Origin of the sequence: Aeromicrobium piscarium (assembly GCF_007421815.1) — a bacterium.
Classification (GTDB): domain Bacteria; phylum Actinomycetota; class Actinomycetes; order Propionibacteriales; family Nocardioidaceae; genus Aeromicrobium; species Aeromicrobium piscarium.
On record NZ_VLNT01000004.1, the window covers coordinates 227,906 to 282,226 of the forward strand.

General features: G+C 68.6%; 56 protein-coding genes and 3 tRNA genes (1 of these 59 running past the window's edge). 23 read left to right on the forward strand and 36 right to left on the reverse strand.

Annotation, left to right across the window (positions count from 1 at the left end):
- The 8 genes from FNM00_RS07590 to FNM00_RS07625 form a co-directional block, all read right to left on the reverse strand.
- Nucleotides 1–422, reverse strand: the beginning of a protein-coding gene (locus tag FNM00_RS07590) for a xanthine dehydrogenase family protein molybdopterin-binding subunit (protein WP_143912830.1). Its footprint begins 1,966 nt before the window's first position; 422 of the gene's 2,388 nt are visible here — the first part of the coding sequence; the start codon lies at nucleotides 420–422; its stop codon lies beyond the left edge, outside the window.
- The gene (locus FNM00_RS07595; RefSeq protein WP_143912831.1) at nucleotides 419–1,279 is read right to left on the reverse strand and encodes an FAD binding domain-containing protein; all 861 of its coding nucleotides are present in this window, start codon (nucleotides 1,277–1,279) and stop codon (nucleotides 419–421) included. The genes FNM00_RS07590 and FNM00_RS07595 overlap by 4 nt, the downstream gene beginning before the upstream one ends.
- The gene (locus FNM00_RS07600; RefSeq protein ID WP_143912832.1) at nucleotides 1,276–2,115 is read right to left on the reverse strand and encodes a carbon-nitrogen hydrolase family protein; all 840 of its coding nucleotides are present in this window, start codon (nucleotides 2,113–2,115) and stop codon (nucleotides 1,276–1,278) included. The genes FNM00_RS07595 and FNM00_RS07600 overlap by 4 nt, the downstream gene beginning before the upstream one ends.
- Nucleotides 2,112–2,924, reverse strand: coding sequence for a cupin domain-containing protein (locus tag FNM00_RS07605; RefSeq protein WP_143912833.1), 813 nt, complete (start codon nucleotides 2,922–2,924; stop codon nucleotides 2,112–2,114). The genes FNM00_RS07600 and FNM00_RS07605 overlap by 4 nt, the downstream gene beginning before the upstream one ends.
- A 108-nt stretch (nucleotides 2,925–3,032) precedes the next feature.
- Nucleotides 3,033–3,626, reverse strand: coding sequence for a cupin domain-containing protein (locus FNM00_RS07610; RefSeq protein WP_185973041.1), 594 nt, complete (start codon nucleotides 3,624–3,626; stop codon nucleotides 3,033–3,035).
- Nucleotides 3,627–3,742: 116 nt separating this feature from the next.
- Nucleotides 3,743–4,552 (reverse strand): ABC transporter permease, encoded by an 810-nt coding sequence (locus FNM00_RS07615; protein ID WP_185973042.1) that lies wholly within the window; start codon nucleotides 4,550–4,552, stop codon nucleotides 3,743–3,745.
- Between the two features lie 33 nt (nucleotides 4,553–4,585).
- Nucleotides 4,586–5,380: an ABC transporter ATP-binding protein gene (locus tag FNM00_RS07620; protein ID WP_221933638.1), complete on the reverse strand. Its 795-nt coding sequence runs from the start codon at nucleotides 5,378–5,380 to the stop codon at nucleotides 4,586–4,588.
- Entirely contained in the window at nucleotides 5,367–6,449 is a 1,083-nt protein-coding gene (locus FNM00_RS07625) for an ABC transporter substrate-binding protein (protein ID WP_185973043.1), read from the reverse strand. Before FNM00_RS07625 ends, FNM00_RS07620 begins: the two co-directional genes overlap by 14 nt.
- Before the next feature lie 306 nt (nucleotides 6,450–6,755).
- On the opposite strand from FNM00_RS07625, the gene FNM00_RS07630 reads away from it, so the two are divergent.
- Together FNM00_RS07630 and FNM00_RS07635 are read left to right on the forward strand one after the other, a co-directional pair.
- Entirely contained in the window at nucleotides 6,756–8,129 is a 1,374-nt protein-coding gene (locus tag FNM00_RS07630) for a uracil-xanthine permease family protein (RefSeq protein ID WP_143912838.1), read from the forward strand.
- Entirely contained in the window at nucleotides 8,129–9,034 is a 906-nt protein-coding gene (locus FNM00_RS07635; RefSeq protein ID WP_143912839.1) for a carbon-nitrogen hydrolase family protein, read from the forward strand. The genes FNM00_RS07630 and FNM00_RS07635 overlap by 1 nt, the downstream gene beginning before the upstream one ends.
- Before the next feature lie 52 nt (nucleotides 9,035–9,086).
- On the opposite strand, the gene FNM00_RS07640 is transcribed toward FNM00_RS07635, so the two are convergent.
- The 5 genes from FNM00_RS07640 to FNM00_RS07660 form a co-directional block, all read right to left on the reverse strand.
- Nucleotides 9,087–9,695 carry a CE1759 family FMN reductase gene (locus tag FNM00_RS07640; RefSeq protein ID WP_143912840.1) on the reverse strand — a complete coding sequence of 203 codons (609 nt, stop codon included), beginning with the start codon at nucleotides 9,693–9,695 and terminating at the stop codon, nucleotides 9,087–9,089.
- Nucleotides 9,692–10,792 (reverse strand): LLM class flavin-dependent oxidoreductase, encoded by a 1,101-nt coding sequence (locus tag FNM00_RS07645; RefSeq protein ID WP_143912841.1) that lies wholly within the window; start codon nucleotides 10,790–10,792, stop codon nucleotides 9,692–9,694. Before FNM00_RS07645 ends, FNM00_RS07640 begins: the two co-directional genes overlap by 4 nt.
- 139 nt (nucleotides 10,793–10,931) lie before the next feature.
- A complete protein-coding gene (gene tadA / locus FNM00_RS07650; RefSeq protein WP_281281096.1) occupies nucleotides 10,932–11,381 on the reverse strand; it encodes a tRNA adenosine(34) deaminase TadA in 450 nt (149 codons plus the stop codon).
- Complete coding sequence (locus FNM00_RS07655; RefSeq protein ID WP_246065112.1) at nucleotides 11,378–11,845, reverse strand: tRNA adenosine deaminase-associated protein; 468 nt, start codon at nucleotides 11,843–11,845, stop codon at nucleotides 11,378–11,380. The genes tadA and FNM00_RS07655 overlap by 4 nt, the downstream gene beginning before the upstream one ends.
- Nucleotides 11,846–11,950: 105 nt before the next feature.
- Nucleotides 11,951–12,712 carry an IclR family transcriptional regulator gene (locus FNM00_RS07660; RefSeq protein WP_143912842.1) on the reverse strand — a complete coding sequence of 254 codons (762 nt, stop codon included), beginning with the start codon at nucleotides 12,710–12,712 and terminating at the stop codon, nucleotides 11,951–11,953.
- 154 nt (nucleotides 12,713–12,866) lie between these two features.
- Here FNM00_RS07660 and FNM00_RS07665 point away from each other — a divergent pair, with 154 nt between their 5' ends.
- The 4 genes from FNM00_RS07665 (at nucleotide 12,867) to FNM00_RS07680 (ending at nucleotide 15,369) form a co-directional block, all read left to right on the forward strand.
- Nucleotides 12,867–13,574 carry a CoA transferase subunit A gene (locus FNM00_RS07665; RefSeq protein ID WP_143912843.1) on the forward strand — a complete coding sequence of 236 codons (708 nt, stop codon included), beginning with the start codon at nucleotides 12,867–12,869 and terminating at the stop codon, nucleotides 13,572–13,574.
- 97 nt (nucleotides 13,575–13,671) lie between these two features.
- On the forward strand, nucleotides 13,672–14,319 hold the full coding sequence (locus FNM00_RS07670) for a 3-oxoacid CoA-transferase subunit B (protein ID WP_143912844.1): 648 nt from the start codon (nucleotides 13,672–13,674) through the stop codon (nucleotides 14,317–14,319).
- Between the two features lie 50 nt (nucleotides 14,320–14,369).
- The gene (gene upp, locus FNM00_RS07675; protein ID WP_143912845.1) at nucleotides 14,370–15,008 is read left to right on the forward strand and encodes a uracil phosphoribosyltransferase; all 639 of its coding nucleotides are present in this window, start codon (nucleotides 14,370–14,372) and stop codon (nucleotides 15,006–15,008) included.
- 97 nt (nucleotides 15,009–15,105) lie between these two features.
- The gene (locus tag FNM00_RS07680; protein WP_143912846.1) at nucleotides 15,106–15,369 is read left to right on the forward strand and encodes a hypothetical protein; all 264 of its coding nucleotides are present in this window, start codon (nucleotides 15,106–15,108) and stop codon (nucleotides 15,367–15,369) included.
- Nucleotides 15,370–15,580: 211 nt separating this feature from the next.
- Here the strand turns inward: FNM00_RS07680 and pntB are convergent, their stop codons facing one another.
- Together pntB and FNM00_RS07690 are read right to left on the reverse strand one after the other, a co-directional pair.
- Nucleotides 15,581–16,969 carry a Re/Si-specific NAD(P)(+) transhydrogenase subunit beta gene (pntB, locus tag FNM00_RS07685; RefSeq protein ID WP_143912847.1) on the reverse strand — a complete coding sequence of 463 codons (1,389 nt, stop codon included), beginning with the start codon at nucleotides 16,967–16,969 and terminating at the stop codon, nucleotides 15,581–15,583.
- A 28-nt stretch (nucleotides 16,970–16,997) separates the two neighbouring features.
- Nucleotides 16,998–18,539 (reverse strand): Re/Si-specific NAD(P)(+) transhydrogenase subunit alpha, encoded by a 1,542-nt coding sequence (locus tag FNM00_RS07690; protein ID WP_143912848.1) that lies wholly within the window; start codon nucleotides 18,537–18,539, stop codon nucleotides 16,998–17,000.
- Nucleotides 18,540–18,680: 141 nt separating this feature from the next.
- Between FNM00_RS07690 and FNM00_RS07695 the strand changes: the two genes are divergently transcribed.
- Complete coding sequence (locus tag FNM00_RS07695; protein ID WP_143912849.1) at nucleotides 18,681–19,574, forward strand: SDR family oxidoreductase; 894 nt, start codon at nucleotides 18,681–18,683, stop codon at nucleotides 19,572–19,574.
- Nucleotides 19,575–19,590: 16 nt separating this feature from the next.
- On the opposite strand, the gene FNM00_RS07700 is transcribed toward FNM00_RS07695, so the two are convergent.
- Nucleotides 19,591–20,250, reverse strand: a complete 660-nt coding sequence (locus FNM00_RS07700; RefSeq protein ID WP_143912850.1) for an ACT domain-containing protein — start codon at nucleotides 20,248–20,250, stop codon at nucleotides 19,591–19,593.
- Between the two features lie 138 nt (nucleotides 20,251–20,388).
- On the opposite strand from FNM00_RS07700, the gene FNM00_RS07705 reads away from it, so the two are divergent.
- The 3 genes from FNM00_RS07705 (at nucleotide 20,389) to ku (ending at nucleotide 22,188) form a co-directional block, all read left to right on the forward strand.
- Nucleotides 20,389–20,862, forward strand: coding sequence for a hypothetical protein (locus FNM00_RS07705; protein WP_143912851.1), 474 nt, complete (start codon nucleotides 20,389–20,391; stop codon nucleotides 20,860–20,862).
- 62 nt (nucleotides 20,863–20,924) lie between these two features.
- Nucleotides 20,925–21,257 carry a DUF3817 domain-containing protein gene (locus FNM00_RS07710; RefSeq protein WP_246065113.1) on the forward strand — a complete coding sequence of 111 codons (333 nt, stop codon included), beginning with the start codon at nucleotides 20,925–20,927 and terminating at the stop codon, nucleotides 21,255–21,257.
- A gap of 82 nt (nucleotides 21,258–21,339) precedes the next feature.
- Entirely contained in the window at nucleotides 21,340–22,188 is an 849-nt protein-coding gene (gene ku / locus FNM00_RS07715; protein WP_143912853.1) for a non-homologous end joining protein Ku, read from the forward strand.
- Between the two features lie 10 nt (nucleotides 22,189–22,198).
- Here the strand turns inward: ku and FNM00_RS07720 are convergent, their stop codons facing one another.
- Nucleotides 22,199–22,888 carry a GAF and ANTAR domain-containing protein gene (locus FNM00_RS07720; protein ID WP_185973044.1) on the reverse strand — a complete coding sequence of 230 codons (690 nt, stop codon included), beginning with the start codon at nucleotides 22,886–22,888 and terminating at the stop codon, nucleotides 22,199–22,201.
- A 70-nt stretch (nucleotides 22,889–22,958) separates the two neighbouring features.
- Between FNM00_RS07720 and FNM00_RS07725 the strand changes: the two genes are divergently transcribed.
- Both FNM00_RS07725 and FNM00_RS07730 read left to right on the forward strand, forming a co-directional pair.
- Entirely contained in the window at nucleotides 22,959–25,289 is a 2,331-nt protein-coding gene (locus FNM00_RS07725) for an ATP-dependent DNA ligase (protein ID WP_246065114.1), read from the forward strand.
- A 3-nt stretch (nucleotides 25,290–25,292) separates the two neighbouring features.
- Nucleotides 25,293–25,661, forward strand: a complete 369-nt coding sequence (locus tag FNM00_RS07730) for a hypothetical protein (RefSeq protein WP_143912856.1) — start codon at nucleotides 25,293–25,295, stop codon at nucleotides 25,659–25,661.
- A gap of 92 nt (nucleotides 25,662–25,753) precedes the next feature.
- On the opposite strand, the gene FNM00_RS07735 is transcribed toward FNM00_RS07730, so the two are convergent.
- From FNM00_RS07735 to zwf, 4 genes are all read right to left on the reverse strand, one after another.
- Nucleotides 25,754–25,927: a CsbD family protein gene (locus tag FNM00_RS07735; RefSeq protein ID WP_143912857.1), complete on the reverse strand. Its 174-nt coding sequence runs from the start codon at nucleotides 25,925–25,927 to the stop codon at nucleotides 25,754–25,756.
- Nucleotides 25,928–26,139: 212 nt separating this feature from the next.
- Nucleotides 26,140–27,015 carry a carbohydrate kinase family protein gene (locus tag FNM00_RS07740; RefSeq protein ID WP_221933639.1) on the reverse strand — a complete coding sequence of 292 codons (876 nt, stop codon included), beginning with the start codon at nucleotides 27,013–27,015 and terminating at the stop codon, nucleotides 26,140–26,142.
- A gap of 36 nt (nucleotides 27,016–27,051) precedes the next feature.
- Nucleotides 27,052–28,878, reverse strand: coding sequence for a glycoside hydrolase family 15 protein (locus FNM00_RS07745; protein WP_143912858.1), 1,827 nt, complete (start codon nucleotides 28,876–28,878; stop codon nucleotides 27,052–27,054).
- The gene (gene zwf, locus FNM00_RS07750) at nucleotides 28,871–30,286 is read right to left on the reverse strand and encodes a glucose-6-phosphate dehydrogenase (protein WP_143912905.1); all 1,416 of its coding nucleotides are present in this window, start codon (nucleotides 30,284–30,286) and stop codon (nucleotides 28,871–28,873) included. Before zwf ends, FNM00_RS07745 begins: the two co-directional genes overlap by 8 nt.
- A gap of 156 nt (nucleotides 30,287–30,442) precedes the next feature.
- Between zwf and FNM00_RS07755 the strand changes: the two genes are divergently transcribed.
- The 3 genes from FNM00_RS07755 to FNM00_RS07765 all read left to right on the forward strand — a co-directional run bounded on the left by FNM00_RS07755 (nucleotide 30,443) and on the right by FNM00_RS07765 (nucleotide 33,615).
- Nucleotides 30,443–31,537 carry an LCP family protein gene (locus tag FNM00_RS07755; RefSeq protein WP_143912859.1) on the forward strand — a complete coding sequence of 365 codons (1,095 nt, stop codon included), beginning with the start codon at nucleotides 30,443–30,445 and terminating at the stop codon, nucleotides 31,535–31,537.
- A 234-nt stretch (nucleotides 31,538–31,771) separates the two neighbouring features.
- Nucleotides 31,772–32,770, forward strand: a complete 999-nt coding sequence (locus FNM00_RS07760; RefSeq protein ID WP_143912860.1) for an ATP-binding cassette domain-containing protein — start codon at nucleotides 31,772–31,774, stop codon at nucleotides 32,768–32,770.
- Nucleotides 32,767–33,615, forward strand: a complete 849-nt coding sequence (locus FNM00_RS07765) for an ABC transporter permease (protein WP_143912861.1) — start codon at nucleotides 32,767–32,769, stop codon at nucleotides 33,613–33,615. The genes FNM00_RS07760 and FNM00_RS07765 overlap by 4 nt, the downstream gene beginning before the upstream one ends.
- 160 nt (nucleotides 33,616–33,775) lie before the next feature.
- Here FNM00_RS07765 and FNM00_RS07770 read toward each other — a convergent pair whose 3' ends face one another.
- From FNM00_RS07770 to FNM00_RS07785, 4 genes are all read right to left on the reverse strand, one after another.
- Entirely contained in the window at nucleotides 33,776–35,029 is a 1,254-nt protein-coding gene (locus tag FNM00_RS07770; protein WP_143912862.1) for an RNA polymerase sigma factor, read from the reverse strand.
- A 6-nt stretch (nucleotides 35,030–35,035) separates the two neighbouring features.
- Nucleotides 35,036–35,386 carry a YciI family protein gene (locus FNM00_RS07775; RefSeq protein WP_143912863.1) on the reverse strand — a complete coding sequence of 117 codons (351 nt, stop codon included), beginning with the start codon at nucleotides 35,384–35,386 and terminating at the stop codon, nucleotides 35,036–35,038.
- 102 nt (nucleotides 35,387–35,488) lie between these two features.
- Nucleotides 35,489–38,605 (reverse strand): ATP-binding protein, encoded by a 3,117-nt coding sequence (locus FNM00_RS07780; protein ID WP_143912864.1) that lies wholly within the window; start codon nucleotides 38,603–38,605, stop codon nucleotides 35,489–35,491.
- A 58-nt stretch (nucleotides 38,606–38,663) separates the two neighbouring features.
- A complete protein-coding gene (locus FNM00_RS07785) occupies nucleotides 38,664–39,971 on the reverse strand; it encodes an LssY C-terminal domain-containing protein (protein ID WP_143912865.1) in 1,308 nt (435 codons plus the stop codon).
- Nucleotides 39,972–40,082: 111 nt separating this feature from the next.
- Here FNM00_RS07785 and FNM00_RS07790 point away from each other — a divergent pair, with 111 nt between their 5' ends.
- A complete protein-coding gene (locus FNM00_RS07790; RefSeq protein WP_143912866.1) occupies nucleotides 40,083–40,523 on the forward strand; it encodes a CBS domain-containing protein in 441 nt (146 codons plus the stop codon).
- On the opposite strand, the gene FNM00_RS07795 is transcribed toward FNM00_RS07790, so the two are convergent.
- Together FNM00_RS07795 and FNM00_RS07800 are read right to left on the reverse strand one after the other, a co-directional pair.
- Complete coding sequence (locus tag FNM00_RS07795; RefSeq protein WP_143912867.1) at nucleotides 40,516–40,986, reverse strand: hypothetical protein; 471 nt, start codon at nucleotides 40,984–40,986, stop codon at nucleotides 40,516–40,518. The two genes, FNM00_RS07790 and FNM00_RS07795, sit on opposite strands and share 8 nt — an antisense overlap.
- A gap of 114 nt (nucleotides 40,987–41,100) precedes the next feature.
- Nucleotides 41,101–41,173, reverse strand: a tRNA-Arg gene (locus tag FNM00_RS07800).
- Between the two features lie 232 nt (nucleotides 41,174–41,405).
- Here FNM00_RS07800 and FNM00_RS07805 point away from each other — a divergent pair.
- Together FNM00_RS07805 and FNM00_RS07810 are read left to right on the forward strand one after the other, a co-directional pair.
- Nucleotides 41,406–42,056, forward strand: a complete 651-nt coding sequence (locus tag FNM00_RS07805) for a TetR/AcrR family transcriptional regulator (protein WP_143912868.1) — start codon at nucleotides 41,406–41,408, stop codon at nucleotides 42,054–42,056.
- A 79-nt stretch (nucleotides 42,057–42,135) separates the two neighbouring features.
- Nucleotides 42,136–42,222 (forward strand) — tRNA-Ser (locus FNM00_RS07810).
- 288 nt (nucleotides 42,223–42,510) lie between these two features.
- On the opposite strand, the gene FNM00_RS07815 is transcribed toward FNM00_RS07810, so the two are convergent.
- The 5 genes from FNM00_RS07815 to FNM00_RS07835 form a co-directional block, all read right to left on the reverse strand.
- Nucleotides 42,511–42,993, reverse strand: a complete 483-nt coding sequence (locus FNM00_RS07815) for a hypothetical protein (protein WP_143912869.1) — start codon at nucleotides 42,991–42,993, stop codon at nucleotides 42,511–42,513.
- 62 nt (nucleotides 42,994–43,055) lie between these two features.
- Nucleotides 43,056–43,685, reverse strand: coding sequence for a class F sortase (locus FNM00_RS07820; RefSeq protein WP_143912870.1), 630 nt, complete (start codon nucleotides 43,683–43,685; stop codon nucleotides 43,056–43,058).
- A 42-nt stretch (nucleotides 43,686–43,727) separates the two neighbouring features.
- Nucleotides 43,728–43,816: transfer RNA gene (locus FNM00_RS07825), tRNA-Ser, on the reverse strand.
- Between the two features lie 232 nt (nucleotides 43,817–44,048).
- Entirely contained in the window at nucleotides 44,049–45,110 is a 1,062-nt protein-coding gene (locus FNM00_RS07830) for a hypothetical protein (protein ID WP_143912871.1), read from the reverse strand.
- Nucleotides 45,107–45,892: a carbon-nitrogen hydrolase family protein gene (locus FNM00_RS07835; protein WP_143912872.1), complete on the reverse strand. Its 786-nt coding sequence runs from the start codon at nucleotides 45,890–45,892 to the stop codon at nucleotides 45,107–45,109. Before FNM00_RS07835 ends, FNM00_RS07830 begins: the two co-directional genes overlap by 4 nt.
- 32 nt (nucleotides 45,893–45,924) lie before the next feature.
- On the opposite strand from FNM00_RS07835, the gene FNM00_RS07840 reads away from it, so the two are divergent.
- From FNM00_RS07840 to FNM00_RS07850, 3 genes are read left to right on the forward strand one after another with little or no spacing between them, the layout of a single operon-like run.
- On the forward strand, nucleotides 45,925–46,899 hold the full coding sequence (locus FNM00_RS07840; RefSeq protein ID WP_143912873.1) for an NAD(P)H-quinone oxidoreductase: 975 nt from the start codon (nucleotides 45,925–45,927) through the stop codon (nucleotides 46,897–46,899).
- 57 nt (nucleotides 46,900–46,956) lie between these two features.
- Nucleotides 46,957–47,478: a bacterial proteasome activator family protein gene (locus FNM00_RS07845; protein WP_143912874.1), complete on the forward strand. Its 522-nt coding sequence runs from the start codon at nucleotides 46,957–46,959 to the stop codon at nucleotides 47,476–47,478.
- A 13-nt stretch (nucleotides 47,479–47,491) separates the two neighbouring features.
- Nucleotides 47,492–48,034 (forward strand): sigma factor-like helix-turn-helix DNA-binding protein, encoded by a 543-nt coding sequence (locus tag FNM00_RS07850; protein WP_143912875.1) that lies wholly within the window; start codon nucleotides 47,492–47,494, stop codon nucleotides 48,032–48,034.
- A 50-nt stretch (nucleotides 48,035–48,084) separates the two neighbouring features.
- On the opposite strand, the gene FNM00_RS07855 is transcribed toward FNM00_RS07850, so the two are convergent.
- Together FNM00_RS07855 and serS are read right to left on the reverse strand one after the other, a co-directional pair.
- Nucleotides 48,085–48,867, reverse strand: coding sequence for an HAD family hydrolase (locus FNM00_RS07855; RefSeq protein ID WP_143912876.1), 783 nt, complete (start codon nucleotides 48,865–48,867; stop codon nucleotides 48,085–48,087).
- Nucleotides 48,864–50,132: a serine--tRNA ligase gene (serS, locus tag FNM00_RS07860; RefSeq protein ID WP_143912877.1), complete on the reverse strand. Its 1,269-nt coding sequence runs from the start codon at nucleotides 50,130–50,132 to the stop codon at nucleotides 48,864–48,866. The genes FNM00_RS07855 and serS overlap by 4 nt, the downstream gene beginning before the upstream one ends.
- A 92-nt stretch (nucleotides 50,133–50,224) precedes the next feature.
- On the opposite strand from serS, the gene FNM00_RS07865 reads away from it, so the two are divergent.
- Nucleotides 50,225–51,835 (forward strand): bifunctional phosphatase PAP2/diacylglycerol kinase family protein, encoded by a 1,611-nt coding sequence (locus tag FNM00_RS07865; RefSeq protein ID WP_143912878.1) that lies wholly within the window; start codon nucleotides 50,225–50,227, stop codon nucleotides 51,833–51,835.
- A 55-nt stretch (nucleotides 51,836–51,890) separates the two neighbouring features.
- Here FNM00_RS07865 and FNM00_RS07870 read toward each other — a convergent pair whose 3' ends face one another.
- Entirely contained in the window at nucleotides 51,891–52,964 is a 1,074-nt protein-coding gene (locus FNM00_RS07870; protein WP_143912879.1) for a YihY/virulence factor BrkB family protein, read from the reverse strand.
- A 70-nt stretch (nucleotides 52,965–53,034) separates the two neighbouring features.
- Nucleotides 53,035–53,382 carry an HNH endonuclease gene (locus FNM00_RS19530; RefSeq protein ID WP_143912906.1) on the reverse strand — a complete coding sequence of 116 codons (348 nt, stop codon included), beginning with the start codon at nucleotides 53,380–53,382 and terminating at the stop codon, nucleotides 53,035–53,037.
- A gap of 51 nt (nucleotides 53,383–53,433) precedes the next feature.
- On the opposite strand from FNM00_RS19530, the gene FNM00_RS07880 reads away from it, so the two are divergent.
- The coding region (locus FNM00_RS07880) for an IS256 family transposase (protein ID WP_143912880.1) at nucleotides 53,434–54,321 on the forward strand (888 nt) is incomplete at its 3' end.

The window sequence follows — 54,321 nt, forward strand, 5'->3', positions numbered from 1 at the left end:
CTGGCGTCGTCGGCATCGAGCACGGCCGGCAGCGGGTCGATGTCGACCACGACCTCGTCGAGCGCATCCTCAGCCTCGGCCTCGCTCGGCGCGAGCACGACCGCTACGGGTTCGCCGACGAAGCGCACCACCTCATCGGCGAGGATCGGCGTCGAGACCGTCACATAGTCGGGCCGGTCGAGGACGGCGCGGATCGGCCGGAGACCCGCGAGATCGGCGGCGGTCAGGACCGTGACATGGGAGGGGGCGCTGATCGACCGGATCCGCCCGGCGGCATGCGGACTGCGCACGAACCGCGCGTGCAGACAGTCATCGCCCGCGGCCACGTCGGCGACATATCGCCCCCAGCCACGCAGGATGGCGGGATCCTCCAGCCGTGGCAGCGCTCGTCCCGTCCAGCTGCGTGGCTCGTCCGCGGTCATGACGCCGCCCCCGTGGCGTTCAGCGCTCGCGGCAGCAATGCCCGCACGAGATCTCGCCGGTAGTCGGCGTCTCCGTGGGAATCGGCGGGCGGATCGACCTCGTCGGCGGCGGCCTCGGCGGCCTCGGTCACCGTCTGCGCCGACCATGTGCTGCCCAGCAGGACGGCCTCGGCGGCCGCACTGCGCCACGGCACCTCGCTGACACCGCCGAGGCAGACGCGGGCCCCCGTCACCACGCCCTCCTCCACCTTCACCGCAGCCGTCGCGGCCACGATCGCGAAGTCTCCCGCCCGTCGTGCGAACTCGGCGATACCGGTCACGTGGTGGTCGTCGAGTGCGGGCAGGGAGATCGACGTGAGGATCTCGTCGGGCTCCATCGCGGTCGTGAAGATCGCCTGGAAGAAGTCCGCGGCAGGGATCGTGCGCTCCCCGCGCGAGCCTCGCACCGTCATCTCCGCGTCGAGCAATCGCGCCACCAGGCACCACTCGGAGGCCGCATCGCAGTGCGCGATCGATCCGCCGAAGGTGCCCCGCGTACGGATCGGCAGGTGCCCGACCTGGGCGGCGGCCGATCTCAGCAAGGAGCCCAGGGGCCCGGGGAGATGGGTGTTCTGGACGGTCAGGTGGCGGGTGCGTGCTCCGATCGTCACGCGCTCGTCTCCCGGCGCGATGCCCTCGAGGCCGGGAACCCGGTTGATGTCGATCAGCCGCTCCGGACGCGCCAGCCGGAAGTTCATCATCGGAATGAGGCTCTGTCCGCCGGACAGCACCTTGCTCTCGTAAGGGTCTACCGCGAGCTCGTCCACCGCCTCCTCGAGGCTGGTCGGTCGGACATACTCGAATGCGCTGGGTTTCACCAGATCTCCTTGCCGTCGTAGACGCCGTACACATCGGTTCTCCGGTCGGCCCGTGGCCGGATCCGTGCTGAACGCTCTTGGGCCGCCCGCACCTCCGCGAGGTCGATGACCGCGCTCCCGCGGTCCGCTTCTCGCCTCGACAGCGGACCCGCCAGGAGGCGGCCGCGGGCGTCCACGGCCACCGACCCGCCCAGGGTCCGAAGGCCGGGGTGCTCCCCGGCCTGGGAGACCGCCACGACCGCGACCTGGTCAAGGTTGGCCTGGACCAGCACGGCCTCCGCCTGCTGGACCAGTCCCTCCGCCGGCACGTCGGCATCGAATCCGCCGACCCAAGCGGCCGGGGCCAGCACGATGTCCGCGCCCTTGAGCGACAGCAGCCGCAGAGTCTCGACGAAACGCAGGTCGTAGCAGACGCAGATGCCCAGGACGCCGTGCGGCGTAGCGACCACCTCCAGCTCCTCGCCCGCCGTGAAGGCCTCCTTCTCCGCGTCGAAGAGGTGCAGCTTCCGGTAGTTGAGCAGTGGACCGTCCGGCCCGACGAGTACGACGCTGTTGAAGTACTCGCCGTCGTCCTTCTCGCAGTAGCCGACCGCGACCAGCCCGTCGTGGGCGCTCGAGACCGTCATCAGATCGTTCACCAACGGACCGTCGAGCGCCTGGGCGCCGGCCTCCACACTGGCCCGGTCGACGACATATCCGCTGGAGGCGAGCTCGGGGAACACCACGATGTCGGCGCCCTCGCGCAACGCCGTGCTCGCACGGCCCATCAGGTCTGCGATGTTGTCATCGCAGCGGCCCGGCACGGGCGCTGTCTGTTCGAGGGCGACGACGGTCATGAGAGTTCGAGCTCCGCGGTCAGTCCGTCGACATCGACGCCGACGGCACGCAACATGTCCAGATCCGCCGGGCAGGGCCCGCCGACGCTGATCACTCTCTCCCCCAGGTCGGCGGCCACCGCGTGGACGACCCCGGCGGGGATGTGGACGACATCGCCGGGGCCGAAGGGCAGCTTCGAGCCGTTCGTGACGTCCTCGGCCGTGCCGCGGCCCTCGACGATGTAGATCGTGTCCTCGGAGTACCGATGCACGTGTTCGGTGTTCCGTTCACCGGGTTCGAGGACGACATAGTTCATATTGGCAGTCGCCGCCCGCGCGCCGTACCAGACGACGAGCCGCGCGTCGGCGGAGATGAAGGGGACCATGAGCCCGGGCTCGTCACGGTGGAATCCGCGCAGCTCGGGGGTGCCCGAGGTCGCCGCGTCGACCTGATCGGCCGGCGTGCCGAAGTCCGGGTCGACCGGGGACGGCCCGCCGATCAGGAACACGGCCGAGGACGCCACGATGCGGTAGTCGGTGCCGGGTGAGACGTGGAACATCCCTCCCTGCTCGAGTGTGAGGTGTTCGTTCGCGGCAGCCGATTCCACCGAGGCCTTCCCGTCGATCACGTAGTAGACCGCCTCCACCTGGTGGCGCATGGCGATGGTCGAGGCACCCTCGACGAGCTCGATGGCGTACAGGCTGCGCAGGCTCGCCCCGGAGCGAGGCCCGACCACCTCGCGACACGACCCGTCGCCCAGGACGATGTCGAGTTCCGGTCCCCACTCATCGCTCCCGATGATCCGAGCGTGGCCTGCTTCGTGTGTCATGACGCTGTTCCTCACTGCCCTCGTCCGCCGCGCGGACTCTTCTTGAATATTGTTAAGTGTAATTGAAATATACGGGGATGGGGAGGCCCGTATCCGCCACAGAGGCGTTCAGTCGAGCAGGTTGACCCAGACGGCGCGCGCGGAGGAGCGGCCTTCGTTCGCGATGCGGTGGGGTGTGGACGAGTCGTAGCTGATGGCGTCGCCGGCACGCAGCCGGTAACTGGCCCCAGCGAGCTCGACGGTGAGCGAGCCGCTGATGACGATGCCGTATTCACGTCCCCCGTGATGGACCGGCTTGTCGCCGCTCGCGGTGCCGGGGGCGTACTCGTTGACCGCCATCTCGAGCCCACGGTCAGCGGCGTGGTGCGCGATGCGACGCACGACGCCCTCGCCGGTCTCCACCTCGGTCTGCGCGGCGCGCGGAACCACCGGCGACACGGTCTCGGCCTCTGGATGATCGAAGAGATCGTGCATCTGCAGCCGCAGCGCCGAGGCGACGGCGACGAGCGTGCCGATCGACGCACCCGCCACACCGCGTTCGAGCATCGACAGCATCGACACCGACACGCCCGTGCTCTCGGCGAGATCGTTCAGCGTCATGTTGATCTGCTTGCGGCGGGCCCGGATCGTCGACCCCACCTTGCGGATGGTCTCGTCAGCCGCATTCGGCTCACCAGTACCGCTCCGAGCGGGGATCTTCACAGGTGTCTCCTCCCGCGCGCCGCGTCGATCCCGGACAGTGTAGTCCAGGTCCCCCTTCGCCACATCGACTCCCATCATGTCTCGGCCTTCGTCACCGTCCCCGGCCCCCGGTCGCTTCACGAATGCGACCGCCAGAAGACGACCTTGGAGTCGATGTACTCGACGATCCAGTAGAGGATGAGGCCGAAGATCATCAGCGCCACGATGACGGCGAACCCGCCGGCGACGTCCAGCTGGAAGTTCAGCGACTTGATCAACACTCCCATGCCGCGCGAGGCACCGACGAACTCCGCGACGATCGCACCGATCAGCGCCAGCGTGATGGCATTCTTGATGCCCGCGAAGATCAACGGCAGGGACGACGGGAGCACGAGCTTGCGGTACTCCTCCCAGCGGCTCGCGCCGAGGGATCGCATGAGCGTGCGGGCGTTCCGGTCCACGGTGTCCATACCGACCATGACGTTGAGCAGCACCGGGAAGAAGCAGATCGTGGCGGCCATGACGACCTTGGACGTCAACCCGAAGCCGAACCAGGTGAGGAAGAGCGGCGCCAGCGCGACGCGCGGGGTGATCTGGAAGCCGACGACGATCGGATAGAACGCCGTCTTGGCCCAGTCGTACATGCCGAGGGCCGTACCGATCGCCCAGGCGAGGACCACCCCGATCAGGAAGCCGGCGATCGTCTCGGCCATCGTCACCCAGGTGGCCTCCCAGAAGTAGGCCTTGTCGAGCATCGACACGAAGCTGACGGCCACATCCGAGGGCGGTGGGACGATGATCTCGTTCACGAGACCCGCACGGCAGGCCAGTTCCCAGAGCAGCAGGAACACGACGATCACGAGCACCGGCGGCCATACCTTGGCCCACGGCCCGCGACGAGCAGGACGACCCGCCTTCGTGACAGTGGTCTTTCGTGTCGGGGGCATCTTGTGTGCAGTACTGGTCGACATCGTGGCCTCTCAGATGTACTCGGCGATGGCCTCGCGCACGAGGCTCTCGTTCTCGATGGCCGCGGCGCTCGCAAGGTGCTCGGCGCCACGCGGTCGCGGCAGATCGACATCGATGATGTCGATGACCTCCCCGGGACGTGGCCGCATGCAGACGACACGATCGGACAGGAACACCGCCTCGGAGATGTTGTGGGTGACGAACAGCGTCGTCCGGCCAAGCTCCTCGTGCAGCCGCGCCAGCTCGATATTGAGTCGCTCGCGCGTGAACTCATCGAGCGCGGAGAAGGGCTCGTCCATCAACAGCAGGGCCGGATCGGTGACGAGCGCACGAGCCAGGCTGACCCGCTGTCGCATCCCGCCGGAGAGCTCCCAGACATTCTTCTGAGCGAACTCCGTCAGGTGGGTCAGCTCCAGGAGCTCGTGCGCACGCGCCGTGGCACTCGTCCGGTCCAGGCCGAGGATCTCCACCGGCAGCAGGATGTTGTCGAGCACGGACCGCCAGGGGAAGAGCACCGGCGTCTGCAGCATGATGGCGCTGTCCTGTCGCCCCGGGGCGGCGGGAGTGCCGAAGACGTCGACGGTTCCGGCGGTCTGCGGCAGCAGCCCGGCGATGATGTGCAGCAAGGTGGACTTGCCACAGCCGCTCGGTCCGAGGAAGGACACGAACTCCCCGGGCTGGATCTGCAGGTCGATATTGCGCAGGGCCGTCACCTCGCCGCCGTCGGCGGTGTCGTAGACCTTGCTGAGGGACTGGATCGTGATGCCCTCACGGGTCACGGACGGCGGCTGTTCAGTTACCGTCACTGCTCCTCGCCTCCTCACGCGTCGCGGCGATATCGAAGTCCCAGTAGTCCGAGGCGAACTGCTCGGCGATCCCGCCTCCGGCGAAGGTCCCGGCATCGGGATCTGTCGTGATCGCGCCGGATTCGGCGAGCACCTCGAAGGTCGTCTGCCACGCGCTGTCGTCAACGTGACCGAAGGGAGTGTCGGCATCGTCGGCGACACCCGACAACCCGATCGTGTCCTTCACATAGGTGGTCGCGAAGTCCATGTCCTCGCACTCCTGCGGCACGACGCGACAGGCGATGGTGGTGGCGGCCTCGGGGTTCTCCGCGGCGAACACCGCACCGCGGGCCCACGCCCTCGCCATGCCGACGAGCTGGTCGCGCACCTGATCGTCCTCGAGGGCGTCCGCGGTAGTCACCAGGCAGTCCCCGGGGATCGCGTTGTACTGCTCAGGGGTGATGTCCCGGGTCTGCAGCCGGCCATCGGCCGTGAGCGTCGAGATATCGGGATAGCTGCCGGCATAGGCGTCGACCTGTCCCTGCAGGATCGCGTTCAGCGAGGCGGGGCCGGCGTCGCCGATCGGCAGGATGCGGACATCGGCATCCCGCTGGAGGCCGGCCGCCTCCAGGGACGCATTGACGATGGGCTCCTCGCCGCCGCCGGCCTCGGCGATGCCGAGGGTCTTGCCCTCGAGGTCCTCGACGCTCTCGATATCGGAGTCATCGGGGACGACGATGCGGAAGATGTTCTGCGGCGGGTTGCACATGAGCGCGCGGAGGTTGTCGTCCTTCGAGAAGGCGACGGCGGCGTCGGGGGCACCGGCCCAGCCGGCCGGGACATTGCCGGCGATGAGCTGCTGTGTCACGAAGCCCGAGCCGTTGGTCTCCTCGAACTGGACGTCGACTCCTTCGTCCTCGAAGTAGCCCTGATCCTCCGCGATGAGCATCGGCAGCCAGTAGATCGACTTCTTGTACGAGAGCATGACGGTCAGCCCGTCGTCGCCGCCGGCTCCGTCACCACCGGACCCACAGCCGGCCAGGCCTGCGACGAGCACCAGTGGCGCCGCCGCCCGAAGTAGTTTCCTCATGTTCACCCTCGCTTGGTCGGCGAGCCGCGGGTGACTCCCGGGCCCGATCAGAGTGGACGTGACTCGCATCACATGATGATGAGCATAAGTCACATTGAAGGAAAGTCAACCCTGATGAAGTTTCAGCGAGGTTAAAGCTGCTTCACATCCATGCAACGACAGGGGCAGCGGAGGTGACGACCCGGAAGGTTAACCAGCCTGAAATTAAATCGACTTGATTGAACAACGCGAGTGGTCCAAGATACCGACATGTGATCCACGCCACCCTGGCCGGATCGCGTCCAGTCGAGTCACGCCGGAGTCACCATGACCACCACACCATCTCGCACACCGCTCCTGAGCATCGGTTTCGATGAAAAGCTCTCTCCCGCCAAGACCGGTCTCTTCGGGTTCCAACACCTGCTCGCCCTCACCGGGATCTGGCTGTTCCCCGGCATCATCGGGGTCTCACTCGATCTCAGCGCCCAGGAGGTGGGCTGGATCACGCAGGGCTGCTTCTTCATGACGGGCCTGATCACGATCCTGCAGTCCAGCCGGATTCTCCAACTCCCGATCGTGCAGGGGCCGACCGCCGCTTTCATGGTGGCGATCATCGCCTCGGGAGCGACCTTCGGACTCGGGACGGCCTTCGGCTCCATGATGGTCGCCGGAGCGATCTTCGCCCTCCTGAGCCTCCCGTCACGACGATTCGGGCTCTTTGGCCAGGTTTCCCGCATCGCCTCCGATCCACTCGTCTTCGGGACCCTCTTCGTCATCATCGGCGGACAGCTCGCCGCGATCGGGCTTAGTGGGTGGTTCGGCACCGAAGGCACCAGCGGCTACGGCTGGCCCTTCTTCCTTCTCAGCCTCGCCACCGTGGTCTTCGTTATGGCGTTCACCATCTTCGGCGGCAATACGCTGCTGCGCCGAGGCGCGATCTTCTGGGGAATCGTCGCGGGCACCGCCCTCACGGCCGTCTGTGGACTCTGGGCCCTCCCGGACCTCTCGGAGGTCGCCGTCATCGGAACTCCCCAATTCCTGCCCTTCGGATTCGGCGTCGAGTGGTCCGTGGTCATCCTGATGCTGCTGGCCTTCCTGCAGGGAGGCACCGAGTCGATGGGCATGTTCCGGCTCGTCAGCAGCTGGGGAAACCGCACCGTGCCCATCGAACGGGTCAACCGCGGCCTGTTCGCGGAGTTCACCGGCTCGGTCGCGGGTGCCGCGTTCGGTGGGATCGGGACGACGTCCTATCCCGAGAACGCCGGGATCGTCCGGATGTCGGGCGTCGGGAGCCGATACGTGACCGCGACAGCGGGCGCCGTAGCGCTCGTCCTGGCCTTCATCCCGAAGGTGGGGCTCTTCATCGCCGGGCTCCCGATGCCGGTGCTCGCGGCCGCCTCCACGGTCCTCTTCGGCGTCATCGCCATCTCCGGGATCCAGATGCTCGCCGAGGTCGAGTGGGACGACCTGAACCTGATGGTCGCCGCTCCGGCCTTCATCATCTCGCTCGGGTCGCAGTTCCTCCCCGAGTCCATCGTCGCGACCATGGGACCGTCGGTCGAGAGCATCGTGACGAACCCCATGATGGTGGGAGTCATCCTCCTGCTGGCGCTGCACCTGCTGATCAACTACGGCATCCGGCCGCTGATCACCGCCCGCAAGAGCCGCGTCGCTCGGCCGCTGCCGGCGGAGGACGAGTGATGTCCACCGTCCGCCTGGGTCTGGCGCAGACCATGACCCACTTCGGCGACGACGAGGAGCGCAATCTCGAGAACGCCGTCGCGCTCATCGAACATGCCGCGCGCCAAGACATCGACCTGATCGCCTTCGCCGAGAACTATCCCGGGCCGTTCACGGAGTCCAACCGGTACGAGGTCGACGCGGTCATGGCCGAGTCGGCTCGCACCCACGGGGTCGCGGTGGCGTACGGCACGTCCCGGCCGGCGCCGGGGCGCGACGGCTCCTTTCACATCACGACCGTGATCGTCGACTCCCAGGGGGTCGAAAGGGGCGCCTATCACCGGACCCACCCCGAGGGCCCCTATATCTACCGCGACGGCAAGCAGTGGAACTTCGACTACGTCGCCGCCGAGGCCTTCCCCGTGGTCGACATGGGGTGGGGGAAGCTGGCGGTCTCGATCTGCTCGGAGGTCCACCTGCCGGAGGTCAGCCGGATCCTGGCGCTGAAGGGGGCGGAGATCATCCTGTACCCCTCCGGCTTGCTGATCGACGAGCTCGGGTACACCGAGAACTGGCGGACCCTCGTCCGAGCGCGCGCCATCGAGAATCACGCGTACACGGCGACCCTCGTCAACCTCATGGATCCGGCCGTAGGAGCGCAGTTCAACCGCAGCGGCGTCGAGCTCGCTCCTCCCCGCGACTCGATCACCACCGGGATCGGCGGCATCTACGGGCCGGAGCGGATGCTCGCCGAGTCAGGAGAGCCCGGCCTCCTGACCGCCGACCTCGACCTCGATCGCATCCGCTACCTACGGGCGGCGAGCGAGGAACTCATCGTCCCTGCCCCCTACCGCACGATCCCCGGCCATATGACCTGGCGGCGTCCCGAGCTGTACGGGGAGCTCACCCGCCCCCGAACCCGCTGACCCCGAACCCGTTGAGTGGGGGAGGTGCCCCCCACTCAACGGGTTCTGAGGGTCAGCGCAGGTCGGGGTTGCTGATCGAGAGCATGGTGTCGCTGAAGAGGTCGATGTCCTCCTCGCGGGAACGGCCGGTACCGCCACCGCGCAGGACGCTCGCCAGCTCCCCGGTCGCCCGGTCGATACGCCGCTGCAGAGCGTTCTCTCCCGCCGAGCCCCAGTCGTGCGGCGACGCGAACACGCCCGTCGGCACCACGAAGGCCTGCAGATAGGCGAACAGCGGACGCAACGAGGTCTCGATCGCCAACGAGTGCCGCGCCGTGCCACCGGTCGCCGCGAGCAGCACCGGCGTGCCGACGATCGCATCGCTGTCCATGGCGTCGACGAAGGACTTGAAGAGGCCCGGGTACGACACCTTGAAGATCGGCACCGTGACGATCAGCGCGTCGGCGGACATCACCTGGTCGTACACATGCTGCAGGCGCGGCGCGGCGAAGCCGGTCAATCCCGCATCGGTGATCTCGTGGGCGAGGTCGCGCAGTGTCACGATCTCGACCTGGGCATCGCCCAAGGCCTTGCTCGCCGAGGCGGCGATCTTGTCGGCCAGCATCCGCGTGGTCGACGGCTCGCCGAGGCCGGCGGAGATGACGACGATCCGCGTGGTCATACGGTGACCTCCTGGTCGACGGCTGCGGCGACGCGGGCGGCGACACGAGCGGTGTGGGTGGGTGCGTCCGGCACATTCGCCGGGCGGCGCTTGGCGAACTCCTCGCGCATCGTCGGGAGGATCTCGCCGAGCAGGTCGAGCTGCTCGAGCACCGTCTTCAGCGGCAGGCCGGCGTGGTCGACGAGGAACAGCTGACGCTGGTAGTCGCCGAAGAAGTCCGCGAACTCCAGCGTGCGCTCCAGCACCTGCTGAGGGCTGCCGACCGTCAGCGGTGTCTGTGAGGTGAAGTCCTCCAGGCTCGGGCCGTGGCCGTAGACCGGCGCGACATCGAAATAGGGCCGGAACTCGTTGACGGCGTCCTGGCTGTTCTTGCGCATGAAGAACTGGCCACCGAGGCCGACGATCGCCTGCTCCGCCGTGCCGTGGCCGTAGTGGGCGTAGCGCTGGCGGTAGAAGTTGATCAGCCGGATGTAGTGCTCCTTCGGCCAGAAGATGTTGTTGGCGAAGTAGCCGTCACCGTAGTAGGCGGCCAGCTCGGCCACCTCGGGCGTACGGATCGACCCGTGCCACACGAAGGGCGCGACACCGTCCAACGGGGCCGGAGTGGCGGTGAAGTTCTGCAGCGGCGTGCGGAACTTGCCCTCCCAGTTGACGACCGGCTCATCCCAGAGCTTGCGCAGCAGCTGGTAGTTCTCGATCGTCAGCTCGACGGCCTTGGTGATGTCCTTGCCGAACCACGGGTAGACCGGTGCGGTGTTGCCGCGGCCGAGCATGAGGTCCATGCGGCCGTCGACGAGGTGCTGGAGGGTCGCATAGTCCTCGGCGATCTTGACCGGGTCGTTCGTGGTGATCAGCGTGGTCGAGGTCGACAGGATGAGGTTCTTCGTCTGCGCCCCGATATAGGCCAATGTGGTGGTCGGGCTCGACGGGACGAAGGGCGGGTTGTGGTGCTCGCCGGTGGCGAACACGTCCAGGCCGATGTCGTCGGACTTCTTGGCGATCTCGACGGTGTTCTTGATCCGCTCGTGCTCGGTGACCGTGGTGCCGTTCACCGGATCGGGCGTGACGTCACCGACGGTGAAGATGCCGATCTGCATGGCGCGCTCCTCAGTAGTTGAATCTTTAACTACTCTAACACGAGCGACCCCTCGAGCATTCCCTCCATCGATCACGGCCCCCTGCCACCGGCGGGCGGTGAGCTACCACGCACCTCACCCGTGAGCGGCCGATCACGAGTCAGCGGCGGGTGGCGAAGAAATCGCGCAATAGCGCAATCGAGTCAGCGGCGAGCACTCCAGCGTGCACCTCGGGACGGTGATTCAGGCGGCGATCCCGCACCACGTCCCACAGTGACCCGACCGCCCCGGCCTTGTCGTCGAAGGCACCGAAGACCAACCGCTCGACGCGTGCCGCAACCAGCGCACCGGCGCACATCGTGCACGGCTCCAGCGTCACCACCAGCGTGCAACCCTCGAGCCGCCACTCCCCCACGGCCCGCGCCGCGGCCCGCATGGCCACGATCTCGGCGTGCCCGGTCGGGTCGAGGTCACGCTCACGGGTGTTGCATCCCTCGCCGAGCACGTCACCCGTCGGGCCGATCACGAGCGCCCCCACGGGCACGTCGCCCGCGGATGCCGCCTGCGCGCCCAGCTCGAGCGCGCGCCGCATCCACGCCTCGTCGTTCACCCGACGATCGTCTCCAACTGATCGCGGAAGCCGAGTCGCTCGGCGATATCGAGCAGGACGTCATCCGGGTAGAGATCGTCGTCCTCACACAGCAACGACAGCTCGACCGAGGCGACTCCGAGATCCGCCAGGATCTCCAGGTCGCCGATCGGCTCGACCGGATCGTCGTCGTCGGGATCGGGAGCATCGAGCGCCTCCGCGATATCGGCGGCCAGCGGGTAGTCGAGGGTCGCGGTGTTGTCGGACAACAGCACGCGCACCTGCTGACCGCTGCGCCGCACGATGGCGAAGAAGTCGTCCCTGATGGAGACGAGTGCGAGGGTCCCGACCTCGGACGGGAATCGACGCAACGCCTCACTCAGCTCGGCGAAGTCCTCGCCCAGCTTGGCCGGCAGTTCCATGACCGACCAGTCGCCATCGTCCCGATAGGCGGCCACCACAAAGTCCACGTCGTCCTCGGTCACGATTCCTCCTGGCTCGCCACGGTCCCGTCCGCCATCGTGACAGACGCGGGCGACACACCGCCACTCGTACACGGGCGAACCGGCCGGACGGGCGATATCGAGATCTCAGCGGGTCGAGGCACCGATCGTCCGCGACAGCACGTGCGCCGCTTCGAGCAGCGCAGTGCCCAACGCCGGCCGACGATCGGGCCCGAAGCGTGCCTCCACACCGGTCAGGCTCAGGGCCCACGCCGGACGCTCGTCGCGATCGAAGACGGCCGCCCCCATCCCCCAGCTGCCCTCGACGATCAGTCCCGGGTTCAGGGCGTAGCCGGACGAGCGCGTCTCCGCGATCGCGTCGCGCACCTGTCCCGGGTCATGGCCGTATCTCCCCAGCGACGCCCGCGCCATATACTCCTCGATCTCACGATCGGGCAGATGGGCCAACATCACCATCCCGGCGGACGCGACCCCCAGGGGGAACCGGATCCCCTCGTGCAGGACATGCGATCGCAAGGGGAAGCTGCCGTCCACCGCCAGCAGGCATACGGTCTCGTCGCCACGCCGGGCGCTGAAGAACGCGCTCTCGCCCGTCTCCCGGGCCAGCTGCTCGACGACCGGCCGGGCCACCTCCGTGACGTCATAGCGACGCGCGGCGGCGACGCCCAGTAGATAGAGCTCCGGGCCCAACGACCATCGGCCCGATCGCCGGTCACGGTCGACGAGCCCCTCCCGCGCGAGGGATTCGAGCAGCCGGTGGGCGGTGGCCCGCGGAACCCCTGCGTCACGTCCGGCCTCGGTGGTGGTGATGCCATCGGGTTCGCGCGAGGCGATCGCCCGCAGGACGGCGCTCGCTCGCGCCACCACGGGGGAGGGACCATCTGCCATACCCATGATCGTAACGTCCACTGAGTGGACGCCAGACCAGGCCATCTTCCATCTCGTGAACACTTCCTGACCGATCCACAGCCTGCTATTGCAGATCGAACGACCGGACGGCAACGTTGGATCACGCATCTGCTCATCGAACGAGAGGCACGCCATGATGCTCGCGACCTCGCCCGGCGAGGCGATCGACGGCCTCCTGCGCGACCACATGACGCTGGCTGTCGGCGGCTTCGGCCTCTGCGGCATTCCCAGCGCGCTCATCGAGGCCGTTCGCGACAGCGGCGTCACCGGACTGACGATCGTGTCCAACAACATGGGCGTGGACGGCAAGGGGCTCGGGCTCCTCCTCGAGAACGGTCAGGTCAGCAAGGTCATCGCGTCCTATGTGGGCGAGAACAGGCTGTTCGCCCGGCAGTATCTCGACGGTGAGCTGGACGTCGAGTTCGCACCGCAGGGCACCCTCGCCGAACGATTGCGCGCCGGGGGCGCCGGAATCCCCGCCTTCTACACCCGCACCGGGGTGGGGACCGTCGTGGCCGAGGGCAAGCCGACGGCGGAGTTCGACGGCGTGACCTATCTCCAGGAGCGGGCGATCGTCGCCGACCTGGCCCTCGTTCACGCCCACACCGGCGACCGCTTCGGCAACCTGCGCTACCGGCTCGCGGCACGCAACTTCAATCCGGCCGCGGCCACCTCCGGCCGCGTCACGATCGCCGAGGTCGAGCACCTCGTCGACGCCATCGATCCCGAGCTGGTCCAGACCCCCGGCGTCTACGTCCATCGCCTGGTGCACGTTCCCGATCGGCCCAAGCACATCGAACAGCACACCACGCGCCCGCGACCCGAAGGAGCACCCGCATGAGCGAGCGAAGAGTCGAGATCTGCTCCCTATTCGTCGACCGGGACCGTGCAGGGTTGACGAGCACCCAGCACATCTCGGTACTTGCGGAGGTGGCGGCATGAGCTGGACACGCGAGGAGATGGCCGCGATCGCCGCCTTGGAGCTCCGCGACGGCGACTACGTCAACCTGGGGATCGGCATCCCCACCCTCGTGGCCAACCATGTGCCGCCCGGTGTCCACGTGACGCTCCAGTCCGAGAACGGCATCCTCGGGCTCGGCCCCTTTCCCTGGGAGGGCGAAGAGGACCCGGATCTCATCAATGCCGGCAAGCAGACGGTCACGACGGTGAGCGGAGCGTCGTTCTTCGACTCCGTGGAATCCTTCGCGATGATCCGCGGCGGCAAGGTCGACATCGCGATCCTCGGCGCCCTGCAGGTTGCCGCCAACGGAGACCTCGCCAACTGGGCGGTGCCCGGGGCCCTCGTGAAGGGCATGGGCGGGGCGATGGACCTCGTCGCCGGCACCCGCCGCATCGTCGTCATCACCGACCACGTGGCCAAGGACGGCACGCCGAAGATCGTCGAGAACTGCACCGTGCCGCTGACGGGTCGCGGCGTGGTGGACAGGATCGTCACCGATCGGGCCGTCATCGATGTCACTGACGAAGGCCTGCGCGTGCTGCGGCTCGCACCCGGCGAGAGCTTCGCGGATCTCGCTGCTGCGACGGGTGCGCCATTGGCCCTCGCCGAGTCGGCCTCCGCGTGACGCGGCGAGCTTCTCGGTTCGGGCGGCGCCGCGACCGATAGGGTCGGGGCATGCAGGTTCACGTCCTCGATCACCCGCTCGTCGCCCATAAGCTCACCGTGCTGCGGCAGACGACGACCGACTCCCCCACGTTCCGCCGGCTGACCGAGGAACTCGTGACGCTGCTGGCCTATGAGGCCACCCGCGAGGTGCGCGTGGAGCCCGCCGCCATCGAGACCCCCGTCGCCCCGACCACGGGCGTGCGCCTCTCGACGCCCGCCCCGCTCGTCGTGCCGATCCTGCGCGCCGGGCTGGGCATGCTGGAGGGCATGCAGCGCCTGCTGCCCACCGCCGAGGTCGGCTTCCTCGGCATGATCCGCAACGAGGAGACCCTGCAGGCCGAGACCTACGCCGAGCGCCTGCCCGAGGATCTCTCCGGACGGCAGTGCTACGTGCTCGATCCGATGCTCGCCACGGGAGGAACTCTCGCGATGGCGATCGACTTCCTGGTGAAGCGGGGCGCCGACCACATCACCGCGATCACCCTGCTCGCGGCCCCCGAAGGTGTCCGCAGGATCGAGTCCGAGCTGGAGCACATCGATGTCCCGGTCACCGTGGTGACCGCCGCGGTCGACGAGCGCCTCGACGAGAACGGCTACATCGTGCCGGGTCTCGGCGACGCCGGGGATCGCCTGTACGGGGTCGTCTGAGCGATCCGTGACGGACCCGATGGTCCGCTTCCGGGTGCGACGCGAGCCCCGGTCTCCTAGAGTCGAGGGTCCACGCTCCGTCGAGAAGGTGATCCTCGTGCCACGTTCCGCCCGATCCCTGCTCATCGCCGGAGTCCTCACCCTGCTCGCGGCGATCATCCTGGAGGCGACGTCGAGTGTCGTCCTCCACGTCATCTCTTCCCAGCTCGATGCCTTCAGCCAGCGCGCCCTGACCAGTGCGGTCGGCGTCTACACCGGGACGATCCGTCTGCTGTGGTCGCTCAGCGCCGTGCTGATCGGTGGTGCCTTCATCGTCTGGGCCGTCGTCCACGAGCTCGCCCCCGAAACGGCCCGCGACTGATCCCAACGACGGAGGATGTGATTCTGCGGCTGCTATGACGACCCCGGAATCACATCCTCCGTACACGACTCACAAGAGATGTGCCTCTGCGGTTGCCAGGGCAGCCGTAGAGGCACATCTTCCGTCGCGATGAACGCTCGGCGAGCCCGCCATCTCGCTTAAAGGTTGCGGCTTCGCCGGGCCCCGCCGCTCGGCGAGCCTGCTATCTCGCCTACAGGGCCCGGATAATGTCTTCGACGCGCTCTTTGGCGTCGCCGAAGAGCATCTGGGTGTTCTCGCGGAAGAACAGCGGGTTCTGCACACCGGCGTAGCCCGCGGCCATCGAGCGCTTGAACACGATGACGTTCTCGGCCTCCCACACGTGCAGGACCGGCATACCCGCGATGGGGCTGGTCGGGTCCTCCGAGGCGGCCGGGTTGACGGTGTCGTTGGCGCCGATGACGAGCACGACCGAGGTGTCGGCGAAGTCGTCGTTGACCTCGTCCATCTCCAGGACGATGTCGTAGGGCACCTTCGCCTCGGCCAGCAGCACGTTCATGTGCCCGGGCAGACGTCCCGCGACCGGGTGGATGCCGAACCGCACCTCCACGCCCCGCTCGCGCAGCTTGCGCACGAGATCGGCGACGGGGTACTGCGCCTGCGCGACGGCCATGCCGTAGCCCGGCGTGATGATGACGCTCGACGCGTTCTTCAACAGCTCGGCGGTGTCCTCGGCGACGATCTCGCGGTGCTCGCCGTAGTCGGTGTCGTCACCGCCGCTGGCCTCGATCCCGAAGCCGCCCGCGATCACCGAGATGAAGGACCGGTTCATCGCCTTGCACATGATGTAGGACAGGTAGGCGCCCGAGGAGCCCACCAGCGCGCCGGTGACGATGAGCAGGTCGTTGCTCAGCAGGAAGCCCGCCGCCGCGGCAGCCCAGCCGGAGTAGCTGTTGAGCATCGACACCACGACGGGCATGTCGCCGCCGCCGATCGAGGCGACCAGATGCCAGCCCAGCGCGAGCGAGATCAGGGTGACGATGATCATCAGCCAGATGTTCGGGGACGCCACGAACCAGATCGTCAGCGCCACGAAGGCGACCAGCGCGCCGATGTTGAGGTAGTTCTTGCCCGGCAGCATCAGCGGGGCGGACTTGATCCGCGCCGACAGCTTGAGGAAGGCGACGATCGAGCCGGTGAACGTCACGCCACCGATGAAGATGCCGATGAACACCTCGGCGCTGTGGATCCGCTCCAGCGACTCCAGGGCGTAGACCGGGTGCTGCAGGTAGCCGTTCCAGCCGACCAGCACGGCGGCCAGGCCGACGAAGCTGTGCAGCAGCGCGATGAGCTCGGGCATCCCGGTCATCTCGACCTTCGACGCCCGTATCAGGCCGATCGTCGCGCCGATCGCCATCGCCACCAGCAGCAACACGATGCCGAGGGTGTCGGAGACGTCGACCACCAGGATGAAGGTCGCGAGCAGCGCGATCGCCATGCCGGCGATGCCATAGGTCACGCCCTGGCGGGCGGACTCGTGCTTGGACAGCCCTGCCAGGGACAGGATGAACAGCAGGGCAGCAACGATGTAAGCGGCAGTAGCCACGCTAAAAGCAGTCATGTCGACCAATCAGTCCTTCGGGCTCTGCTCACTTGGAGAACATGCCGAGCATGCGTCGGGTCACGGCGAAGCCGCCGAAGACGTTGATACTGGCCACGAGCACGGCCACGAAGGCCAGCACCCGGATCACGACATCGTCGGTCGCGAGCTGGAGCATCGCACCGACCACGATGATGCCGCTGATCGCATTCGTGACACTCATCAGCGGCGTGTGCAGCGCGTGGTGCACCTTGCCGATCACGTAGTAGCCGATGACGATCGCCAGCGTCAGCACGGTGAAGTGCTGCGGCAATGGCGCCGGAGCGAAGGCGTTCACCAGGAACAGCACCGCGACACCGGCAGCCACCAGGGCGTACTTGCCCCGCTGGGTCAGCGCGGGCTTCTCCTCGGCGGCAGGGGCCGGAGCCGCGGCGGCGGCCGCGGGGGCCGGGGCTGCGGAGACCTGCACCGGCGGCGGAGGCCACAGCTTCTCCCGGTTGCGCGCGACGGTGATGGCGCGCTGCACCACATCGTCGAAGTCCAGCACCAGCTGGCCGTCCTTCTCCGGTGTCAGCAGCTTGAGCAGGTTGACGAGGTTCGTGCCGTAGAGCTGCGAGGCCTGCGTGGGCAGACGGCCGGCTAGGTCGGTGTAGCCGAGGATGATGACGCCGTTATCGGTGACCACGCGCTCGCCGGGCACCGATCCCTCGACATTGCCGCCCTGTGCGGCAGCCATGTCCACGATCACGCTGCCGGGCTTCATGGTGGCCACATCGGCCGCCGTGATCAGCCGGGGCGCCGCGCGGCCGGGGATGAGGGCCGTGGTGATGACGATGTCGACATCGGCCGCCTGCTCCGAATAGATCTCCGCGGCACGGCGGTCATAGGCCTCACTCGTGGCCTTCGCGTACCCATCGGAGGACACTTCCTTGTCCTCATCGGGCACGACGACCTCGAGGTACTCGCCGCCGATGGACTTGACCTGATCGGCGACCTCGGGGCGCGGGTCGGTGGCGCGCACGATCGCACCGAGACTCGATGCAGCGCCGATCGCGGCCAGACCCGCCACTCCGGCACCGGCCACCAGGACCTTGGCGGGCGGCACCTTGCCCGCGGCGGTCACCTGGCCGGTGAAGAAACGACCGAACTCGTTGGCCGCCTCGACCACCGCGCGATAACCGGCGATATTCGCCATCGAGGACAGCACGTCCATCGACTGCGCCCGCGAGATCCGCGGCACCGCGTCCATCGCCAGCGCGGTGATGGGCCGCGCCGCGAGCTGATCGACCAGGTCGGGGTTCAGCGCCGGGCTCATCAGGCTCACGACCGTGGCGCCCTCGCGCAGACGGTCCAGCTCGGCCTCGGCGGGAGCGTTCACCTTCAACACCACATCGGCCGACCAGGCATCCTCGCCCGTTCCGACCGAGGCACCTGCCTCGACGAAGGCAGCATCGGGGAAGCTCGCGAGCTCACCGGCCCCCGCCTCGACCACGACCTCGTAGCCGAGCTTGATCAATTGCGACGCAGTCGACGGAGTCGCCGCGACACGCGTCTCTCCAGGCACCGACTCGGTGACGATTCCGATCTTCACCTCGCGAACACTAGCGACGAAACGCGATTGTGACCACCGGCTGAGACACGTGTCTCACCATGTGGGGGGTATCGGCCCGATAGGAGAGGGAATGTGACATCGCCAGTGGCACATTTCACATACCAACGGTATCTTAAGCCCATGGCCACGCTCAGTCCCTCCGCCTTCAGCGGAAAAGTCGCCCTCATCACCGGCGCCGCCCGCGGCATCGGCGCTCACACCGCTCGCGAGTTCGTCGCCTACGGCGGCAAGGTCGCGCTCCTCGGCCTCGAGCCGGACCTCCTCGCTCAGCTGGCCGAGGAGCTCGGTGACGACGCGGCCTGGTGGGAGGCCGACGTCCGCGACGGCGAAGCCATCGCTCAGGCCGTCGACAGCGCCGCCGAGCACTTCGGACGGCTCGACTATGTCCTGGCCAATGCCGGTATCGCGTCCTACGGCACCGTGCGCCAGATCGACGACTCAGCCTTCGAGCGGGTCATCGACATCAACATCAACGGCGTGTTCCGGACCGCCAAGCACGCGATCCCCCATCTGCAACGCACGCGCGGGTATCTGCTGGTCGTCTCCTCGCTCGCCGCCTTCTCCAATATCGCCGGCCTGGCGCCGTACGCCGCCAGCAAGGCCGGATGCGAATCCCTCGCCGTCGCGATGCGCCAGGAGGTGGCCCACCTCGGCATCACGGTCGGCATCTGCCACCCCTCGTGGATCGACACCGATATCGTGCGCGGGGCCGAGAACGATCTGCCCACGTTCAAGGCGATCCGCAGCAAGCTGCCCTACCCGGCGAACTCGACCACGAGCGTCGAGGAATGTGTCGAGCACATCCTGACCGGCTTCGCGAAGCGCAAGGCCCGCGTCTACGTGCCCAAGGGGGTCTTGATCGCCAACTGGTCCAAGGCCTTCGTCAACTCGCCGGCGACCTGGCCCTATGTCCGTCGCCTGACCCGCAAGACGGTCCCGCAGCTCGAGGCCGAGGTCGACGCGCTCGGCCGCTACCACCACAGCCACGTGCCCATGACCGACCGGCACAGCTGACACGGCCCGGTTCAGGTCACCAGTCGGCGGCGTCGGGGTCCTGCACGGAGGCGGCGAGGGCCGTCATGTGCCCGAGCCGCGCGATCTCCGAGGGCAGGAACTCGGGTCCTCCTCGTCGTCCGACCACGAGAGCGAACCGCTGTCCGCGGCGCAGGCGCCCGGGAGCACCGGCCAGCACCATCGACTCCCAGGCCTCGACATCGTCGAGGGCTCGGGAGGAGTCCAGCTCGAGCCACTGCTCCGCCTCGTCGATGAGATGCGGAGCCGCACCCGTGCCGTAGGCCACCTGAACGGCACCGCGCCGGCGCACGATCGCCATCGCCCAGTCCGTGCGGAAGGTATCGGGCACGACATCGACCAGCCGCTCGATGGCCTTCGCCGGCTCGGCGGTGAACGACTCCACCGCCTCGAGATCCATCCGCAGGTTCGCACCGGCGGCATAGCGTGAGATCCAGTGCACCCGCACACCGTCCAGCGCATGGCAGGCCGTGATGAGGGCATCGGGCATGACGCTCGGCGGCAGCTCGAGGAGCACGTCGTCGACCGCGAAGCCATCGGACCGGTGCTCGACGATCTCGATGGCCTCGATGTCGGCGCCGGCACTACCGAGTGCCGTCGCCAACGCGCCCAGCGAGCCGGGAACGTCCGGCAACTCGACGCGCAGATGGAATGCCATGGCACCCATTGTGTCGAATCCACGTTTCCCGCACGTGAACCGCCACGATACGGACGAACCCGTAGCACTACGGATAGACCGGATCCGGCTGCCGGAGAGAAGCTGACCCGATCGACCCCTTCGACCGAGGAGAACATCGTGAAAGCACTCTCCATCACCCTGCGCGGCATCGCCGTCGCCGGCCTCGTGGGCTCCGGCCTGGTGCTGACCGCGCCCGCCGCCAGCGCCCAGAACTGCAGCAATGTCCCCGGATATGCCAAACGCGTCTCCAGCGGCATCACCGAGTACTACGAGGACGGGCGATGCGGCGTCGACCTGAACCGCCAGGTCACCCCGCCGGCACCGCGGCCCCAGACACCGGCCCCTCCTGCCACTGGCTGCCGGCAGTACCCCGACGGCGAGCTCTGCGGCGCCGGCATCGGCGGTCCGCGTCCGCCCATGTCGCACGACACCTGGCGCCGGCTCTACGGCAGTCCACCGCCGGTCACCTCGGTGCGTGTCGGCGCCCCGGTGAGCATCGGCGGCGGGGGCGGGGGCGGAAGCGTCGGGACGGTCACGGTCGGCCCGATCAGTAACCCCGACAAGGTCAAGAAGTCCGACTCGACCAAGTAGGAGAGTGATCCACCAGGAGCGGGCCGAGGATCGTCTTGGCCCGCTCCCGTACGCTCGGCGCCGTGAACCCCCGGATCGTGCGTCCTCTCTTCCGTGCCGTCGCCATCGCCGAGGCGCTCTCGTGGACCGGTCTGCTGATCGGCATGTACATCAAGTACATCGCCGACACCTCCGAGGTCGGGGTCCAGGTCTTCGGCCCCATCCACGGCGGGCTGTTCATGCTCTATGTCGCGGTCACCCTGCTCGCCTGGCGCGTGTTCCGGTGGTCGATCCCCACGCTCCTGTGGGGCCTGTTCGCCTCCATCCCACCCCTGGCGACGATCGTCTTCGATATCTGGGCCGAGCGCAGCGGCCGCCTCGACGCCCCCGAACGGGACACCGCGCCCGCCCGCTGACCGGGACCCTCACCGCTGCTCGGTCGCGATCTCGACCGCCCGAGCAGTGGCGCCGCCGCGCCGCCGCGCCGATACTGAACCCATGCGAGCGATCTGGAAGGGCGCCATCAGCTTCGGGCTCGTCAACGTGCCGGTGAAGCTGTACTCCGCCACGAGCAGCCACGATCTCTCCCTGCACCAGGTGCACGACGAGGACGGAGGCCGCATCCGCTACGAACGCCGGTGCGAGGTGTGCCGGCAGGTCGTCGCCTATAAGAACATCGACAAGGCCTATGACGACGGCACGCAGACCGTCGTGCTGACCAAGGACGACATCTCCTCGCTGCCGGCCGAGAAGAGCCGCGAGATCGACGTGGTGGAGTTCGTTCCCGCCGACCAGATCGATCCGCTACGGCTCGACTCCTCCTACTACCTCGAACCCGAGGAACGCGCGCTCAAGCCCTATGCCCTGCTGCGCCGGACGCTCGAGGAGACCGACCGCGCCGCGATCGTGCACTTCGCCCTGCGCCAGCGCACCCGCCTCGGCGTGCTCCGAGTCCGCGACAACGCCCTCGTCCTGCAGACGATGCTGTGGGACGACGAGGTACGACAGCCGGACTTCGACGTCCTCTCCGGCGAGACGAAGGTGACCGCCAAGGAGCTGAAGATGGCCGAGCAGCTCGTCGACTCCCTCGCCGGGGACCTGGACACCGCCGACTTCACCGACGACTACCAGGAGCAGCTGCGCGCCCTCGTCGACGCCAAGCTCGAGCAGGGCGACACGCTCGACACCGAGAAGACCTTCGGCGTCAGCGAGGAGGACTCCGAGGACGGCGGTGAGGTGGTCGACCTCATGGAGGCGCTCAAGCGCAGCGTCGATGCCCGCAAGAAGAAGACCGGCGGAGCGAAGAAGACCGCCAAGTCGTCGAGCTCGAAGCGCAAGTCCAGCTGACCACGAGGCCTCAGGCCGTGGGGGCCCCGCCGACCGAGCTGCCGCGATGGCGCACGATGGCCTCGGCCACGTCGCGCAGCTTGCGGTTGCCGTCCTGGGAGTAGCGCCGCAGGACGTCGAAGGCCCGGTCGGAGTCGAGATCGAACCGCTCCATGAGGATGCCCTGCGCCTGGCCGATGAGCTTGCGCGCGTCGATCGCCGACATGAGCCCGTCCTCGCTGTGCGATGCGGCCAGGGCCACCGAGGCGTGCCGGCCGAGGATCTCGGCCACCGCGAGATCCTCGGGGGTGAAGGCGTCCGGGTCGTCGGCGTAGATGTTCAGCGATCCGTAGCGGCGTTGGCGGGTCTCCAGGCGGACGCTGATCGCGCTACGGATCCCGAGCTTCTCGACGGCGCGTCCCCAGGTCGGCCACCGCTCGTCCTGCGCGACATCGTTCGAGAGATAGCTGCCGACCCCCTCGAGGGCGTCGAGACACGGTCCTTCGTCGTGGGTGCGCTGCAGCTCGTGCGACTCCTCCACCCGCGGCGAGGTCGAGGCCGCGGTCTCGATGCGCTGCCGTGCGTGGACGAGCATGATCCCCGAGTCACTGCCGCCGATCGCCGACTGCGCGAACTTGGTGATCAGATCAACGGTCTGCTCCGTGGACGGCTGGTCGTACAGCTCCAATGCCATCTCGGAGAAGAACTCCGACGTGCCCATGGCCATCCTCTCGACCTATCGTGAGGCTTCAGCGTAGATCACGCGAGGTCCGCGAGAGGAGGCAATGGCGATGAGCAGTGCTCAGACGGTGACCATCGACGGACGGCTGCTGCGTCTCACCCATCCCGACAAAGTGCTGTATCCGGCGACCGGCACCACGAAGGCCGAGGTGATCGACTACCTCGTGCAGGTCGCCCCGGTGATGCTGCCGCACCTCTCGGGACGTCCGGTGACCCGCAAACGCTGGGTGAACGGCGTCGGCACCTCGGACGCGCCCGGCGATGTCTTCTTCGAGAAGAACCTCCCCGATTCGGCACCATCCTGGATCCGCCGGGTCACCGTGCAGCACCGCTCGCACCGCAATGTCTATCCGGTGTTCGCGAGCGTGGCCGATCTCGCCTGGGCCGGCCAGGTCGCCGCGCTGGAGCTGCACGTCCCGCAGTGGCGCGTCGACGATCTCGGCGAGTCGCTCCGTCCCGATCGACTCGTCCTCGACCTCGATCCGGGCCCCGGCGCCGGGCTGGCCGAGGCCGTCGAGGTCGCCCACGCTGCCCGCGAGCTGCTCGCGGATGTCGGCCTCGAGGCGGTCCCGGTGACCTCGGGCAGCAAGGGCCTCCACCTATACTGCTCGGTCGACGGGAGCCGCGATGCGGAGTATCTGAGCTCCTTCGCCAAGCAGCTCGCGGTCGCCCTGGAGGAGGCGCACCCCGATCTCGTGGTGAGCTCGATGGCCAAGGCCAAGCGGGGCGGCAAGGTCCTCGTCGACTGGAGCCAGAACAACGGCAACAAGACCACGATCTGCCCGTACTCGCTGCGCGGTCGCGAACATCCCACGGTCGCGGTGCCCCGGTCCTGGGACGAGTTGGACGGTGACCTCCGCCAGCTCGAGTACGGCGAGGTCCTCGAGCGGCTCCGCGACAGCGGCGACCCGATGGCCGGGTTGGCCCCGCAGACCCCCGACCGACTCGACACATATCGCTCCATGCGCGACGCCTCCGCCACCCCCGAGCCGGTCCCGAGCGAACGGCCGCGTCCCCACGAGAGCGATGAGCTGCGCTTCGTGATCCAGGAGCACGCGGCCCGACGCCGGCACTGGGACTTCCGGCTGGAGCGAGACGGCGTGCTGGTCTCGTGGGCGCTGCCCAAGGGAGTGCCCGACGATCCGTCGCGCAACCATCTCGCCGTCCCGACCGAGGACCACCCGCTGGAGTACGCGAGCTTCCACGGCGACATCCCGAAGGGCCAGTACGGCGCCGGGCATGTGGACATCTGGGACAGCGGCACCTACACGGCGAGCAAGTGGCGCGACGACGAGGTCATCGCCACCCTGCATGGGAGCGACAACGGCGGTCTCGGTGGCGTCGCCCGCACCTTCGCCCTCATCCGCACCGGTGAGAACTGGCTCATCCACCTGATGAAAGACCAATGCTCCGACCCGCCCGCCGATATCGGCTTCGTGCGGCCCATGCTCGCGACGCTGGCCGACGCTCGCGATGTCCGCGAGGGCAGGTGGGCGTTCGAGATGAAGTGGGACGGGGTCCGGGCGGTGATCGCGGTCGACGAGGAGCGGGCCAGGATCTTCAGCCGTGCTGGCCGCGATGTCACCGCCAGCTATCCCGAGGTCGCCGAGGCGGCCCGGGAGAGCATCGCCCCCGGCACGGTGATCGACGGGGAGATCGTCGCCCTCGACGCGCAGGCGATCCCGAGCTTCGGCCTTCTGCAGCGCCGGATGGGGGTGGAGAAGGCGCGCGAGGTGCAGGCTCTGATCGACGAGGTGCCCGTCACCTATCTCGCCTTCGACCTCCTGGTGGGTGACGGGCGATCGCTGCAGGACTCCACCTACGATGAGCGCCGCCGCGCGCTGCGCGATCTCGATCTCGGCGCCGAGATCCTCGTCACCCCCGAGGCGTTCACTGGGTCCCTGGAGGATGCGATCGCCGCCAGCCGGCGCTCGAAGCTCGAGGGGGTCGTGGCCAAGCGTCGCGACAGCCGGTACGTGGCCGGGGAACGCTCACCCGCCTGGCTGAAGATCAAGCACCAGCATGCCCAGTCGGTCGTCGTCGGCGGCTGGCGCCCCGGTGCGCCGAAGGGCTTCGGCTCCCTGCTCGTCGGCATTCCCGGGCCCGACGGGTTGCGTTATATCGGACGTGTCGGGACGGGATTCTCGGACCGACAGCGGGCCGAGTTGAGCGCGATCCTGCGGCGCGGAAGGCGTGTGACGCCGCCTTTCGTCGACGTGCCGGCGGACGTCGCGACGGATGCGATCTGGACTTCGCCTTCGGTTGTGGGTGAAGTCGTCTACGCTGGCTGGACCGGCTCAGGGATCCTCCGCCATGCAGTCTGGCGTGGAATACGGAAAGATCTAGGACCGGATGACGTCCACATCGAATCGAAGGAGTGAGCGATGGGAAAGCGCAAGAAGGCCAAGGCTCTGCGCGCGCAGGTCGAGGAGCTGGCAGGACATCTGCCTGATCGGGAGGAGTTCGCCGATCTCCGCGACCAGGTGGTGGATCGTCTCCCCGACAAGAAGGAGCTGGTCTCGCTGCGTGACCAGCTCATCGACCGCCTGCCCGATGATGTCAGCGATCGCCTGCCGGTCGAGACCAAGAAGAAGAAGCGCTTCAAGGCCGTCCGCCGCCTCGCGGTCGTCGGTCTGGTCGCCGCCGGGATCGGTGGTGTCGTCGCCTACCTGAAGGCCAAGGCCGACGACGCCCAGGTGCCGCCGTACACCCCGCCGCCGAGCCCCACGGATCCGCCCAAGCCCGCGGTCTGAGACTTCGCAGCTGACGACGGGCGAGGAAGGTGCCCCTGACATGACGAAGCGGCCCCCGAGCGTATCGGGGGCCGCATCGTCGAGGGAGAGCCTCAGTCCTTGAAGGCGTCCTTGACGTTCTCGCCGGCCTGCTTGAAGCTCGACTTCGTCTGGTCGCCCTTGCCCTCGGCCTCCTTGGACTTGTCGTCGGTGACCTTGCCGGTGGCCTCCTTCGCCTTGCCCTTGAGGTCCTCGGCCGCGTTCTTGATCTTGTCGTCCAGTCCCATGGGTACTCAGTCCTTTCGATGGGGGCCTGATGTCTCCAGTGAACCGCGCACACCGCCGACGCGCATCTTGAACAGCACCCCACGGCCGTGATATGTGCCATGTCGAGAACCCGACTGCGGTACATGAGCAACCTCATCGGAACGCGATGGGGTTGACGGTCTACCCCCACGGACGTGGTGAGGTTGACCAGCTACCGCTCGACCGCAGGTTCCTAGTGGTCCAGTTCGGAGCGGGTGGGCGGGTCGGCGCCGGGCCGGCTCACCGTGATCGCCGCGATCCGCAGCGCTCGCTCGGCGACCTCGTCGAGATCCCACGCGGCCGGCGATGCCGAGAGGGTGGCATCCACAAGCGCGGCCATCAGGCTGTCCCCCGCTCCCACCGTGTCGCTGACCTCCACCCGCGGCGCGGGATACTCCCGCACGCGGTCACCGAGGCCGAAGACCTCGACGCCCTCGCCTCCACGGGTCAGCACGACCGACTCCGGACCGAGCCCCGCCCAACGCTCCGCGACCTCCCGCGCCGGCTCGGCGGGATACAGCCAGGCGAGGTCCTCGTCGCTCACCTTGACCAGCGTGCTGCGCCGCACCCAGTCCTCGACGAGGGCGCGGCTCTCCTCGCGCGGCGGGATGAGGCTCGGACGGATGTTCGGGTCGTAGGTCACCACGATGTCGTCGCCGAGACCGTCGATGAGCTCACGGACACGCCCGGCTCCTGGCTCGCGCAATGCCGACAGCGAACCGATGTGGACCACCCGCGGTGCGTCGTCGATGCTCAGCGAGGCGATGTCCCACACGAGATCGAAGTCGTACTGGGCGCTGCCGTCCGCCGCCAGGGTCGCCCGCGCCGTCGCGGTGCGCGCGAGCGGATGCGCGTCGACCTCGACATCCGAATCCCCCAGCCACCCGCGGACACGCCGACCGCGGTCGTCATCGCCGAGGGCGGTCAGCAGCCGCACCGATCGCTCGAGCCGGCCGAGACCCAGCGCGACATTGGCCGGACTCCCGCCCGGGTACTCGTCGTCCCCGCGTCCGGGACGCACGATGATGTCGACGAGAGCCTCACCGATGACCATGACCTCTGCACCCACGGCGCCATCCTCCCACTGCCCCGGCCCGCCGAGCGGTCAGCCCAGGGCGCGATCGAGATTGAGTGCGGCGCTGATGAGCGCCAGGTGGGTGAACGCCTGCGGGAAGTTGCCGAGCTGATCGCCCGTCGCCCCGACCTGCTCGGCATACAGCCCGAGGTGGTTGGCATAGGTGAACATCTTCTCCAGCGCGATCTCGGCCTCCTCCAGACGGCCCGCCCGGGTCAGCGCCTCGACGTACCAGAAGGAGCACAGGCTGAACGTGCCCTCCTCACCGTCGAGTCCGTCCGGGGCGTGGTCGATGTCGTAGCGGAAGACGAGACTGTCGGCCACGAGCCGCTCCTCGATCGCGGCGAGCGTGGACAGGAAGCGGGGATCGACCGGGGAGGTGAACTTGACCATCGGCATCAGCAGCACCCCGGCGTCCAGAGCCGAGCCGCCCTCGGACTGTACGAAGGCCTGCAGCTTCTCGTTCCAGCAGTTCTCCATGATCGCCGCGTGGATCTCGTCACGGACACGCGACCACTCCTCCAGGTCGCCGGGCAGGCTGCGGAAGCGTGCCATCCGGATCATCCGCTCGACGGCGACCCAGCACATGAGCCGGGAGGTGGTGTGCTTGCGGCCCTCCTCGCGGATCTCCCACATGCCGGCGTCCTCGTCGTCCCAGTGCTCGAGCAGCCAGTCGAGCACGCGACGCAGGTCGGACCACGCATCCTGGCTGATGCCCGGGCCGTACTTGTTGTAGAGGTAGATCGAGTCGATGACCTCGCCGTAGATGTCCAACTGCAGCTGGTCGACCGCGGCATTGCCGACCCGGACGGGCTGGGAGTCCAGGTAGCCCCGCAGGTGATCCAGCGCATGCTCGTCGACCGGGGTGTCGCCGTCGATGTCGTAGAGCACCCGCAACGGACCGAGATCGTGGTCGGCGTGCTCCTCGTCGCCCAGTCGTTCGGAGAGCCACCGCACGAAGGCGCCGGCCTCGTCGGTGAACCCCAGGCGCAGCAGGCCGTACAAGGTGAACCCGGCGTCGCGAATCCACACATACCGGTAGTCCCAGTTGCGCCCGCCGCCGACCCGCTCGGGCAGGCTCGTGGTCGGCGCGGCCACCACCGCCCCACTCGGCTCGTGCGTCAGCAGCTTCAAGGTGATGGCGGAGCGATGGACCGTCTCGCGCCATCGGCCCTGGTAGCGCGAGGTCGCCAGCCACCCGCGCCAGAAGCGCGAGGTCTTCTCGAACAGTGCGTGGGTGTCCTCGTCGCCGCAGGGCTCGAGGACGTCGCCGTCCTCGAGCGCTTCGAGCACGAACAGGGCGGACTCGCCGCTGTCGAGCATGACATCGGCGCATACATCGGGGCCGTCGATCGTGAGCTCAGCCGTCGAGCTGAGACCCAGCCGCGTGCGCGGGCCGGTCAGGAGGACACCGCCGTCGACCCCCTCCAGGTGGGGATCCTCGCGGGCGTAGTCCGGTCTCACGGCCACCCGGGTCGAGATCCAGGCCCTCCCCCGCACGGCGGTGACGCGACGCACCAGCCGCTGTCGGTGGTCGTCATCGTGTGCGCCGGTGACCGGCATGAGGTCGTGGACCTCGACCACCCCCTCCTCGGTGAGGAATCGGGTAGCAAGGATCGCGGTGTCGGGGAAGTAGAACTGCTGCGTGCGGACCGCGCCGTCGACCGGGCGCAGGGCCCACGAGCCTCCCTTCTCGGGGTCGAGCAGAGAAGCGAAGACACTCGGCTGGTCGAAGCGGCTCGGACAGAACCACGAGACCGTGCCGTCGGTGCCCACGAGGGCCGCGGTGCGCAGGTCGCCGATGAGACCGTGATCGGCGATGGGCAGGAACTCCGGGCCTCCGTCCTCCTCAGCCATCGTCGCGTCCGACCCGCCACCCGATGGCGCCGGGCAGTTCCAGCGCGGCCTCCGGCCCCCACGACCCCTGGGCATAGGGCACCGGCTCGGGAGGGTCGTCCAAGACCGGTGTCACGACCTGCCACAGACGGTCGATCTCGTCCGAACGCGTGAACAGGGTCTGCTCGCCGCGCATGGCGTCGAGCAGCAGACGCTCGTAGGCCTCCAAGGGAGCGGACTCCGTCTCGGCCGGCACCTCGATCGCGACGGCCGAGCGCACCAGAGACATCTCCGGGCCCGGCCGCTTCGCCCAGATCTCCATCCCGATCTCGGGCTCGTCGCCGATCTCGAGGACGAGCTGATCCGGGCAGTCGATCTGATCGCCGAAGCGGCCGCCGGCCGGTGTGCGGAAGGTGAGGGTGATGGTGCGGCGGGTCGCGGCCAGCGCCTTGCCGGTGCGCAGATAGAAAGGCACACCGTCCCACCGGTCGTTGTCGACGAACACCTCCGCCGCCACGAAGGTCTCCACCTGCGACTGGGGATCGACATCGTCCTCGTCGCGGTAACCCTCGTACTGCCCGAAGACCACCCGCTCGGGGTCGAGCGGCTTCATCGCGGCGAAGACCTTGGCCTTCTCATTGCGCAGGCTCAGCGCGTCGAGGTGCACGGGAGGTTCCATGGCGACGAAGCCGAGCACCTGACTCAGGTGGGTCACGATCATGTCGCGGAAGGCGCCGATGCCCTCGTAGAACGAGCCACGGCCTTCGATGGTGAGCTCCTCGGGCACGTCGATCTGCACCGAGGCCACGTGTCCGCGATTCCAGGCCGGCTCGAGCAGACCGTTGGCGAAGCGCAAGGCCAGGATGTTCTGCACCGCCTCCTTGCCGAGGAAGTGGTCGATGCGGAAGACCTGGTCCTCGGCGACCACCTCCTTCAAGGCCGCGTCCAACTCGCGCGACGAGGGCAGGTCGCTGCCGAAGGGCTTCTCGACGATGAGCCGTGCCCCGTCCGCGATGCCGGTCTCCCCCAGCATCCGCACGATCCCGGTCATGGCCGAGGGAGGCACCGACAGGTAGACGAGCACGCGGGCGTCGCCGCCCAGCTCGTCGCGTGCATCGCCGACCGCAGCCGCGAGATCCTCACCGTCGTCGGCCGAGGTCACGAACGAGGCCCGGTCGGTCAGCCTCTCCGCCACGGCCGGATCGGTATCGCCGACGAAGCGGTCGAGCGCCCCCTCGATGACCGCACCGAAGTCCCCGCCCTCGGGCTCGTGCCGGCCGGTCCCGATGAGGCGGAAGTCCGGGGGCAGCAGACCGGCCGCGGCGAGCGCGTACAGGCCCGGATAGAGCTTGCGACTAGCGAGGTCGCCGTTGGCGCCGAACAGGACGATGACCTGCGGCTCGAGATGATCGGACGGGGTGGACTCCACGGATCGCTCCTCGCAGATGGACGGGGATTTCACGCTACGACCGTGGGCGTCCACCTGCACGATGAAGGCGACAGGGCCCCCAGATGCGCTCCGGCGGCACAGGGATTAGTGTGGACCGCTTACCCTTGAGCCGGTCATCAGAAATCAGGGAGCACCATGGGCAAGCGCGGCCGGCACATCATCCGCCCCAAGCGCAAACGACGGATCATCACCAGCGTGATCGTGGCCGTCGTGCTGCCCGTGCTCCTCGTGGGCGGTATCGCGCTCAAGCTCGCCGGCAATGTGAAGACGATCGATGTCGACACCACGGCGGCCTCCGAGCCCGATGGTCCGCTGAACATCCTCATCATCGGCTCGGACAGCCGCTCGGCCGGTGAGGGCAAGTACGGCGAGGACGACGGCAGCGGGCGCAGCGACTCGATGGTCCTCGCGCATCTCTCCGAGGACGACTCCCGGGTCGACGCCGTGCAGATCCCGCGCGATCTCACCACCGAGGTCCCCGCCTGCGAGGACGACGGCTTCGCCGGTGGCCTCAGCATGATCAACGCCACCTTCGAGTACGGTCCCGGCTGCGCCGTGAAAGCCGTACAGGAGGTGACCGGGGTTCCGGTTCACCACTTCGTCGTGCTCGACTTCGACGGTTTCGCCGGCATGGTCGATGCGATCGGCGGCATCGAGATGTGCTTGGAGGAGCCGGTGCGCGACGAGCTCTCGATGGTCGACCTGGACGCGGGCCGGCACGAGCTCGACGGCGAGCAGGCCCTCGCCTTGGCGCGCACCCGGCACGCCTTCGGCGACGGATCGGACATCGCCCGCCTCGAACATCAACAGCTGGTGATGTCCTCGATCGCGCAGAAGGCCACCAGCCAGGGCGTGCTGACCCGTCCCGATCGTCTCGTGCGGCTGCTCGACGCGGTCACCAAGTCGCTCACGGTGGACGACGAGCTGGGGAGTGTCGGCGACATGACCGGGCTCGCGCGCCGGCTCGCGCGGGTGCCGCTCTCGGGCATCACCTTCCAGGTCATGCCCTGGCAGCCCGCCAGCTTCGACGAGAACCGCGTCGAGATGACCGACGAGGCTCGCACGCTCTTCGCTGCGCTGCGCGACGATGTCCCTCCGGGCCAGGAGCCGGCGGCGGAGGAGACCACGGAGCCTGCCGATCCTGCGGCCCCCGAGCAGCCCGAACAGCCCGGTTCCTCCACTGGTCCGAGCGCCGGCGCCACCACCGCCGACACCTCCATCTGCGGCTGAGGCCAGCTCTCCCCGCCTCGTGGCGGTAGCTGGTCAACCCTTCGCGCCTCCGTCCCGTGCGCAGCGGTAGCTGGTCAACCCCATCCAGCCTCGATGACGTTGACCAGCTACCCCTACCCGCGACGAGAGGTTGATGGCCTACCGCCCTCTGGCGCGTATCGACGTGGTGGCCGCTAGATCGGATCTAGCGGGCTCCTCGCGCCTTCTGGGTGAAACCAACGAGAGGAGTGAGCCGTGTCCGATGCGGCCATCGAAGTCCGCGGACTCGTCAAGAGATTCGGCGACACCGCCGCGGTCGACGGAATCGACCTGACCGTGCCCGCCGGGACGGTCTACGGCGTCCTCGGCCCCAACGGAGCCGGCAAGACGACCACCGTGAAGATGCTGGCGACCTTGCTGCGTCCCGACGACGGGGAGGCCCGCGTCTTCGGCCACGATGTCGTCCGCGAGGCCGATACCGTGCGCGGTCTCGTCGCGATGACCGGTCAGTACGCCTCGGTCGACGAGGACCTCACCGGCCACGAGAACCTCGTCCTGCTCGGCCGGCTGCTGGGCTACTCGAAGAAGGCGGCCGCTGCGCGATCCGATCTCTTCCTCGAGACGCTCGGCCTGACCGCCGCCGCACGGCGTCAGGTCAAGAACTACTCCGGCGGCATGCGCCGGCGACTCGATATCGCCGCGAGCCTGCTGTCGGTGCCCCAGCTGCTGTTCCTGGACGAGCCCACCACCGGGCTCGACCCGCGCAGCCGCAACCAGGTGTGGGAGATCATCCGCGCCATCGTGGGCCAGGGCACCACAGTGCTGCTCACCACGCAGTACCTCGACGAGGCCGACCAGCTCGCCTCCCGCATCGCCGTGATCGACGAGGGCAAGGTCATCGCCGAGGGCACCAAGGGCGAGCTCAAGGCCTCGATCGGGCTCGGCAGCGTCCACGTCCGGCTGCGCGATGCCGAACGACGCGAGCAGGCCGCGGCCATCCTCGCGGAGACCCTCGCGGCGGACATCCAGCGCGACGCCGACCCGGTGGCGCTCACCGCACGCGTCCGCGAGAGCGGTGACGGCGGGACGAGCCCGGTCAACGAGATGGCGGCCCATCAGACGGGCGTGGCCCTCGGCGAGCTCGCCCGCGCGGGCATCGTCGTCGATGCCTTCTCGATGGGCCAGCCGAGCCTCGACGAGGTCTTCCTCGCCCTCACCGACCGACCCGCGACAGCAGAGGAGGATGCGGCATGACTGCTCAGGACACCGCTCCCACCACCACCGAGCTGAAGACGCCGACCTCGGCCGACCTGGCTCGGGTGTTCACCACCGAGCGTCCGCCGCGTCCGTCCGCCTGGGCCGCGTCAACCACCTTCGGCTGGCGCGCCCTGCTGAAGATCAAGCACGTGCCCGAGCAGTTGTTCGACGTGACGCTGTTCCCGATCATGATGACGCTGATGTTCACCTATCTGTTCGGTGGCGCGCTGGCGGGATCGCCGACGGACTACCTGCAGTTCTTCCTGCCGGGCATCCTCGTCGTCAGCATCGTGATGATCACGATGTACACCGGGCTGTCGGTCAACACCGATATCGAGAAGGGCGTCTTCGATCGCTTCCGCACGCTGCCGATCTGGCGGCCGGCGCCGATGGTCGGCTACCTGCTGGGCGACGGCTTCCGCTACCTGATCGCGTCGGTCGTGATCGTGACGATGGGGCTCATCCTGGGCTACCGGCCCGATGGCGGCGTCACGGGCGTCCTCGCGGGCGTGGCGGTGCTGCTGCTGTTCTGCTTCGCGCTGTCGTGGATCTGGACGATGTTCGGGCTGATGCTCCGCTCGGAGAAGTCGGTGATGGGCGTCAGCATGATGCTGATCATGCCGTTGTCCTTCCTGTCCAGCGCCTATGTCGATCCGTCGACGATGCCGAACTGGCTCGAGGCCTTCGTGAACGTCAACCCGATCACCTTCGCGGTCGACAGCGTCCGCGCGTTGATGAGCGGGGACTGGCCGGGCACGGACCTGCTCTGGCTCGCGATCCTCAGCGCCGGCCTGATCGCGGTCTTCGGCGCGGCGACCATGCGCCTCTACAACCGCAAGTAGGCGTCACGGCGTACTCGGGGGACTGATGATGATGCGTTGTGGCGGCCATAGCAGCCACGACGCATCATCATCGGTGCGGTCCCGCTCGAAAATCGATGCATTCGGGTCGCCCCGGCAGCCGTAAAGCATCATCATCGGTCCCCCGACGGCGGCGGGTCGTTCAGCGCAGGTCATCGAGTCTGCGCTGGATGAACCGCCGCTGCGGCGTGCCGTCGACGAGCTCGCGAGCACGCTCCCACGATGCCCGCGCAGCCTCGATATCGCCCACCTCGGTGTGCAGCAGCGCCAGCGCGGCGTGGAACGGATGGTGGCGTTCGAGCTCGGGTACGCTCTCCAGCTCGCGCAGGAGCGCCAGACCGGCTGCGGGAGTATCGCGTCGAGCGATGGCGATGGCGCGGTTCATCCGGACGACGGGATCGTCCCCTCGGGCGAGCAGCAGGTCGTAGAGCACGACGATCTGGCGCCAGTCGGTGCGGCCGAAGGAGACCGCCTCAGCATGCACGGCGGCGATGGCCGCCTGGATCGTGAAGCGACCGGCGGTCGGACGCCGCGCGGCCCGTTCGACCAGGGTCGTCCCCTCAGCAATCATGGCGCGATCCCAGCGGCCACGCTCCTGATCCTCCAAGGCGACGGGCACCCCGTCCGCATCGATACGTGCGGGCTCGCGCGCCTGGGTCAGCAGCAGAAGTCCGAGGAGGGCCTCGGCCTCCGCCTGCTCGGGAAGGGCCCCGACCACGATGCGCGCCAGACGAAGCGCCTCGCCCGTCAGTTCCGCGCGCACGACCCGCTCACCGGCGGGAGTGTCGTAGCCCGTGGTGTAGATCAACGAGATGGCACTCAGCACGAGGTCCAGGCGCTCGGCCAGGGCATCGGACTCCCGGGGCACGGCGACCGGGATGCGGTTGGCCGCGATGCGCTTCTTGGCGCGGGTGATCCGCGCCTGCAGCGTGGGGACGCTCTGCAGCAGGCAGGCGGCGACCTCGGCAGTCGTCAGACCAGCCGCGAAGCGCAACATCATGGCGATCTGATCGGCCGGACCGATCGCGGGATGGCAACAGGCCATCATCATGGCGAGTTGTTCGTCGTAAACGTCTTCGAGACCGGCGATCGCCTCGTTCTCCGCCGGCGGCGCGCTGGCCGGGTGCTCGAGGGCGTACCCCGCGAGCTTGCCGGTGTAGACGGCATCGCGGCGCACCCGGTCCAGCGCCGTCCGGCGCGCCGTGGTCAGCAGCCAGGCGCTCGGCGAGCGGGGGACGCCCTCGTCCGGCCAGCGGACGAGGGCGGTCTCCATCGCCGCCTGCGCGGCCTCCTCCGCAAGCTCGATATCGCCGAACTGGCGCACGAGGACGGCGACCAGCCGAGCCCACTCGTCGCGGTGCAGCCGCGCGAGGAGCTCGTCGGGCCGGCCGGTCATCCCCGCTCAGAACTCCAGCATGGGACGGACCTCGACCCGCCCGCCCACGGCACCCGGGCATCGTGCGGCCCAGCGCAGTGCCTCGTCGAGATCGTCGACCTCGATCACGATCGTGCCGCCGACGAACTCACGGCTCTCCGCATACGGGCCGGCGGTGATGACGGGAGCGGCATCCGACGAGGCCTTGGTCACGGTGGTGCCCAACTCGGGATCGGTGAGACCGAACCCGCCGCGCAGGATGCCTGCCTCCTCCAGCTCCCGGTCGAAGTCGATGAAGTCCTGATCGCTCGGAGCCTCGGGACCCTCGCCACAGCGAGCGTCGTCCAGATTCCCCATCAGCAGCATGACGTACTTCATGTCGGTGTTCCTTCCGTTGTCATCCGCCGGATGCGGACTCTCACCTGGTAGACGAACGAGCGGCGGAAGAATCGACAACCCGGCTCCGACGGATCGATTCTCTCATCGCAAGACCCAGCTGATCGGCTCCTGCGGTCGATACGCGCAGGCGCTGCCGGTGCTCACCGAGGCACGCAGATGGGCCGCGAGCTCAGGGTGCACGTCGTCCAGCCGGCGCAGCGTGTCGCGGATACGCGCGCCGACGGTCTTGCGAGCGCGCTCGGCCTGATCGCCGAGGCGGCGTGAGCGACCGCCGAGCCCGGTGGCCGCACGGAGCTCGTCGATGAGCGCGGCTCGCTCGGCCAGCAGAGTGTCGCGGCGCTCCGTGTCGTCGCGCTGCCCCGCGGCGTCGAGGAGCCCGTCCAGCTGATCGAGCCTGATGCGGTACTGCTCGCGAGCGGTGTCGTCGAGGACCGGGTCACCCCCGAATCGCGAGGCCGCCGATGCCTCGAGCTCGGCTCCTGGTGTCAGTAGGTCCACGCTGGCGATATCGGCGCCCGGGGAAGAGACCAGAGCGTGGAGGTCTCCCAGCCCCTTGGCATCGGGCACGGACACCGACCTCCCACCGATCCCGACGCGCCAGGTGGGCCCGTCACGACGGAACTCGCCGGTCATCACCTCCGCGGTGGGGTGGGCCACGGCGACCGTCGAGGCGATGTCATCGAGCAGGCTCTCGATTCGGGCCCTCATCGCGGGAGCCTCGATGTTGCCGAGGGCATCGCGGAGCCGCTCCCTGACGACGGGGACGCGTGGGTCGTCGGGGTCGAGCATCGACATCAGCTCGAGCCTCGCCGCCGTCGCCCAGTAGGGCGTGGAGAGGTGCTCGGCCTGGCCGATCGCCCGTTCGGCCAGCTCGATGGCACGCTCGCGCTCCCCGTCGGCCGCCTCCACCATCGCCAGGTAGAGGTCGACCGGCCCGCCCAGGTCCATGCCATAGAGGTCGACCGACCAACTTCCGCTCAGGTCGGCGAGACGGGCACGGGCACGTTCGATGAGCTCCGGGTCGCCGGTGCCGGCCGCCACCTGGGCCGTCACCCGGTCGTGGACCACCTGCGGGAGGGAGTCGCTCTCGGCATCGACGCGGCGCAGATGCGCGGCGGCCTCGGTGAAGCGCCGCTCCGCGACACACTGAGTCGCCAGCAGGAGCTCGTTGTCGAGCTCACCCCCGAGCAACGGCTCGAGCATGGCCCGAGCCGATCGCTCATCACCGCGCAGCAGGTGCAGGTTCCACTTCAGATAGCGGGTGATCCACCAGAAGAGGTCCTCGGACGGCAGCAGGGTCTCTGCCGTGGCGAAGCGTTCCCAGGCCTCGTCGAAGCGACCCCGGAAGCCCGAGATGAGGGCGCCGTCGACATGTTCGCTCGCCGCGAGCCGCGGGGTGCGGTAACGCGCGGCGAGCGTGGCGAAGACCCGGTACTGCTCCAGATAGCCGGGGTCGTTCAGCTCCAGCATCGTCACCCACTGCATCGAGGCGGCGAACTGCTCGGTGTCGCGGTCACCGGTGCGGCGGGCGACCATCTCCAGCTCGTGCATCACCCGGTGCCGCTCGGCCGCCGTGCCGGGTCTCCAGAGTGAGGCGTGGTGCACGGTCAACATGGCCGCGAGCACCTCGTGATCGGACCCGGCTCGTGCTGCCGCGGCCAGGTGATCGACGACGGCAGCCGCGAGTTCCGCGTCGTCGTCCGGGGTGTCGGGGAGCAGAGCCGTCGCACTGTGCCTCAGCAACGCCTGGACCCGCGCGGAGTCGACATCGGGATAACGCTGCAGGCCGAGCGCGAGGCGCGCCCCCGCGGTGGGCGACAGCTCCGCGGCGGTGTCGAGCAGCTCGACCATGAGATCGGTGGCCGCGTCGTCAGGTTCACGGCGCAGTGCTGCCGCGAAGTGCAGCTCGGTGGCGAGGTCGAGCCGGATGAGCGCCCTGCGGTCGGGGTCGGCTGTCAGGTCGGCGGCACGGCGATAGCAGTCCGCGGCGGCCGGGAGGTCCAGTCGTGCGTTGGCATCGCGACCGGCCGCGACGAGCAGGTCGACGGTCTGCTCGGCCGGGATCAGGGCACCCGCGGCGACGGCATGCTCCGCGGCCTGCCCCGGCAGGACGAGATCGGGGTGTTCGTCCAGTGCCACGACGACGGCACGGTGCAGCTCCGCTGCCGCATCGGCATCGAGATCGGTGAGCACGGTCTCGCGGACGAGATCGTGCACGAAGGCGTACCGGCCCTCGCCGTCGACGCGGAGCAGTCGCGCCGAGAGCGCCGCGGCGCCACCGGCCGAGGCACGCCCGAAGGGCATCCCCGCCACCTCCGCGAGTACCCGCAGGGAGGCGGGGTTCTCCACGATCGCGGCGGCCCGCAGGAGCGCGATGGTGCTCTCCGGCAACGGGGCGAGACGCCGGCGGACGGCCTCGATGACCCCGGGGGCGAGGGCGTGCTCGCCGTAGCCGCCGGCCCAGAGGCGGGTGGTCTGCTCGACGAAGAACGGATTGCCGCCGGTGCGCCGGTGCAGGTCGGCGATGAACGAGGCCGGTGGTCGCTGACCGGACACCCGATGGGCCAACGCCTCGACGGCCTCGAGATCGAGACCAGTGACCGCGATCGTGCCGGCCTGTGGCGAGATCGCGGTCAACGCTCGATGAGCCGGGCTGCCGCCGTCGTCGATCTCGGTGTCGCGATAGGTGCCGACGAGCAGCAGCCGCTCGAACCACGTGTGTCGGGCGAGGTGGCCCAGCAGATCGACCGTCGCCGGGTCGGCCCAGTGCAGATCCTCGACGACGATGACGAGCGGGTGCACGTGGGCGACCGCGGCCAGCATCGAGGCGATCGAGTCGAAGAGACCGAACTCAGGATCCGCCCCGGGTTCGACGAGGGTGGTGAGGTCCGTGGGATCGAGGCCGGCATCGGCGATGAAGGTGCCGAACTCGGAGGTGCCGAGGGCGCGATGGAGGGCACGCACCACCTGCGTCCACGGCCACAGGGCCGGGGCCGCCGGTGAGCTGGAGCAGGTGCCCACGACCGGGATCGCCCCGATGGCGCGGGCGTGCTCGACCGCGGAGCCGACGAGCGTGGTCTTGCCGATGCCGGCCTCGCCACTGATCAGGACCAGGCCGCCGTGGCTGGACACGGTGCGCTCGACGTCCTCCCGCAGCCGGGAGGTCGAATCATCGCGACCGAGAATGGCACTGAACATCGCCAGTGATTGTCGCACGTCGCACCGACACGACCCCGCGACGAGCGCGCGGACCGGTTCAGGCGCGGCCGGTGACCCAGCGGCGGACGGAGGTCGAGCTCACCGTGACGATGACGAGCACCGACAGGCTGGTGGTGGCGAGGACCAACAGACCGGGATGCGCGTCCCCGGAGAGCAGGACGAGCTGTGAGACCGCGTCGACGGTGGCGACCGCCATGAGGAGGGTGCGGGCCCAGCGTCGGCGGCCGAGGGTGAACCCCCACAGAGCGACCACGGCCGACGCGCCGACGGCCATGCCGGCGACCTCGGTGATGGTGTCGGCGAGTCCGCCGTGCAGAGCGAGGGTGATCGCGCCGATGAGCGTCAACAACGCCTTGACGAGCCCGAAGGCGCCGCAGATCAGCAGGGCGGGCGGTGGTAGCCGTCGCTCCCAGGGGGCGCGCCGGGGTGCGCCGGGGGACGGCGCGGTGTGCTGTCCACTGAGTCCGTCTACGTCCACGATGGCGAGGGAGCCGTCGGTGCGGACGATGTCGCCACCACCGTCGCGCGACGTGAAGGCGGTCGAGAAGTCCTCGATCACGCGCAGTCGCGTCTCCGGCACCGCATAGCGGACGGTGCCGACGACGTAGTCGCGCTCGATGTCCACGTCGCCGTCGACCTTGTGGGTGACCTGGAGGGTGAACGCCGAGAGACCGACGGCGCGGTCGTAGGTGGCGGCGGCGAGCCAGTCGACGCGGAAGCCGCCGGGCAGCACCCAACCCTCGGGGACCGGCCAGAATCGCACGTGATGCCGCTGCGAGGCGTTGCCGTCGACCTCCTGTTCGTAGGCGAAGGCCTGCTGGCGGCCGAACAGGAGCAGCGGTGAGACGGGCGCGGCCGGATAGGACCGGCGCAGCACGGCCGACACCACGATGCCCCACGAGGACCGGAGCGTCACGTCGTCCGCGCGCGTCCAGCCGGCGCGGGTCATCGCCTCGTGCACGTCCTCGGCGGAGCCGTCCGCGGCCAGGTTGACCACGTCGCCGAGCAGGCCGACATCGGTCACCGCGCGTCCGATGAAGTAGTCGGGCACGTAGATCCGGGCGAGCAGCTGCTGCAGCCGCGGGAGACCCACATAGGCGAGCAGCAGCCAGAAGACGATCCCGCTCACGATCCCGAGGAGGGACAGGCCGGACTCGCCGGAGAGCACCTCCCAGCCGAGCCAGACGACGAGGAGTGCCGCGACGACGAAGAAGCCTCCGTCGACGGCGTCCTCCACCGTCCAGTCGCGGCTCGTCTTCCGCGGCGGGCGGGGATAGCTCGGCGGCTGCGACGGAGGCGGGGTGGTGACCGGCCGGCCGCGACGCCAGGCGCCGTGCTCAATCACGGTGCGCTCCTCGGGGCCTGGCCTCCCCCGATCGGGGTTGCGTAGTGGTCACGAGGTCAGCGTAGGCCTCCCCACGCCCTAGGCTGGAGATCGATCGGAGGGAGACCCACGATGAGCGAACGGCCGGCCGCCCCGACGGCCGTCGACGGCATGCTGCGATCTCCACGCATCGAGCCGACCGGCTGCACCGTCGCGCAGGCCCTGGAGATCCTCACCGACGACCACGTGCACGCGCTGCTGATCACCGACGGCGACCGACTCGTCTCCGTGATCGAGCGGGAGGATCTGGAGGCAGCCGGGCGCGAGGACTTGGCGAGTGTCCACGGCCTGCTCGCCGAGCGGACCGTTCCCCCGGCGACCGAGCTCGAACCGCTGCGGCGGCGGATGGTGGCCGAGGGGCGCCGGCGACTGGCCGTCGTGGACGGGGACCGGCTGCTCGGGCTCTTGTGCCTCAAGTCCTCGGGTACCGGGTTCTGCACCGACGAGGGCGTGGCGGCGCGAGCACGGGAACGTGCCCAGGGGGCGGCGGACGCCGACCCCGAGGTCAGCTGACGAACTCGAGGCGGACTGTGCGCGTTCCGACGGTGAAGCTGTCGCCGGCACGCAGGCCGTCGACGGCGGCGGCGACCGGCGCGTCGGGTGCGATGCCCTCATAGGTGATGCCGTCGACCTCGAAGGCATCGGAGACCACGCCGAGCACGTAGCGATCGCCGTCGAAGCCGATGACCGCTCCGGGACGGGCAACATCGGTCTCGGAGAAGTCGATAGCCTCGATCGCGTCGAGGATCTCCTGCTGACGGCTCGCGGATCGTTCGAAGAGCGGCTTCAGGTCGCCGGCATCATCGGCCTGGGACTGGTCATCGGCGCGGACGACATCCTCGGGGTCGAGCTCGCTGGCGGCCTGTTCGGCCTCGACGCTCGCCTGCGCCGCGGCGAGCTCCTCGCGGACGCGCTCGGTCAGCGCGTCGACGACGCGCCGCTTGGTGTCGGCATCGGGCGTCTGGGACTCGGCCATAGGACCCTCCTCGATCTCCCGTGCGACCCTACCGAGACGGAGCCGGGCCCGCAGGGTTCCGGGGAACGACGAAGGCCTCCGACGGATGCCGGAGACCTCGTGAGGGATGTGGAGCGCGCCTGTAGGGATTCGAACCCCAAACCTTCTGATCCGTAGTCAGATGCTCTATCCGTTGAGCTACAGGCGCTTGCCGATAACGGCCTCGCCTACTCTACCCGGTCCTTCGCGGGTCTCCCAATTCGGGCCTGCCCCTCGACCCCTCTCGCTCTCATCAGCGGGTCGTCATGGTCGTTCCGGAGGATGCCGGACCAGGCCTCCGCCACCTGGAGGACCGGACCCGTATGACCCGCAATAGTCACTGGAATTTCAAACATTCGTCCCGTTAAACATTGTTACTCAAAGCCTCGTACAGTGGACCCATGACCAAGCCAGAACGTCGGCTCCCCACGCGGCGAGACGCGGTCGCGAACCGCGAGCGTCTGCTAGTGGGTGCCGAAGATTACTTCGCCGAACTCGGCATCGACGCGCCTCTTCACGGACTCGCCGACAGGGTCGGTGTGGGCATCGGCACCGTGTACCGCAACTTCCCTTCTCACCCCGATCTCGTGCGCGCATTGTACGACCGCATCGTGGAGCGATTCGATGTCGTCGCCGAGGAATGCGCTCAGCAGTCCTCGGGCTGGGACGCGATCGAGACACTCATCCGGCGGAGCGTGCAGTTGCTGGTCGCGCAGCCGGCCACCGCGTCGATCATGCGGCGTCAGCACCACAACGACCCCGAGTACCAGCCGGGACGTAAATGGAGCGAGCCGATCGTCGAGTACGTGCAACGGGCCAAGGACGAGGGGCGTCTCCGTGGGGACGTCACCGCGACCGATATCGCGACGATCCCGTTCACGATGTCGAGCATCCAGACCCTTCCGATGGGCGAGGAGTCGTCAGTGCCGCACCGGCTCATCACGTTGATGCTCGACGGCCTGCGCGCCCACCCGCACGAGGCGACGCCGATCGATGAGGACCCGCTGTCCCGACGGGACCACTACTCACTCGTCCACGGCGCGCGGAACTGACCCGCCCCCGATTCCGGGCGGGCCGTGATCGGCCGCTATCCTGAACAGGTTGCATCGAATCGGCCGATCCGGTGCGCCAGGAGATGTCGCATAGTGGCCTAGTGCGCCCGCCTGCTAAGCGGGTTGAGGGTTAAACCTCTCGCGGGTTCAAATCCCGCCATCTCCGCACCCCAAGCGAGGAGCCAGCCGAGCTGGCTCCTCGCTTTTCTCATGCTGGTGTCCACCCCACCCGATAGCGTGCGGAGCTCGCTCCGCCCCAAAGCCGACCACCCAGCCCGCACCCTCGCCCAAGCGCTCCGCACCCAACCCGCCCCGCGGGCGGTGTGTCAGCGTCCATCCCCGCCCGTGAGCGGTGCATAGGCGTCCTTCTGAGCGAACGAAAGGACGCTGATACACCGATCGCCTCGCCAGAAGGACGCCTACTCATCGCCCAGGCGGTGTGTGTCGGTGAGGGTCAGTCGAAGGTGAAGCGGGTGTATCCGTGGGCGGTGTTCAGGCGATCGTAGACATCGCGCAGCAGCCGGGCGCGGTCGCGGGTGTCGATCGTCTCGAGTGGGAAGACCTGCTCATCATTCGTGACGGTGGTGAAGCGGAGGTGGCGGGACGAGGCCTTCACGTCGCGCACGTCCTTCCAGCGTCCCTCGAAGGCGTGGCGCTGCGCCCGGACACGTCCGCGATACCCGGCCCCGTCGAGCATGAGGACCACCGGGGGACGCAGCGCGAGCCGCGCGGCGAGCACGAGGGCGAGCACCGCCACCACTGCACCGGTCGCGGCGACGATGGCACCCCACGGATCGAACTGGACCGTCCAGAAGGCCACCAGGACCGCGACACCGGCCACCAGGACATAGGCTCCGATGCTGAGCATCGCGTGGGCGCGGTCGAGGCGATAGAGCGAGCGGGGCGCGGGCGCGGAGGGTTCAGGCTGCTGAGTCACAGGATCGATGGGCCCAATCGGGAGTCGGGACGGATGGCGGGCGACACCAGTGTCGCACGCAGTCAGGAGGCGAGATCGGCCTCGGCCGGTACGGCGAACCAGATCGTGCGGTGGGTCCAGTCACCGGGTCCCACACGATCGCCGGAGCAGACGATGAGGGCGATCTGCGGGTATCCCGCGTCCTCGTAGTAACGGGGGAAGCCATCGGCCGCGAGGACCTCGACGCGCTCGCTCACCTCGTAGCAGAGGCGCTGTCCGTCGTCGCCGCGCAGCTCGATCGGATCGCCGATCTCGAGCTCGTCGAGGAACCGATTGCCCAGGGCGCCGTCGTCGGGGAAGGTGTGCGCGTTGAGCAGCACATTGCCGGACGGATCCCCCGGGGAGACGCCCGGCGGCTCGTCCCAGGCGATCGCCGAGGCCCCCTCGCCGTCCAGGGGCAGCACTCCGGGCACATCGTTGCCGTCGCGTGGCATCGCCACGACGGGCGCGTCGATGCCGTCGACGACGGCCGAGGACGGGGTGAAGGGCTCGTCCGTGGTGCAGGGGTCCTCGGCGGGCTCGGTGGGGGTGGGCGAGGGGCTCGGAGCCGCGGTGGGCTCATCCTCTCCTCGGCCGACCAACCACCCGACCGCCACGAGGACGATCAGGAGGACGACCACCGCGGCCAGGGTCGCTACGCGTCGTCTCGTCACGATCGTCCCCTTTCAGCAGGCGGCACGGTGCCCGTCGTGGAGCAGAGGGGGCGGGATTCGAACCCGCGGCTGACATCTCTGCCAGCGACCGCTTTCAAGGCGGTTCCGATCGGCCACTCCGGCACCCCTCCTGGCTCATCTCGCGAGATGAGGCCATCTCGATTCTCGCACCCGGCACCAGCGCCGCGCTCCATGGGCCGTCGTGACCACCGCGACGGCACGGAACTCCCGAGCGACTGCCACCGGCGGGATCGGCTGGTTGACACGTCACCGCGATCCGCTCGGGCACGATGTCGGTGCATGGTGCACCTGACACACCCTCGTGGCGGTTGACCAATCACCGCCCCGAGCCGACAGAGGGGGTCACTTCAGCGGGCTGAACCGTCCGGGCTCGACCCGGGACGGAGGCGCCACCGCACGGGCGGCTCGCGCCGAGCGCGGCGAGAGGATGATGCGCCGCAGCAGCAGCCCGATCGGGATGCCCAAAGCGGCCGAGTAGAGCGTCGAGAAGGCGAAGTACGACGGGTAGGCACCCGGGTCGATGAGCGAGGTCGTGATGACCGCGGTGCCGAGCACCGCGAAGACGCACACCCACCATCCCTCGCGGTAGCGCGATCGCAAGGACGTGCCCACGATGATGGCGGGGAAGCCGATCAGGACCTCGAAGGGCCGGGGGACCCCGCCGATGTTCTGGCGCATCCAGATGATGGAGTCATCGAGCGCCTCCTTCAGCCCCGGACTGCCGTAGAGGCGCACGATGCCGCCGTAGACGAACAGCAGCACCGCGACGACGGCGACGCCCACGAGGATCCACAGATGCTGCCGGCTCAAGCCGTGCAGACCGGCGCCGAGACTCCACATGGTCGCCACGCCCAGTGCGACCGCCGAGGCGAGCACGAGACCGCTGTACACCGGCACGTTCGCCGGGGCGTTCCAGGCGGCGACACCGACCGTTCCGCTCACAGCCAGCAGGAGCGAGATGCCGTACTCGCGCAGGGAGGCGCCCACCGTCGGGGCCGGCAGCGTCAGCATGACCGCCACCAGCGCGGAGAGCACGGCGGTCAGTCCGGCGGCTGCCACCAGCAGCAGTCCCCGCTCGGTGACGATCGCTCCCGCGGCCACCAGGACCGCGAGCGGCACCCACAACCGCATGTGGCCACCGACCCGGTGCGTGAGCATCATCGAGAACGCGACCAGCAGGAGGGCGGCGCTCGACCGCCACACCCATTCGGGGATGGAGACGGGCGTCGCCACGACGCTGCTCAGCGACCCGACGAAGCCCAGGAGCCAGCCGACGACCGTGAGCCACTCGAAGGTGCGCGCCGTGCGCGGCGAGGCGAAGCGCGGTCCGCGGGTGGGCCGCTCGTAGACCGGGGCGACCGACGCGTCGAGACGGCGACGGCGGCCGGGCTGCGTGGTGCTCACGTCGAGCGCATCCTCCGGTTGGCGAGCGAGGGGTTGACCTCGCGGGAACGGGCGACGACCCGGGGTTCCAGATCGGCGCGGATCACGGCGGTGTCGGTACCGCGAACCTCGTCAACGATAGAGCCCCAGGGATCGACGACCAAGGAATGACCGGTGTAGCGATCGCCTCCCTGTGCCGCCGCGACGACGTACACGGTGTTCTCGAGCGCGCGAGCGGCCAGCAGCGTGCGCCAGTGATCGACCTTGCGCTCGCCCGCGACCCAGGCTGCCGGGACCACCAGGACGTCGGGGACGGGGTCGGTGTCCATCAGCGCCCGGGCGAGCTCGGGGAAGCGCAGGTCGTAGCAGGTCATCAGCCCGACCCGGGTTCCGGCGATGTCGATCGCGACGGGCTCGATCGCCCCGGCACGCAGCCGATCGGACTCGCGATAACCGAAGGAGTCGTAGAGGTGGATCTTGCGATAGGTCGACCGTAGGCCGTCCGGGCCGACGACCACGAGCGTGTTGTACGGCAGTCCGTCGGTGCGCTCGAACATCCCGGCCACGATCGTGGTGTCGAGACGTGCCGCGTGCTCGGTCAGCGAGGACACGAAGGGACCGTCCAGGGACTCGGCGACGGCGGCGAGATCATGGTCGGCGCTGCCGAAATCGTGCATGACGGCCTCGGGCAGCACCACCAGGTCGGTCGACCCGGGCTCGATCCCCGCGAGGGCGGAGGCGATGAGCTCACGATTGCGCGCCGCGTCGATATCGGCGGCGAGCTGGACCACGGCGATACGCATGCGCACCAGTGTCGCATCGCTACGGTGGTCCCATGCGTGCTGTCGTCGTGAACGAGCCCGGTGGACCCGATGCCCTCGAAGTGGTCGATGCTCCGATCCCTGAGCCCGGACCGGGCGAGGTGTTGATCCGCGTCTCCGCCGCCGGCGTGAATCGTGCGGATGTCATGCAACGACGGGGGCTCTACGATCCGCCGCCGGGCTCGACCCGGATCCTGGGGCTCGAATGCTCGGGAGAGATCACCGCCGTCGGCGAGGGCGTCGACGACGGTCAGGTGGGACGGCAGGTCGCCGCGCTCCTGACCGGCGGTGGGTACGCCGAGTACGTCAGCGTCCCGCTCGGCCAGGTCGCCCCGATCCCGGCGGGGATCGATCTGGTGACCGCCGCGGGCCTGATGGAGACCTACTCGACCGTCTGGTCGAATGTGTTCGTGATCGGCCGCCTGCATCCGGGCGAGACCTTCCTGGTGCACGGCGGGTCGAGCGGGATCGGCACCACGGCCATCCAGCTCGCCAAGGCCTTCGGCGCCACCGTCGTCACCACCGTCGGCACGGCCGAGAAGGCTCAGCTGTGCCGCGATCTCGGGGCCGATCACGTCATCAACTACCGCGACGAGGACTTCGTCGATGCGATGCGGGCCGCGGATCTGAAGGCCGATGTCATCCTCGACATCATCGGCGCCAAGTACCTCGGCCAGAATGTCGCGGCCCTCAACACCGCGGGCCGCCTCGTGGTCATCGGCTTGCAGGGCGGCGTCAAGGGCGAGCTCAATCTCGGCGCTCTCCTCGCCAAAAGGGCCGCCGTCACCGCCACCTCGCTCAGAGCGCGTCCGGTCGAGGAGAAGACCACGATCGTGCAGCAGATGACCGAGCAGGCCTGGCCGCTCCTCGAGGACGGCACGGTCAAGCCGATCGTGCACGCCACGATGGATCTCAGCCAGGTCGCGGAGGCGCACCGGATCATGGAGGAGTCCAGCCACTCGGGCAAGATCCTGCTCACCCTCGTCTGACGTCGCTGCTTCGCCTACCAGATACGTTCATGCCGTCGTGTCATCTAGACTGGTGGTATGAGCGACGATCACGTGATCGATCCTTCAGGGCACCCGGTCGCCGCGCCCTCGGGCGATACCGCCGAAACCGGCACTCCGCTCTCGGACCTCGTCGAGCAGCCCGCCAAGGTCATGCGCATCGGCGGCATGATCCGTCAGCTCCTCGATGAGGTGAAGTCCGCGCCGCTGGACGATGCCAGCCGCTCCCGGCTACGCGAGATCTACGAGCAGTCGATCACCGAGCTCAAGGACGGACTCGCCCCCGAGTTGGTCGCCGAACTCGAGCGTCTCAGCCTCCCCTTCGACGCGGTCTCGCCCACCGAGGCCGAGCTGCGGATCGCTCAGGCGCAGCTCGTCGGCTGGCTGGAGGGACTCTTCCACGGCATCCAGGCCGCCCTCTACGCCCAACAGGTGCAGGCCCAGACGCAGTTCGCGAACATGCGCCTCGCGCTACCACCCGGCGCGCAGGCCCCCGATTCCTCCGCGGCCGATCCTGCCGGCGGGCGCGGTGACCCGGGCACCGGCGGAATGTACCTCTAGGAGCGATGCCACCGTGCTGATCACGTCCTCACGCTCGCTTCCTCCGTGCGCGATGCGACCGGAGGTCTACCAGGACGAGCAACTGCTCTGCCCTCCCGCCCGGCACGAGTCCTCGGCCGAACAGTGGCGGGACTTCCAGGCCAAGCGGGACGCGGCGCACCGTCGCTGCGCCGGCTGTGAGGTACTGCCCGAATGCCTGTACCAGGCGGTCGTCGAGGTCGACGTCTCCGGTTTCGTGGCGTGCACGAGCGAGCGGGAACGTCAGCGGATGCGCCGTGTGCTCGGGATCGACGGTCCTCTCCACGATCCCACCCAGGACGCCCCTCGCTCGGGCGGCGGTCCGGTCGACCACGATCTGGTGATGGCGACCCGCCGAGCACATCCTGATGACACGAGCCGGCAGCTCGCGGAGCGCCTCGGATGCTCGCTGTCCACGGTCAAGCGCCACCTGCGGCGCGCCCGGGAGACCGAGTCACCGACACCCCCGAGTCCGGTCCCGCCGCCCACGATCGCCCAGGTGCTCGACGTCTTCGACGATCTGGAGAAGACCGCCTAGTAGTGCAGCATGGCTGCTGTTGACCCCCACGAAGGATGTGCCCGGGGACCTCAGAGGTAGCGGGAGAGCTCCTCGGCGAGACCGTCCTCGTCGATGCCGCCGGTGACGGCGTCGGCCACGCGCGTGACCTCCTCGGGCGCCTGACCCATCGCCACGCCCCGTCCTGCCCACTGCAGCATCTCGATGTCGTTGCGGCCGTCGCCGACCGCGAGCACGTCCGCGGGCGAGATGCCCCGCGCCTGGCACACGTAGTCGAGCCCGGAGGCCTTCGAGACGCCGACCGGCGCCAGGTCCAGCCAGGAGCTGTAGCCGATGAAGTAGTTGGTGTCGTCGAGGCCGAGGTCGGCGACGAGGGCGTGGAACTCCTCCGAGTCGTGCTCGGGCGAACGGATGATGACGCGGCTGACCGGCTCGCGCACGAGGTCATCGACCTCCTCGACGACGATGGTGCCGTTGATCTCGCCGGCGGGGAAGGGCTGGGAGACGCGATATCCCACACCGACGTCCTCGACCGCGACGATCGCATCGGGCATCGTCTTGAGCACCCGGGCGACCGCTTCACGCGCATCGAAGGTCACCAGGTGACGCACCCGGAAGGGGTCGACATCGAAGACCACCGAGCCATTGCTGGAGACCGCGATGCCGTCGTCGATCGCGAGCTTGTGCAGCACGTCATACACACCGGGGGCGGACCGTCCGGTGGCAATGACGATCTCGGAGCCGCGCTCGCGCATCGCGTGGATCGCCGTGCCGACCGCGGTCGTCATCAGGTTCTCACCGTCGACGATCGTGCCGTCGACGTCCAGCGCCACGAGCTTCGGGAACCAGCTCATCGGCGAGGCTCCAGGACCTCGCCGAGGAAGGGGTGCAGGGCCGCGGGCAGACGCACCGAGCCGTCCGCCTGCTGGCCGTTCTCCAGCAGCGCCACGATCGTGCGCGTCATGGCGCAGAGCGTGCCGTTGAGGGTCGCCGCGGGGACGGTGCCGTCCTCACCGCGGAGCCGGATGTCGAGCCGCCGGGACTGGAACTGGGTGCAGTTGGAGGCCGAGGAGACCTCACGGTAGGTGCCCTGCGTGGGGATCCACGCCTCGCAGTCGAACTTGCGGTAGGCGGACATGCCGAGATCGCCGGTGGCCACATCGATCACCCGATAGGGCAGCTCGAGCGCGTCGAGCCACGCCTTCTCCCAGCCGAGGATGCGCTCGTGCTCGGCGTAGGACTCCTCCTCGGAGGTGTAGACGAACATCTCGACCTTGTCGAACCAGTGGACCCGGAAGATGCCGCGGGTGTCCTTACCGTACGACCCGGCCTCGCGACGGAAGCACGGGCTGAAGGCGGCATAGCGCAGCGGCATCGCGGCGGGGTCGAGGATCTCGTCGCTGTGGTAGGCCGCCATCGGCACCTCGGACGTGCCGACGAGGTACAGATCGTCCTTCTCGATGCGATAGACATCGTCGGCGGCCTGGCCGAGGAATCCCGTGCCGGCCATCGCCTCGGGCTTGACGAGCGCGGGCGGGATGACCGGGGTGAAGCCCCACTCGGCCGCCTTGCTCATCGCGAGCTGAGTGAGAGCGAGCTCCAGCTGTGCGCCGACCCCGGTCAGGAAGTAGAAGCGCGAGCCGCTGACCTTGGCTCCGCGCTCCATGTCGATGGCGCCGAGCAGCTCGCCGAGCTCGAGGTGGTCCCGCGGCTCGAAACCCTCAGCGGCGAAGTCACGCGGCGTGCCGTGGGTCTCCAGCACGACGAAATCGTCCTCACCGCCCTCGGGGGACTCCGGCGCGGTGAAGTTCGGAACGCGCTGCATCAGGGCGTGGAAGTGGCGGCCGGCCTCGTCCCGGTCCGCATCGGTCTGCTTGACCTGGGCGCTGAGCTCCTTGGTGCGCGTCAGCAGGGCCTGCTTCTCCTCGCCCTGGGCCTTGGCGACCTGCTTACCGAGCGTCTTCTGCTCGCTGCGCAGGTGCTCGAAGGCCGCGATGGACGATCGGCGGTGTTCGTCGGCGGCGATGAGCTCGTCGACGAGGTCCACGGACTCGCCTCGGCGGCGCAGAGCATCACGCAGGGCATCGGGCTGGTCACGGAGAACGCGCGGGTCGATCACGCTGCCAGCCTATCGACCGGCCCGCGCCGACGGGACTGTCCGGTGCCGGTCGATTACGCTGTTCGAGCACCGCATCACCCGAGAGGAGCCCCGTGGCGATCGACGTCCGACGCGCTGACCCCGACCGGCAGTGGCAGATACCGGCGTTGGTAGCCGTCCTGACGCTGCTGTTCGCCGTTCCGGCGATCGGACTGTCGTGGGGGTGGTCCGCCCAGCTCGACCTCGATCGGAGCATCGCCGACGCCGCCTACGATGTCAGCCGGCAACGAGAGTGGCTCATCGATCTCCTCGAGATCATCGCTGTCGTCGCCAGCAACTGGGGCACCGGTATCGGACTCACCGTCCTGGCGGGTTGGATGCTGTGGCGCAAGGAACGCGGGATCGCAGGCTGGGTGATCGCCAGCGGCATCGTCGTCATCGGCGGCAATGCGCTGATCAAGCTCATCTTCACCCGCGATCGCCCCTTCTGGGATCACCCGCTCCATGAGATCGGTGGCTACTCCTTCCCCAGCGGTCACAGTGCCGGTGCGGGCGTCTTCTTCACCGTTCTGGGACTGTTGACGGTCGTCGCGACCGGGCGTGGATGGAAGCGCCGGGTCCTGCTGACACTGTGGACCCTGCTCACCCTCGCGGTCGCCGCCAGCCGCGTCCTCCTCGGGGTGCACTTCTTCAGCGATGTGGTCGCCGGGGTGGCCTTCGGATCGCTGGCCACGATGCTGCTGTGGATCCTGCTGGTCAGCGGCAATGGCCGCGCACCGTCCGAGACGGCCACCGCCACCGGCAGCGGCCGCTTCCAGTCCGCCGTGATCCTCAATCCGTCGAAGATCGCCGATGTGGCCGACTTCCGGGCGAAGGTGAGCCAGGTCGCCGCCTCCTACGGATGGAACGAGCCACGCTGGTTCGAGACGACCGTCGAGGATCCCGGTCACGGGCAGACGCGCGCGGCGATCGCCGGGGGCGTCGACCTCGTGGTGGCCGCCGGTGGCGACGGCACGGTGCGCGCGGTGTGCGAGGAGGCGGCTCGCACCGGTGTCGCGGTCGGCATCCTGCCCCACGGCACCGGGAATCTCCTGGCCCGCAATCTCGACATCCCGGTCAACACGCGGGACGCGCTCGATGTCGTCTATGCCGGACAGGACCGGGCGATCGACCTGGCGACCTTCCGCCGCGACGACGAGGACGACACCGCCTTCCTCGTGATGGCCGGTCTCGGCATGGACGCGATGATCATGTCGGGGGTCAACGACCAGCTGAAGAAGAAGGTCGGATTCCTCGCCTACTTCGTCTCCGGTACGCGGGCCATCACCTTCCCGCGCACCAAGGTCACCATCACCATCGACGACGAGGAGCCGGTGACCTTCAAGGCGCGTACCGTCGTAGTCGGCAATGTGGGACAGCTGCAGGGCGGGATCCCGTTGCTCCCGGACGCGGAGATCGACGACGGCCGGCTGGATGTCGTCGTGGTGGCGCCCAAGCGGTTCATCGGCTGGGTGGCCATCGTCGCGCGGGTGATGACTCGGCGGCTGACCAATGACAAACGCCTGACCCGGCTCAGCGGCGAGCGCGTGCACGTGAAGGCCGAGAAGCCGGTGCCGATGCAACTCGACGGCGACGGTGTCGGTGAGGGCAGCGAGATCACCGCCGAGGTGCATCAGGGAGTCGTGCTCATCCGCGTTCCGGTCGCGCTTCCCCCGGCCACCTGACGCCCCTCCCCTCGGGCGGTGGGTTAGCGTCCATCTGCTCGGACGAGATGGGCGCTCACGCACCGCCCCTCACCGGCGACTCGCCATCGTCAGGCGTGTTCGACCGCTCGCGGATTCGGGTGATCTCGGCGTTGAGGACCCCGCCGGCGAGCACGACGATGCTGCTGAGCCAGACCCACAGCACACCGGCGAGGACCGAGCCGAGCACCTGGGTCGCGATGTCGACCGCCACCGTGGAGTCGTCGAATTGCGGGGTCCGTGGTCCGGCCACCCGCAGATAGACCTGGAATCCCCAGGCCGCCACGATCAGACCGAGGGTGCCGAAGACCGCTCCCGGCCAGCACTGCCGCCAGGTGGTCGTCGTATTGGGACCGAACCGGTAGAGCGCCACCAGGAAGGCAATGCAGACCACCGCCGCGACCGGCCACCGCAGCACATTCCAGGTGTCGTCGAACAGGGCGCCGATCTCCGCGGCTTCGGCCACCTCGCGGCCGCTGCCGAAGAGCGGTCCGATGACGATGAGGGACACGAGCACCAGCACCGTCACGATCGCGGCGAAGGACAGTCCGACACCGAGGAGGACCTGCTGGAGGAAGGTGCGGCGCTCCCGCACCTGGTAGGCATCGTCGAGTGCGCGGATCGCCGCCCTGAACATCCGGCTCGCGAGCCAGACGGCGATGACGATGCTGCCGATCGCCAACCCGGCGCGTTCCTGACGGAGGGTGCCTTCGACGATCGGGATGACGACATCGGTGGCGACGTCCTCGTCGAACACGCCGCCGACCGTCTCGACGATCGCCTCCTCCAGACGATCGGCCTCGGCACGGCCGACCATCCTCTCGACGAATCCGAGCGCGGCACCGAGCGCGCTGGCCAACGGCAGGAGAGAGATGAGCACGTAGTAGGTCATCTCGGCGGCCAGGCCGGTGACCCGCACGTCACCGCAGCGCCGGACGGTCCGCACGGCGAGGTAGGGGAGGTTGACACCCCATAGCGAGATCGGGTGACGCCGGGTGAGTCCTTCGACGCGAGTGGCGAGCGCCGGGCTGTCGGCCGTCTGCCGCCATCGCAGCACCGCGGCGACGATGCCGCCGGCCACGAGGGCGACGGCGAGCCACGCCACGATCACGGCACTCCCCTCGTCGACAGCGTTCCGCTGAGCCTACGGGAGTCGGTCCGTCGACGCCGAGCAGATCAGGTCAGCTGGCGTGGGCGAGTTGTCGTCGTCGGTGGCGGGGGTGGCTGCCGGGGAGGAGGCGGTGGTGGCGGTCGGTGAACTCGTGTGTCGTGGGGTCGATGACGAGTGCTCCGGCGTGCACGGCTCGGTGCTCCATCGCGGCTACGCCCCTTGTGCGATGGCTCCAGTTGGGACAGAGGCCGATGAGGTTGGCGAGGTCGGTGGGTCCGCCGCGGGACCACCAGATGATGTGGTGGATATGCACCACGGGTGCCCGGCATCCCGGTGAGGCGCATTGGTGTCCTTGTCGGGCGAGGACCGCAGTCCGTTGCCTGGGTGTCGCCAGGCGGCTGGATCTGCCGACGTCCAGGGCGTGTCAGATGTTCTGTGTGAGTGATCGGTCCGTCTGAAAGGAAACATGATGGACCTTGTGACTGAACCACAGGAACCGAAGAGCGGTGCCGATGTCGCGGCCGAGATGGCTGCTTCGGGTGCTCTGGATGACATCTTCGCCCAGATCGATGCCGGTGAGCTCGATCTGACTGGTGCTGAGGGATTCATCCCTGGCCTGGTCAAGGCTGCTCTGGAACGTGGCCTGCAGGCTGAGCTGACAGGGCATCTGGGCTATGAGAGGGGCGCGCCGGAGGCGTCGCTGTTCGAGAACTCACGCAATGGCTCGATGTCGAAGACGGTCTCGACCAGTGTCGGGGACATCGAGTTGTCGACGCCACGTGATCGTGACGGTTCGTTCATCCCGAGGCTGGTGCCGAAGGGCTCACGTCGCCTCGGGGGCCTCGACGACATGATCGTCAGCCTCTATGCCGGCGGGATGACGATCGCCGATATTGAGCACCATCTGGCGACCACACTGGGCACCGAGTTGTCCAGGGAGACGATCAGCAAGATCACCGACGAGGTCCTTGAGGAGGTCCTGGCCTGGCAGAGGAGGCCGCTCGAAGCGCTCTACCCGGTGATCTACCTCGACGCGCTGGTGGTCAAGGTCCGCGACGGCGGTCACGTCATCAACAAGGCCGCTCACATCGCTGTCGGCGTCGACATGGACGGCATCAAGCACGTCCTCGGGATCTGGATCCAGACCCACGAGGGCGCGAAGTTCTGGGCTGGTGTCTGCGCCGATCTGGCCAACCGCGGCATCCGTGACGTGCTGATCGTGTGCTGCGACGGCCTGACCGGGCTTCCCGACGCGATCGAGGCGACATGGAAGTCCGCGACGGTCCAGACCTGCGTGGTCCACCTGATCCGCGCCTCGATGCGGTTCGTGAACTACAAGGACCGCAAAGCCATCGCG

Excerpts from the sequence above, each read along its gene's own strand:
- FNM00_RS07600 (WP_143912832.1), bottom strand. The coding sequence starts at position 2,115 with ATGACCGTCGTCGCCCTCGAACAGACAGCGCCCGTGCCGGGCCGCTGC.
- FNM00_RS07605 (WP_143912833.1), bottom strand. The coding sequence starts at position 2,924 with ATGACACACGAAGCAGGCCACGCTCGGATCATCGGGAGCGATGAGTGG.
- FNM00_RS07615 (WP_185973042.1), bottom strand. The coding sequence starts at position 4,552 with ATGCCCCCGACACGAAAGACCACTGTCACGAAGGCGGGTCGTCCTGCT.
- FNM00_RS07625 (WP_185973043.1), bottom strand. The coding sequence starts at position 6,449 with ATGAGGAAACTACTTCGGGCGGCGGCGCCACTGGTGCTCGTCGCAGGC.
- FNM00_RS07630 (WP_143912838.1), top strand. The coding sequence starts at position 6,756 with ATGACCACCACACCATCTCGCACACCGCTCCTGAGCATCGGTTTCGAT.
- FNM00_RS07635 (WP_143912839.1), top strand. The coding sequence starts at position 8,129 with ATGTCCACCGTCCGCCTGGGTCTGGCGCAGACCATGACCCACTTCGGC.
- FNM00_RS07640 (WP_143912840.1), bottom strand. The coding sequence starts at position 9,695 with ATGACCACGCGGATCGTCGTCATCTCCGCCGGCCTCGGCGAGCCGTCG.
- FNM00_RS07645 (WP_143912841.1), bottom strand. The coding sequence starts at position 10,792 with ATGCAGATCGGCATCTTCACCGTCGGTGACGTCACGCCCGATCCGGTG.
- FNM00_RS07660 (WP_143912842.1), bottom strand. The coding sequence starts at position 12,712 with ATGGCAGATGGTCCCTCCCCCGTGGTGGCGCGAGCGAGCGCCGTCCTG.
- FNM00_RS07665 (WP_143912843.1), top strand. The coding sequence starts at position 12,867 with ATGATGCTCGCGACCTCGCCCGGCGAGGCGATCGACGGCCTCCTGCGC.
- FNM00_RS07670 (WP_143912844.1), top strand. The coding sequence starts at position 13,672 with ATGAGCTGGACACGCGAGGAGATGGCCGCGATCGCCGCCTTGGAGCTC.
- upp (WP_143912845.1), top strand. The coding sequence starts at position 14,370 with ATGCAGGTTCACGTCCTCGATCACCCGCTCGTCGCCCATAAGCTCACC.
- pntB (WP_143912847.1), bottom strand. The coding sequence starts at position 16,969 with ATGACTGCTTTTAGCGTGGCTACTGCCGCTTACATCGTTGCTGCCCTG.
- FNM00_RS07695 (WP_143912849.1), top strand. The coding sequence starts at position 18,681 with ATGGCCACGCTCAGTCCCTCCGCCTTCAGCGGAAAAGTCGCCCTCATC.
- FNM00_RS07700 (WP_143912850.1), bottom strand. The coding sequence starts at position 20,250 with ATGGCATTCCATCTGCGCGTCGAGTTGCCGGACGTTCCCGGCTCGCTG.
- ku (WP_143912853.1), top strand. The coding sequence starts at position 21,340 with ATGCGAGCGATCTGGAAGGGCGCCATCAGCTTCGGGCTCGTCAACGTG.
- FNM00_RS07720 (WP_185973044.1), bottom strand. The coding sequence starts at position 22,888 with ATGGGCACGTCGGAGTTCTTCTCCGAGATGGCATTGGAGCTGTACGAC.
- FNM00_RS07725 (WP_246065114.1), top strand. The coding sequence starts at position 22,959 with ATGAGCAGTGCTCAGACGGTGACCATCGACGGACGGCTGCTGCGTCTC.
- FNM00_RS07730 (WP_143912856.1), top strand. The coding sequence starts at position 25,293 with ATGGGAAAGCGCAAGAAGGCCAAGGCTCTGCGCGCGCAGGTCGAGGAG.
- FNM00_RS07735 (WP_143912857.1), bottom strand. The coding sequence starts at position 25,927 with ATGGGACTGGACGACAAGATCAAGAACGCGGCCGAGGACCTCAAGGGC.
- FNM00_RS07745 (WP_143912858.1), bottom strand. The coding sequence starts at position 28,878 with ATGGCTGAGGAGGACGGAGGCCCGGAGTTCCTGCCCATCGCCGATCAC.
- FNM00_RS07755 (WP_143912859.1), top strand. The coding sequence starts at position 30,443 with ATGGGCAAGCGCGGCCGGCACATCATCCGCCCCAAGCGCAAACGACGG.
- FNM00_RS07765 (WP_143912861.1), top strand. The coding sequence starts at position 32,767 with ATGACTGCTCAGGACACCGCTCCCACCACCACCGAGCTGAAGACGCCG.
- FNM00_RS07770 (WP_143912862.1), bottom strand. The coding sequence starts at position 35,029 with ATGACCGGCCGGCCCGACGAGCTCCTCGCGCGGCTGCACCGCGACGAG.
- FNM00_RS07775 (WP_143912863.1), bottom strand. The coding sequence starts at position 35,386 with ATGAAGTACGTCATGCTGCTGATGGGGAATCTGGACGACGCTCGCTGT.
- FNM00_RS07780 (WP_143912864.1), bottom strand. The coding sequence starts at position 38,605 with ATGTTCAGTGCCATTCTCGGTCGCGATGATTCGACCTCCCGGCTGCGG.
- FNM00_RS07790 (WP_143912866.1), top strand. The coding sequence starts at position 40,083 with ATGAGCGAACGGCCGGCCGCCCCGACGGCCGTCGACGGCATGCTGCGA.
- FNM00_RS07795 (WP_143912867.1), bottom strand. The coding sequence starts at position 40,986 with ATGGCCGAGTCCCAGACGCCCGATGCCGACACCAAGCGGCGCGTCGTC.
- FNM00_RS07805 (WP_143912868.1), top strand. The coding sequence starts at position 41,406 with ATGACCAAGCCAGAACGTCGGCTCCCCACGCGGCGAGACGCGGTCGCG.
- FNM00_RS07835 (WP_143912872.1), bottom strand. The coding sequence starts at position 45,892 with ATGCGTATCGCCGTGGTCCAGCTCGCCGCCGATATCGACGCGGCGCGC.
- FNM00_RS07840 (WP_143912873.1), top strand. The coding sequence starts at position 45,925 with ATGCGTGCTGTCGTCGTGAACGAGCCCGGTGGACCCGATGCCCTCGAA.
- FNM00_RS07845 (WP_143912874.1), top strand. The coding sequence starts at position 46,957 with ATGAGCGACGATCACGTGATCGATCCTTCAGGGCACCCGGTCGCCGCG.
- FNM00_RS07855 (WP_143912876.1), bottom strand. The coding sequence starts at position 48,867 with ATGAGCTGGTTCCCGAAGCTCGTGGCGCTGGACGTCGACGGCACGATC.